General features: G+C 39.9%; 52 protein-coding genes (2 of these 52 running past the window's edge). 25 read left to right on the forward strand and 27 right to left on the reverse strand.

Annotation, left to right across the window (positions count from 1 at the left end; translation table 11 throughout):
- The 4 genes from LEPBI_RS01170 to LEPBI_RS01185 all read right to left on the reverse strand — a co-directional run.
- Positions 1-867 carry the 5' portion of a 4-(cytidine 5'-diphospho)-2-C-methyl-D-erythritol kinase gene (locus LEPBI_RS01170; RefSeq protein WP_012387271.1) on the reverse strand. Its footprint begins 54 nt before the window's first position, so only the first 867 of its 921 coding nucleotides appear in the window; it begins with the start codon at positions 865-867; its stop codon lies beyond the left edge, outside the window.
- Between the two features lies 1 nt (position 868).
- Positions 869-1,822, reverse strand: a complete 954-nt coding sequence (locus LEPBI_RS01175) for a helix-turn-helix transcriptional regulator (RefSeq protein ID WP_012387272.1) — start codon at positions 1,820-1,822, stop codon at positions 869-871.
- Positions 1,822-2,994 (reverse strand): ACP S-malonyltransferase, encoded by a 1,173-nt coding sequence (locus LEPBI_RS01180; RefSeq protein WP_012387273.1) that lies wholly within the window; start codon positions 2,992-2,994, stop codon positions 1,822-1,824. Before LEPBI_RS01180 ends, LEPBI_RS01175 begins: the two co-directional genes overlap by 1 nt.
- A 117-nt stretch (positions 2,995-3,111) precedes the next feature.
- On the reverse strand, positions 3,112-3,411 hold the full coding sequence (locus LEPBI_RS01185) for a hypothetical protein (RefSeq protein ID WP_012387274.1): 300 nt from the start codon (positions 3,409-3,411) through the stop codon (positions 3,112-3,114).
- Positions 3,412-3,434: 23 nt separating this feature from the next.
- On the opposite strand from LEPBI_RS01185, the gene LEPBI_RS01190 reads away from it, so the two are divergent.
- Complete coding sequence (locus LEPBI_RS01190) at positions 3,435-5,027, forward strand: sodium:solute symporter family protein (RefSeq protein ID WP_012387275.1); 1,593 nt, start codon at positions 3,435-3,437, stop codon at positions 5,025-5,027.
- 80 nt (positions 5,028-5,107) lie between these two features.
- Entirely contained in the window at positions 5,108-5,419 is a 312-nt protein-coding gene (locus LEPBI_RS01195; protein ID WP_012476081.1) for a hypothetical protein, read from the forward strand.
- A gap of 3 nt (positions 5,420-5,422) precedes the next feature.
- Here the strand turns inward: LEPBI_RS01195 and LEPBI_RS01200 are convergent, their stop codons facing one another.
- From LEPBI_RS01200 to LEPBI_RS19090, 6 genes are all read right to left on the reverse strand, one after another.
- Positions 5,423-6,190 (reverse strand): M23 family metallopeptidase, encoded by a 768-nt coding sequence (locus LEPBI_RS01200; RefSeq protein WP_012476082.1) that lies wholly within the window; start codon positions 6,188-6,190, stop codon positions 5,423-5,425.
- Positions 6,147-7,565 carry a flavin-containing monooxygenase gene (locus tag LEPBI_RS01205; protein ID WP_012387278.1) on the reverse strand — a complete coding sequence of 473 codons (1,419 nt, stop codon included), beginning with the start codon at positions 7,563-7,565 and terminating at the stop codon, positions 6,147-6,149. Before LEPBI_RS01205 ends, LEPBI_RS01200 begins: the two co-directional genes overlap by 44 nt.
- 261 nt (positions 7,566-7,826) lie before the next feature.
- Positions 7,827-8,654, reverse strand: coding sequence for a metallophosphoesterase (locus LEPBI_RS01210; protein ID WP_041769932.1), 828 nt, complete (start codon positions 8,652-8,654; stop codon positions 7,827-7,829).
- 41 nt (positions 8,655-8,695) lie between these two features.
- Positions 8,696-9,370: a hypothetical protein gene (locus tag LEPBI_RS01215; protein WP_012387280.1), complete on the reverse strand. Its 675-nt coding sequence runs from the start codon at positions 9,368-9,370 to the stop codon at positions 8,696-8,698.
- Positions 9,371-9,403: 33 nt separating this feature from the next.
- A complete protein-coding gene (locus tag LEPBI_RS01220) occupies positions 9,404-9,877 on the reverse strand; it encodes a thioredoxin family protein (RefSeq protein WP_012387281.1) in 474 nt (157 codons plus the stop codon).
- Positions 9,878-9,880: 3 nt separating this feature from the next.
- Positions 9,881-10,030: a hypothetical protein gene (locus tag LEPBI_RS19090; RefSeq protein WP_012387282.1), complete on the reverse strand. Its 150-nt coding sequence runs from the start codon at positions 10,028-10,030 to the stop codon at positions 9,881-9,883.
- 118 nt (positions 10,031-10,148) lie between these two features.
- Here LEPBI_RS19090 and LEPBI_RS01225 point away from each other — a divergent pair, with 118 nt between their 5' ends.
- From LEPBI_RS01225 to LEPBI_RS01250, 6 genes are all read left to right on the forward strand, one after another.
- Positions 10,149-12,839: a valine--tRNA ligase gene (locus tag LEPBI_RS01225; RefSeq protein ID WP_012387283.1), complete on the forward strand. Its 2,691-nt coding sequence runs from the start codon at positions 10,149-10,151 to the stop codon at positions 12,837-12,839.
- Positions 12,823-14,100, forward strand: a complete 1,278-nt coding sequence (gene purD / locus LEPBI_RS01230; protein ID WP_012387284.1) for a phosphoribosylamine--glycine ligase — start codon at positions 12,823-12,825, stop codon at positions 14,098-14,100. The genes LEPBI_RS01225 and purD overlap by 17 nt, the downstream gene beginning before the upstream one ends.
- Entirely contained in the window at positions 14,101-14,940 is an 840-nt protein-coding gene (locus LEPBI_RS01235; RefSeq protein WP_012387285.1) for a hypothetical protein, read from the forward strand.
- 23 nt (positions 14,941-14,963) lie between these two features.
- Positions 14,964-16,091 carry a peptide chain release factor 2 gene (gene prfB, locus LEPBI_RS01240; protein WP_012387286.1) on the forward strand — a complete coding sequence of 376 codons (1,128 nt, stop codon included), beginning with the start codon at positions 14,964-14,966 and terminating at the stop codon, positions 16,089-16,091.
- 4 nt (positions 16,092-16,095) lie between these two features.
- Positions 16,096-17,592, forward strand: coding sequence for a sigma 54-interacting transcriptional regulator (locus LEPBI_RS01245; protein WP_012387287.1), 1,497 nt, complete (start codon positions 16,096-16,098; stop codon positions 17,590-17,592).
- A 62-nt stretch (positions 17,593-17,654) separates the two neighbouring features.
- Positions 17,655-18,701, forward strand: a complete 1,047-nt coding sequence (locus tag LEPBI_RS01250) for an OmpA family protein (protein ID WP_012387288.1) — start codon at positions 17,655-17,657, stop codon at positions 18,699-18,701.
- Here LEPBI_RS01250 and LEPBI_RS01255 read toward each other — a convergent pair.
- From LEPBI_RS01255 to lepB, 3 genes are read right to left on the reverse strand one after another with little or no spacing between them, the layout of a single operon-like run.
- Positions 18,694-20,580, reverse strand: coding sequence for a motility associated factor glycosyltransferase family protein (locus LEPBI_RS01255; protein ID WP_012476083.1), 1,887 nt, complete (start codon positions 20,578-20,580; stop codon positions 18,694-18,696). The two genes, LEPBI_RS01250 and LEPBI_RS01255, sit on opposite strands and share 8 nt — an antisense overlap.
- Positions 20,581-22,392 carry a penicillin-binding protein gene (locus LEPBI_RS01260; RefSeq protein WP_012387290.1) on the reverse strand — a complete coding sequence of 604 codons (1,812 nt, stop codon included), beginning with the start codon at positions 22,390-22,392 and terminating at the stop codon, positions 20,581-20,583.
- A 2-nt stretch (positions 22,393-22,394) separates the two neighbouring features.
- Positions 22,395-22,994 (reverse strand): signal peptidase I, encoded by a 600-nt coding sequence (gene lepB, locus LEPBI_RS01265; RefSeq protein ID WP_012387291.1) that lies wholly within the window; start codon positions 22,992-22,994, stop codon positions 22,395-22,397.
- A 95-nt stretch (positions 22,995-23,089) separates the two neighbouring features.
- On the opposite strand from lepB, the gene thrC reads away from it, so the two are divergent.
- Genes thrC through LEPBI_RS01280 form a run of 3 tightly spaced genes read left to right on the forward strand, consistent with a single transcriptional unit; the run spans position 23,090 to position 26,363 of the window.
- Positions 23,090-24,439 carry a threonine synthase gene (gene thrC, locus LEPBI_RS01270; RefSeq protein WP_012387292.1) on the forward strand — a complete coding sequence of 450 codons (1,350 nt, stop codon included), beginning with the start codon at positions 23,090-23,092 and terminating at the stop codon, positions 24,437-24,439.
- Positions 24,440-24,489: 50 nt separating this feature from the next.
- A complete protein-coding gene (locus tag LEPBI_RS01275) occupies positions 24,490-25,200 on the forward strand; it encodes a hypothetical protein (RefSeq protein WP_012476085.1) in 711 nt (236 codons plus the stop codon).
- Between the two features lie 2 nt (positions 25,201-25,202).
- Complete coding sequence (locus LEPBI_RS01280; protein WP_012387294.1) at positions 25,203-26,363, forward strand: LIC10486 family protein; 1,161 nt, start codon at positions 25,203-25,205, stop codon at positions 26,361-26,363.
- Positions 26,364-26,511: 148 nt separating this feature from the next.
- On the opposite strand, the gene leuS is transcribed toward LEPBI_RS01280, so the two are convergent.
- Positions 26,512-29,115 carry a leucine--tRNA ligase gene (leuS, locus tag LEPBI_RS01285; RefSeq protein WP_012387295.1) on the reverse strand — a complete coding sequence of 868 codons (2,604 nt, stop codon included), beginning with the start codon at positions 29,113-29,115 and terminating at the stop codon, positions 26,512-26,514.
- A 554-nt stretch (positions 29,116-29,669) separates the two neighbouring features.
- Between leuS and LEPBI_RS01300 the strand changes: the two genes are divergently transcribed.
- Positions 29,670-30,467 carry an ABC transporter ATP-binding protein gene (locus LEPBI_RS01300; protein WP_012387298.1) on the forward strand — a complete coding sequence of 266 codons (798 nt, stop codon included), beginning with the start codon at positions 29,670-29,672 and terminating at the stop codon, positions 30,465-30,467.
- Positions 30,464-33,010, forward strand: coding sequence for an ABC transporter permease (locus LEPBI_RS01305; protein WP_012387299.1), 2,547 nt, complete (start codon positions 30,464-30,466; stop codon positions 33,008-33,010). The genes LEPBI_RS01300 and LEPBI_RS01305 overlap by 4 nt, the downstream gene beginning before the upstream one ends.
- A 59-nt stretch (positions 33,011-33,069) precedes the next feature.
- On the opposite strand, the gene fcpA is transcribed toward LEPBI_RS01305, so the two are convergent.
- On the reverse strand, positions 33,070-33,972 hold the full coding sequence (fcpA, locus tag LEPBI_RS01310; protein ID WP_012387300.1) for a flagellar coiling protein FcpA: 903 nt from the start codon (positions 33,970-33,972) through the stop codon (positions 33,070-33,072).
- A 233-nt stretch (positions 33,973-34,205) separates the two neighbouring features.
- On the opposite strand from fcpA, the gene LEPBI_RS01315 reads away from it, so the two are divergent.
- From LEPBI_RS01315 to panB, 3 genes are read left to right on the forward strand one after another with little or no spacing between them, the layout of a single operon-like run.
- Positions 34,206-35,069 (forward strand): ATP-binding protein, encoded by an 864-nt coding sequence (locus LEPBI_RS01315; protein ID WP_012476089.1) that lies wholly within the window; start codon positions 34,206-34,208, stop codon positions 35,067-35,069.
- Between the two features lie 4 nt (positions 35,070-35,073).
- Positions 35,074-35,547 (forward strand): 2-amino-4-hydroxy-6-hydroxymethyldihydropteridine diphosphokinase, encoded by a 474-nt coding sequence (gene folK, locus LEPBI_RS01320; RefSeq protein ID WP_012387302.1) that lies wholly within the window; start codon positions 35,074-35,076, stop codon positions 35,545-35,547.
- Entirely contained in the window at positions 35,522-36,328 is an 807-nt protein-coding gene (gene panB / locus LEPBI_RS01325; protein ID WP_012387303.1) for a 3-methyl-2-oxobutanoate hydroxymethyltransferase, read from the forward strand. The genes folK and panB overlap by 26 nt, the downstream gene beginning before the upstream one ends.
- A 143-nt stretch (positions 36,329-36,471) precedes the next feature.
- Here panB and LEPBI_RS01330 read toward each other — a convergent pair whose 3' ends face one another.
- From LEPBI_RS01330 to LEPBI_RS19095, 4 genes are read right to left on the reverse strand one after another with little or no spacing between them, the layout of a single operon-like run.
- The gene (locus LEPBI_RS01330) at positions 36,472-37,521 is read right to left on the reverse strand and encodes a 3-deoxy-7-phosphoheptulonate synthase (RefSeq protein ID WP_012387304.1); all 1,050 of its coding nucleotides are present in this window, start codon (positions 37,519-37,521) and stop codon (positions 36,472-36,474) included.
- Between the two features lie 2 nt (positions 37,522-37,523).
- Positions 37,524-37,865 (reverse strand): rhodanese-like domain-containing protein, encoded by a 342-nt coding sequence (locus tag LEPBI_RS01335; protein WP_012387305.1) that lies wholly within the window; start codon positions 37,863-37,865, stop codon positions 37,524-37,526.
- A complete protein-coding gene (locus tag LEPBI_RS01340; RefSeq protein ID WP_012387306.1) occupies positions 37,865-39,808 on the reverse strand; it encodes an ABC-F family ATP-binding cassette domain-containing protein in 1,944 nt (647 codons plus the stop codon). Before LEPBI_RS01340 ends, LEPBI_RS01335 begins: the two co-directional genes overlap by 1 nt.
- Before the next feature lie 49 nt (positions 39,809-39,857).
- Positions 39,858-40,019 carry a hypothetical protein gene (locus tag LEPBI_RS19095; protein WP_012387307.1) on the reverse strand — a complete coding sequence of 54 codons (162 nt, stop codon included), beginning with the start codon at positions 40,017-40,019 and terminating at the stop codon, positions 39,858-39,860.
- A 110-nt stretch (positions 40,020-40,129) separates the two neighbouring features.
- On the opposite strand from LEPBI_RS19095, the gene LEPBI_RS01345 reads away from it, so the two are divergent.
- Positions 40,130-40,966, forward strand: a complete 837-nt coding sequence (locus LEPBI_RS01345) for a YhjD/YihY/BrkB family envelope integrity protein (RefSeq protein WP_012387308.1) — start codon at positions 40,130-40,132, stop codon at positions 40,964-40,966.
- Here the strand turns inward: LEPBI_RS01345 and LEPBI_RS01350 are convergent.
- Positions 40,951-41,364, reverse strand: coding sequence for a hypothetical protein (locus tag LEPBI_RS01350; protein ID WP_012387309.1), 414 nt, complete (start codon positions 41,362-41,364; stop codon positions 40,951-40,953). The genes LEPBI_RS01345 and LEPBI_RS01350 overlap by 16 nt on opposite strands.
- A 132-nt stretch (positions 41,365-41,496) precedes the next feature.
- On the opposite strand from LEPBI_RS01350, the gene LEPBI_RS01355 reads away from it, so the two are divergent.
- From LEPBI_RS01355 to LEPBI_RS01370, 4 genes are read left to right on the forward strand one after another with little or no spacing between them, the layout of a single operon-like run.
- Positions 41,497-41,937, forward strand: a complete 441-nt coding sequence (locus tag LEPBI_RS01355) for a hypothetical protein (RefSeq protein ID WP_012387310.1) — start codon at positions 41,497-41,499, stop codon at positions 41,935-41,937.
- Entirely contained in the window at positions 41,918-42,496 is a 579-nt protein-coding gene (locus tag LEPBI_RS01360; protein WP_012476090.1) for an LIC12231 family lipoprotein, read from the forward strand. Before LEPBI_RS01355 ends, LEPBI_RS01360 begins: the two co-directional genes overlap by 20 nt.
- A 5-nt stretch (positions 42,497-42,501) precedes the next feature.
- A complete protein-coding gene (locus LEPBI_RS01365) occupies positions 42,502-43,479 on the forward strand; it encodes a sulfite exporter TauE/SafE family protein (RefSeq protein ID WP_012387312.1) in 978 nt (325 codons plus the stop codon).
- Positions 43,480-43,536: 57 nt separating this feature from the next.
- Positions 43,537-44,343, forward strand: coding sequence for an EAL domain-containing protein (locus LEPBI_RS01370; RefSeq protein WP_012387313.1), 807 nt, complete (start codon positions 43,537-43,539; stop codon positions 44,341-44,343).
- Positions 44,344-44,379: 36 nt separating this feature from the next.
- Here the strand turns inward: LEPBI_RS01370 and LEPBI_RS01375 are convergent, their stop codons facing one another.
- Positions 44,380-45,564, reverse strand: a complete 1,185-nt coding sequence (locus LEPBI_RS01375; RefSeq protein WP_012387314.1) for an Acg family FMN-binding oxidoreductase — start codon at positions 45,562-45,564, stop codon at positions 44,380-44,382.
- A 52-nt stretch (positions 45,565-45,616) separates the two neighbouring features.
- Here LEPBI_RS01375 and LEPBI_RS01380 point away from each other — a divergent pair, with 52 nt between their 5' ends.
- A complete protein-coding gene (locus tag LEPBI_RS01380; RefSeq protein ID WP_012387315.1) occupies positions 45,617-46,291 on the forward strand; it encodes a DsbA family oxidoreductase in 675 nt (224 codons plus the stop codon).
- A gap of 61 nt (positions 46,292-46,352) precedes the next feature.
- Entirely contained in the window at positions 46,353-49,439 is a 3,087-nt protein-coding gene (locus tag LEPBI_RS01385; protein ID WP_012387316.1) for an efflux RND transporter permease subunit, read from the forward strand.
- A gap of 66 nt (positions 49,440-49,505) precedes the next feature.
- On the opposite strand, the gene LEPBI_RS01390 is transcribed toward LEPBI_RS01385, so the two are convergent.
- Positions 49,506-50,642, reverse strand: coding sequence for a DUF2804 domain-containing protein (locus LEPBI_RS01390; RefSeq protein ID WP_226992845.1), 1,137 nt, complete (start codon positions 50,640-50,642; stop codon positions 49,506-49,508).
- A 26-nt stretch (positions 50,643-50,668) separates the two neighbouring features.
- On the opposite strand from LEPBI_RS01390, the gene LEPBI_RS01395 reads away from it, so the two are divergent.
- Both LEPBI_RS01395 and LEPBI_RS01400 read left to right on the forward strand, forming a co-directional pair.
- Positions 50,669-52,417 carry a GMC oxidoreductase gene (locus tag LEPBI_RS01395; RefSeq protein WP_012387318.1) on the forward strand — a complete coding sequence of 583 codons (1,749 nt, stop codon included), beginning with the start codon at positions 50,669-50,671 and terminating at the stop codon, positions 52,415-52,417.
- Positions 52,418-52,422: 5 nt separating this feature from the next.
- Complete coding sequence (locus tag LEPBI_RS01400; protein ID WP_012387319.1) at positions 52,423-53,334, forward strand: ankyrin repeat domain-containing protein; 912 nt, start codon at positions 52,423-52,425, stop codon at positions 53,332-53,334.
- 27 nt (positions 53,335-53,361) lie between these two features.
- Here the strand turns inward: LEPBI_RS01400 and LEPBI_RS01405 are convergent, their stop codons facing one another.
- From LEPBI_RS01405 to yidC, 5 genes are all read right to left on the reverse strand, one after another.
- Complete coding sequence (locus LEPBI_RS01405; RefSeq protein ID WP_012387320.1) at positions 53,362-55,014, reverse strand: hypothetical protein; 1,653 nt, start codon at positions 55,012-55,014, stop codon at positions 53,362-53,364.
- A gap of 75 nt (positions 55,015-55,089) precedes the next feature.
- A complete protein-coding gene (locus LEPBI_RS01410) occupies positions 55,090-55,341 on the reverse strand; it encodes a hypothetical protein (protein ID WP_012387321.1) in 252 nt (83 codons plus the stop codon).
- 81 nt (positions 55,342-55,422) lie between these two features.
- Entirely contained in the window at positions 55,423-56,808 is a 1,386-nt protein-coding gene (gene mnmE / locus LEPBI_RS01415) for a tRNA uridine-5-carboxymethylaminomethyl(34) synthesis GTPase MnmE (RefSeq protein WP_012387322.1), read from the reverse strand.
- Positions 56,801-57,532: an RNA-binding cell elongation regulator Jag/EloR gene (jag, locus tag LEPBI_RS01420; protein ID WP_012387323.1), complete on the reverse strand. Its 732-nt coding sequence runs from the start codon at positions 57,530-57,532 to the stop codon at positions 56,801-56,803. Before jag ends, mnmE begins: the two co-directional genes overlap by 8 nt.
- Positions 57,533-57,560: 28 nt before the next feature.
- Positions 57,561-57,671, reverse strand: the 3' portion of a protein-coding gene (yidC, locus tag LEPBI_RS01425) for a membrane protein insertase YidC (RefSeq protein ID WP_012387324.1). Its footprint extends 1,839 nt past the window's final position; the window shows 111 of its 1,950 coding nt (coding positions 1,840-1,950); its start codon lies off the right edge, out of view — the gene reads right to left on this strand; the stop codon is at positions 57,561-57,563.

Here is a 57,671-nt window from a genome sequence, read left to right on the forward strand (position 1 = left end):
AAGGGCTTCGTTTCGTTTCTCTTCGGTCGGATAAATGCCATAAAGACATGATCCAGAACCAGAAAGAGACGCAAAAATTGCTCCCGACTCAAAGAACCCTAATTTCAATTCCTTTAGTAAGGGTTGGGTCTGGAAAGCGATTTTTTCAAACTCGTTCTCTAGCCTGTTTTGCAGGTAAACCCAATCCCCGACGTGAAGACTTCGAATTAAATCCTCTGTCAGAGATTTCCATACTTCGGAACCATAGGGTTTTTGTAAACTTTTTTGGAGACTTGCGTACATAGAACCGGTAGATAATCCAAAGGGAGGGATGGCCAAAATCCCAAAACCCTTGGCCAAACGGATGGGTTCCATCACTTCCCCAATCCCAGTCACAAAACAGGCACTCGATTGGAGGAAAAAAGGAACATCCGCGCCGATGGATTTGGCAAATTGAATTTGTTCTCCCCGCGAAAGATTCGTATAGGGAAACAGGTGTTGTAATAAAACACCCGCATTGCTACTCCCACCGCCAATTCCCCCTTCGGGAGGCAGGTGTTTTTGTATTTGGACCTTGATTTCCAAAGCTTCTTGGAAGTAGGGTTTCAGTTTATGAAAGGTTTTGGTGAGGATATTTTGGGAAAGGTCCCCACGTTCCGAGACAGCTTCAAAAAGGGAATGGCGATACCCTTGTAAATGGTTTGTGGAGTGGAATACAAATCTGGAAACAATTCCTTTTGGTAAGGACTTGATTTGGATTTCCATGGGATCACCAAAGTCAATGGGAACAAAGACACTTCGGATTTCATGGAGTCCATCTTCCCTTTTATAAGGAATCATCAAACCAATGTTAATCTTTGCATGTGCAATCGTTTGCAAAAGAACCAACTTACGTTTCTATCGACTTGTTTTCTTTAGAAAGGGAAATGGATTGTAAATGCAGTCTGATGGATTCTTTGATTTCATTTGGTTCGGACACAAGAATGGAAGGTCCATATCCAAGTATCGTTTGGATGAGCCAATTTTTATCTCGCAAGGGAGTTTGGAATTCTCGGAAGGTTGTGTTTTGGATTTGTTTTACGTTTCCTGTTTCATTGAGAGGGAGTTTTAAACTCAAATGATACGAAGCAGAGTCTGTGACCCATAAGGTAACATTCGTTTCAGGATCTGAATTTGTTTCAAATTTTTGTTTGAACCCTTGTAAAAACTCAGATGCGGTTTCAGGTAAGTTTGGGTATTCCAAATCAGTGATTGTGATATCCAAAATAAAATCCAATCGAAAGGAACGAAACCCCTCTTTTTTTAAATCATATGCCAAAAGGTAAGAATCATTTTCTTCGAGTAATAACCAAGGAGCAAGTGTTCTTGTTTCTTTTTCTTTTGTGTTCCGTTTCCAATAAACAATTGTTAGTATTTTTTTGGAGTGAATGGCTTCTTGAACCATTTTTTTTGTTTTTTGATGAGGTGACCATTCGCCAGATGGTAAGACAGAATCAATTTTTTTTAAGATGGATTGCCGGATCTCTCCGCCTTGGCCTTTTTCAGAAAGGAGTAACGATCGTAAAGCGGCCCATTCTTTGGGTGATAACGGAAGCGCTGAATCAACTGCAATGGGGAGTCTGATTTTCACCTTGTCCCCATCAAAGTCTAAGTCTACAGCATCGGTCGGAGAATAGGGATACATCTCAATCATATACAACTCTCCCAAATCTTTTTTGAGAGAGGCGATGGATTTGTGCCCGGTCACTCCTTGGATTTCTTCTAATGATAAACCTTCTGGATGAGAAGCCAGAAGGCGGATTAAATTGAGTTTAGAAGCGGCCCGAGCGGTAGAAGGGTTCATTAAACTTCGAGAATCACCTTTAGTTCTTTTGCGTTTGATGCGCATAAAGATTGTTTTTCGATGTTTTTTGCTTTGAGGTGCCCACCAGTCAATCTTTGGCTCACAACACTTGGTCCAAAATCAATGATGGTGTTTATGGCACTGTCGTTGAAAATAGGAGCAATCGCCAAATCCCAGTATAGTGGTTCAATGAGTACCATTTTGAAAAGGATGTCACGAAGGTTTCCATCTTTTTGTAAGTTGTGACCATCAAAGATGCTATACACAGGAACTTTTAGGTCAGCACCAGTGTATGGGAAAGGAACCACAGAGGCATCTTCTGCATTGAACTTATCAAGAGAAGTTTCCATAAATGGGCAGTGGAAAGGAGCCGTTGTTTTTAAATAGACAAACTTAAATTTCTTTTCGTCCATCTCTGCTTTCCATTGTTTACGAAATGCGAGTAGAGAAGATGGTAGAGCTGAAAGGATCATCGAATCAGGAGTGTTGTAAAGAGAGATAAACACTGTGTCTTGGCCTTTCAGTCCAAGGGAATCATTTGTTTGTTTCACTCTGTCTTCGAGTTCGTCTTTTGAATAACCAATGACCGCAACCATTGGTGCTGGGTTTTTGTCCCCATTGGCTTCGTTTTCTTTTACGATTTCTTCCGAAACTTGGAAGTTAGGGTAAACCTTTTGTCCGTTGAACCCAAGATAAAAAACAAATTTTAAAAAGTCAGCGTAAGCCTTTAAGAAATCAGCACCTTCTTTTCCAAGTCCCACGAGGGCAGAAGCAATGACCCCTTGGCTATGACCACTTAACGCACCTGTTGCTTTCATGAGGTCTGCCGTTGGATAACCACGTTTGGAAACCAAAACATAGTTTGCGATTTGGGTCATAAAGATCCCTGGAACGGAGATGGGTGCACGTGCGAGGTAATCTTCGTTTGGTGCCGCATCTGGATTTTCGATCCATGATTTGAAATCGAGTCCTTCGCTAAGAAGGGGATTTTTTCCGTCACGAGCGGCGATTTCACCGAGGGTTTGGAAACTAGTTTCGAAAAATTCTTTTAGTTCAGGTTCTGCATACAATTTTACGAGTTCTTTGAGGTATGGGGAACCCTGTCCTCCGAATTGAAGGAAAAATTTTTGAGAATTTTGGAGGGTACCGGTAAGGAGTTTTGCCGAAGTCATTGGTTCTTCCTGAGAAATGATTTTTCTGTTACCGTACAGAGAGGACTTCTCAGAACAAGGAGAAAATTCCTGGAAGGACTGGCGAAAACTCCCAGGAGATTGATTCGAAACGAAGGTTTATGCGGCTTTACTTTGTTCTAAATTGGATTTGATGCGTTCGTGGTCTTGGGCTAGGAGGACCGTATTTTCAAAATAGGTCGCAAAATCAATTCTCCCAGAAGCAAAATCTTCATGGAGAAGGGCTAAGAGAAGGTAGAACATAGATCCTCCTGGTGGTTCCGAATCTAACAATGTGACATAATTCGAAAAGTCTTTTTCAAAGAAAGTGTTACTCAGTTTGTCGGCGGGTTTGGAATTTTTTTTAGGAAAATATTCCCAAGATCCACCCCTTCGGGATTTCCACTTTACAATCTCCAATTCTCGGTTTCCCTTACAAACCTATGTTTGTTGCTCTAAGCCCTATCGATACCCTCATTGTCTTCGTTTTTGTTGGTTTTATGGTGGTGATTGGGGTGCTTTTGAAAAAATCCATGAACCATTCCACGGATTTTTTACTCGCAGGAAGGAAAATCCCCAGTTGGATCACGGGCATTGCCTTCATTTCGGCCAATATCTCCGCCTTAGAATTGTTAGGGATGAGTGCCAGTGGGGCAGAGTATGGCTTTTTGACGTTTCATTTTTATTACTTAGGTGCGATCCCTGGAATGATTTTTCTTGGGATCTTTATGATGCCGTTTTATTACTCTACAAAGATACGAAGTGTCCCTGAATACCTGAGGTATCGTTTCAATCGAGAGGCGCACTTAGTCAATTCGCTCATCACCTTGTTGTCCCTAGCCCTTGGGTCAGGGATCTACTTGTATTCTTTGTCCTTAGTGTTTGAAACTTTATTTGGTTGGAACCCACACCTTTCCATTCTATTCAGCGCTCTCATTGTTTTGATTTATACTTATTTTGGGGGACTCAGTTCTTCCATTTATACAGAAGTGATGCAGTTTTTTCTGACTGTCATTGGACTTTTCCCATTGGTCATTATCGGTTTAACAAAGTTAGGTGGATGGGATGGTCTGATGCAAAAAATCCCCGAGTCACACAAACATATGTGGGTGGGACTTCCTGGAGGACAAAATGAACTGGGTTGGGATGTCTTAAGTGTCACCGTTGGACTTGGTTTTGTTTTGTCTTTTTCCTATTGGACCTGTGGGTTTGCGGAAGTGCAAAGGGCAATGGCTGCAAAAGATTTTCGTGCGGCACGAAGGACACCTCTTATCGGAGCCATGTTCAAATTATTTTTACCGTTTCTCACAGTGATCCCTGGACTCATCGCACTTGCCGAATATTCCACAGAAATGAATGGAGAGTATAACAAAAGTTTTCTCATCTTACTCAAGAACTTTTATCCATCGGGGATGTTAGGGCTTGGAACGTCGGCACTGCTTGCTGCCTTTATGGCGGGGATGTCAAGTTCTGTCACAGCGATGAATACTATTTTTACTTATGATATTTACCAAACTTATATCAATAAAGATAAAGATGACAAAACCTATTTAAGAATTGGAAAACAAAGTACGATGGTTGCCGTTATATTTGCCATCTTTACCTCTTATATAGCGATGCAATTTGAAAACATCATGAATTACATCCAGTTACTGTTTTCGTTTTTTAATGCCCCACTCATCTCAATTTTTTTACTTGGTATGTTTTGGAAAAAAGCATCCAAATGGAGTGCCTTCTACGGGATGTTAGTGGGGACGGCCAGTGGCCTAATACACTATTTTTTATATGCCAATGGTTATTTGTATTACAAATCAGATATGGTATCCAATTTTTATGGTGCCATTTATTCAGGAGTGTTTTGTTTTTTAGTGATGGTGGTTGTGAGTCTTTGGGAATCAGAAGATCCAAATCGAGACTTACATGGGTTAGTGTATGAAGACAGAGATCGAACCAATGAATTTTGGGACCCTAGGATCCTTGCCTGGGGAGTGATTCTCATTGTCCTTCTTGCAGGGTTTAATATCGTTTTTGCGTAAAGATTTATACAACCGTAACAAAATAGTAATTGAAGGAGAGTATTCTTCTTCCTATGTTTGTTGCAGTATACACAAAGACTATGAAACCAAATCATTATACCGAAATCCCAGCTACCTTTGAAGTTCAGTTAGAACAACTCAAAGATTATGATTCGAAAAAACATATCAGTGCCAGAGGGATCCAATTTTTCCATCCTTATGACATTGAAGTGCCTTCGATATTAAAAATATCTTTAAAAATGATTTCGATGACAGGTTCGATTGACTTTCTTGTGAAAACATTGAAGTCTGAGAAAGTCGACAAAGAAGGATTATACGAAATCCATTGTAATTTTTATGACACAAATGCTGAAAAAGAAGACGAAGTGTTGGAATTTATCAAAAGTTTTTAATCCTTACAAAGTTCCGTTTTTTTCACCGATCCATTGGAAGGTCTCTTCGTTAAAGGACTTTTCTTTCGGACCATACTGCATAAGCCACCGAGTGGGTGGTAAAAATCCATCTGTTGATAGTCCGTATCCTCCGCCTAACGGAGCTCCCACTTTGGATCTGAGTTCAAAATGAAGGTGAGCAGGGTAACTGCCTTCCGCATCCCCAATCGTTCCAATCCATTCTGTTTTTTTCACAAGTTGTCCTGGTTCCACATCAATCGTATGTAGATGGGCATATACCGTTTCTAAATGATAAATATTCCCGTTTGCCAAATTTTGGATATGGACGATGCGGACAACCTTGCCCCAACCACCACCATAATCGGCAATTTCTGAAACCACACCATTTCCAAAAGCATACACAGGGGCAGCAAAATCCGAGTCTCCACCTGTGAGCGCATTCCAATCCTCTCCTAAGTGTTTTCTACCGCCAAACTTTGCATTTTCGGTACCAAATTTTTGAGCTAAGTAATAACCATCCGCATACTTTCCACCCACGGGAAATTCAAAGTCGATGGCATGGAATGTAGGATACCGTTTGAGGATGGGAAAGGGGTCAGTGGTACGCACTTCCCCAGATGCCTCCATCCAACCAAAGAGAGGATTGCCCTGGTAGGAATACCCTCTGGAAACACAACCAGATCCTAATCCTAGGATACTGATTGTGTGAAACAGAAATATGATTGTTTTACTTCGAAACCAATTGTTTTTGTTTGCGGGACGACGGGACATGACTCTTCTCTGAATGGTACATAGCACGCGCTTCGATTGGCAAATGGTTTCCTTCCTGCATTGCCTTTTTTTTGCCTCGTTCCATTTCCCTTTTCATCTCGTACAAAAAACTATCATAGTCCACTTGGATGGTATGCCTTGTGCTACTCACATACCTTTTTTTCATCGCCTTTTCATCTTTTGAAATCGAGGTCTCCATCTCTTCCTTAGAAGGCAGAACATAATTCCCTGTTAAGTATTGTGCGATCCATTTGCCTTGGCATTCCGCAAGAGGCATAATGGCACCTAACGGTTGCATAAGGCCCACGAAAAACAAATTGTTGATTCCTGGTTTCATCATTTTATAATAAAGTGGAATGTAATTGTTAGGTGCAGAAATCAAATCTTCTTCAAAAAATGGAAATTTGATATTATATCCTGTGCAGTAAATGAGAACATCTGCCTCTTCCTCGGTCCCATCAGCAAAGGCAATTTTTTTGCCACGGAGTTCTGTGATGACAGGTTTTGGTTTGATGTCCCCTCGACCAAGTCTCACGAGTAAATCTTGGGAAATGGTGGGGTGAGCAGAACCAAATTTATGATCTGGTTTTGGAAGACCAAAGTCTTCCATTTTTCCCACACCAAATCGGATGAGTAGGTGAGCGAGTGTTTGTTGGATGAAAAAAGGAACCCAATGTGGTGTGTATTCTGTGAGTTTGTCTAATGGTTTTCCAAATAAATAATTCGGAATGACGTAAGCCCCTCTTCTTGCAGATAAAAATACTTTTTTGGCAACACCTGGTCTCGACAGCTCAACCGAGATGTCCATGGCACTGTTTCCCATACCAAGTATCACAACGTTTTTCCCTTCGCAGTTAACTGGTGTTTTTGGGTCAACATAGGAATGAGAGTGGATGGTTTGACCAGAAAATTTTCCAGGGAATGGTGGGTCAGGCCAACGTTCACTCCAATGGTGGCCGTTTGCAACCACGAGCACATCATAGGTTTGTGTGGGTCCTTTTTCGGGTGTGATCCTCCAAAGTCCTTCTTCTGTTCGTTCTGCTTTTTTCACTCCGTTTTTGAATTGGATGTGTTTGCGAAGTCCGAAGTGGTCCACATAGGCTAAAAAGTATTGTTGGATGGGTTCGTGATTGGGGTAGTCAGGGTAATTTGTTGGCATGGGAAAGTCACGGTATTCCATCCGATCCCGATGGGTATTGATGTGTAATGATTTATAAATATTACTGAGACCGTTGTCATTTTTGTATCGCCAGTTGCCACCGACATCACTTCCCTTTTCATAACAATCAAAGGGGATGCCATGTTCCTTTAACGATTTGATGACGGTGATTCCAGATGAACCAGCTCCAACTACACATACTTTGGGAAGTGCCATAATGGGTTTCTCTCTTACTAAAGATTCGATGAACGTTTGGGAAAGAGTTATAGAATAGCGAACATCGTTATCAAGAAGATTTTGGGACTATTTTGAAAAAAAGTATGATATCTAACTTTTTTTGGAATGAGGAAGGTATATTGGTTTGGAAGAAAATGATTTTTATTCGGCAGAGTAAAATTTGGTCGATTGAAACATTTAATCATGTTCCATATATTAGATTAATATATGTTATGTGAGTGATCTAATCAATGGAACGATTCATCTATTCTCTTTGTGTCGTAAAATAAGAATGGGCACTTCGGAAGGACAATTGAATCGGAGCGGAAGGATTGACCATCCAATCCCAGCAGAAATGAAAACCATTTCATTAAAAATGGAATGTTGAATCCCTAAATCATAGTTTTTATTTTGAACAGGAAGGATAGGGGAAAGTTGAAGGAAAGGAATCCTCACTTGTCCGCCATGGGTATGACCAGTGATGAATAGATCAATGGATTCTTTGTGAGACGTATCTGCTGATTCAGGATTGTGCGCAATGGCAATTCGAAAATGTTTTGGATCGGTGTGTTGGAAGATATGATCGATCGGAATGTGGTCTTCCCAAAAATCTCCAAGACCACCTATGATCATTTTCTCTTTGCCACGTTTGATTTCCAAGGTTCGATTGCGTAAGGATTTTTTACTTTCTTCTAATAAACGAAGAGAAAGTGTATGATTTGCCCAGTGGTCATGGTTTCCATTCACGAAAACTTCTGTATCGTTTCCTTTTAGAAGTGGAAGTAATTTCCAAACAGAAATCAACTCTTCGTCAAAATTTCTATTTTTGACATAGTCACCAAGCCCAACGATAAGATCAGGATTTTGTTCATTGGTAGATCCAATGACATTCCGAATCCAAACTTCAGGGTTTAGAAAACCATAATGTAAGTCTGAAACCACGGCGATTTTATAACCATCGAAACTTTTTGGTATTTTTGTGGATTCAATTTCATAGATGGGAAAACGAACGTAATAACGTTCAAAAATGAATGAGTTGAAAAAGAGGATTAGTAGAAAGATGAGTATGAATTTAAATATTCTTTTCAAAGGAATCATTCTTAAATTCAACATCATCTCGTTTGATTACTTTATTTCCCTTCCAAAAACCCTTTCACCTCAGCTTCCGAATTCGATATTTCAATCTTTGTAATCTTTCCTTCTTTTAATTGGATCATTGTCACAGATCCTTTTGTTCTTGGAAATGAGTCTGCCATTTTTTCTTCTCTCACCAAACGAAGAGTATATGGATAAGATTTCATTTTGGGGAGTGCCACAAATTTGGTAATAAGTGAGGGCATTCTGTGAATGTCTGAAATGAGAACGGCTTGTTTGGATTCCAAATACCCTTTCCCTTCCTTTTCTAAAATGGGATGGATGATTTTACTCGCATCCATATCGGAGATGAATAAAACTTTATTAGTAGAGGAGGGGATAGGACTTGGTTCTTCCCATTGATTGGTATATTGGATTTCAGGGAGAGAGTCGCCAACTTTCAGTGTGGGAGTCGTTAGCTCTTCTGCAAATAGAGAGAGAGTGAGGAATGCAAAGGTAGTGAGGAATAGGGATCCGAGTCGTTTTGTATTATTTTTGTCAGGTTGGCAATGGGTGTTCGGTTTCATATTTGATCCTTTTGTAAAAGTTTTTGTTAGGTTGATTTGATGAAAATCTAGATTTTTGTTTTGGAATGATTTCATTGTTTTATTGTGATCGAGTGCTGATCGTATCGATTTGAATGCCTTTGAAGACAATGGATGAACGATCATAAATCTTTCACAGTAAGAACCTGTGTTCCAGGATTACAATTTATATAAATACTCTAACACTTGTTCTTTTGTCATTTGACTCGCGTTTGAAAATTCTCCACCTTTTGTGGAAGTGATGATCTCTCCTTTTGGGGAAAGAACCACCAGAGATGGAATTCCATTTTGGATGGGATTTCCCAACCTTTCATTTAGACCTAAGTTTTTGTCAAAACGACCCACATCTACCTTCATCACAAGAAATTGGGAATCTAAAATGGCTTTGGTTTCAGGATTGGCAAAAATTCCATCTAATGTCCGACAGTCGGGGCACCAATCGGCACCAAAGACCACGATGAGTTTTCTGTTTTGTGAGTTGGCTTCGGTGAGTGCGGTTTCGTATTGTGAAAGTATTATGTCACTTTGTTTGGAGCAGTGAAAGGTGGTGAGTAAGAGAAAACTAAAAAAAAGAAACGAGAAGAAAGTTTGGAATCGGAGTTCCATAAAAAACGCGGAAGAAACCTTCCGCACTGATTACTTTTTTGCGATTTCTTTTAGGATTTCTTGTCTTTTTTTGTCTTTCTCAATATGCGAAAGAGACAACCAATCACGTTTCAATTGTTTCTCGGAAACACCTTTGAAGGTTGCATATTTGCCGAGGATTTTTGCTGTTTTTGCGTTCATGCCGACCAGATTCTGATAGACCAGGTTTCTGTCAATGCGAACCGAAAGCTCTTTGTTTCATCCTTGACCCCTAAACTCTCCAAGAAACATAGTAAAGTCCAAGAAATCGATCGACCCTATGAAATCACATCTACCCGACCGTTATGATCCCGAAACTGTAGAACCAAAGTGGAACCAAATCTGGGACGAAAAAAAAACCTTTGCTCCTGATACTTCACGCAAAGAAACTTTTTCCATCGTCATCCCACCGCCGAATGTCACAGGGAATTTACACATTGGTCATGCGCTCAATCATACCATCCAAGACATCATCATTCGTATCGAACGTAAAAAAGGAAAAAATGTAGTTTGGGTTCCGGGAATGGACCACGCGGGAATTGCCACACAAGTAGTTGTCGAACGTGAGTTGGCAAAAGAAGGAAAGTCCAGAACCGATTTTACTAGGGAAGAATTCATAGAAAAAGTTTGGGAATGGAAAAAACATTCTGGAGGAATGATTTCCAAGCAACAGCGGTTACTCGGTGAATCCGTTGATTGGTCCAAAGAACGATTTACGTTTGATGAAGGTCTTTCCAAAGCAGTCATTAAAGTATTCAGAACTCTTTTTGATGAAGGATTGATTTATCGCGGAGAACGGATCATCAATTGGTGTCCTGTGACCAAAACTGCCATTTCGGATATCGAAGTGGAGTACAAAGAAAAACAAGGCAAACTGTATCATATCAAATATCCTAAGTCTGAGTTCAAATCCAAAGATCCAAAAACCTTGAATCAGGGAGAATACATTGTGGTGGCAACCACACGACCTGAAACGATGTTTGGTGACGTTGCGGTTTGTGCCCATCCAGATGACAAACGTTATACGAACTTAAAAGATAAGTTTGTGTTTTTACCTATTGCAGAGAAAGAAATTCCCGTGCTTTTTGATTCCTTCGTAGACCAAGAGTTTGGATCTGGACTTGTGAAAATCACACCAGCTCACGACCCAAATGACTATGAAGCGGGGCAAAGGCTAAAACTGACTCCTATCAATATCATGAATTTAGATGGGACTCTGAATGAGTTTACAGGCAAATACAATGGGTTGGATCGATTTGAAGCACGCAAACGCGTAGTAGAAGAACTTGAGTCCAAAGGTTATATTGAAAAAATTGAAACTCATGTTCATAGTGTAGGTCACAACCAACGAGGTGGTGCTGTCATTGAACCATTGTTATCGACCCAATGGTTTGTGAAAATTGAATCTCTTGCCAAACCTGCGATCGAAGTGGTCAAATCGGGTAAAGTTCAGTTCCAACCGAAGATGTGGGAAAAAACCTACTTTGAATGGATGGAAAATATCCGTGACTGGTGTATCTCTCGCCAATTGTGGTGGGGGCATCGTATCCCTGCTTATTATGCACCAAACGGTGATATGGTGGTGGCTGAGTCATTAGAAGAGGCAATTTCTTTATTTGAGAAAAAAGGAATTTCAGTCACCAAGGACACCATCAAACAAGACGAAGATGTGCTTGATACTTGGTTTTCATCTGGGCTTTGGCCATTTTCTGTATTTGGTTGGCCGGAAAAAACGGAAGAACTCAAACAATACTACCCAACGTCAGTGTTGGTTACTGGTTTTGATATCATCTTCTTTTGGGTCGCACGTATGATCATGAATGGTCTTAAGTTTATGGGTGATGTTCCGTTCCAAAAGGTTCTCATCCATGGACTTGTTCGTGATAAAGATGGAAAAAAATTCAGTAAGTCACTTGGGAATGTTGTAGATCCTTTGGACATGATGTCCAAATACGGAACGGATTCCTTTCGCTTCTTTTTGGCTGCGGTGTTACCTGAAGGAAAAGATATTCTTTTCGATGAATCTCGGTTAGATGGTTACCGATCCTTTTGTAATAAAATTTGGAATTCCAGCAGGTTCATTTTTATGAATTTACCGGAAGATTTTTCTCCTATAGAACCAAACTTAGATTCATTAGAAGATACTGACCTTTGGATTCTTCATGAATTTGATCAGATGTTAGGTCGGTATGAAAAAGCATATTCTGGTTATCTTTTCTTTGAAATGGCAAATGCGATCTACGATTTTGTTTGGGGTTCCTTTTGTGATTGGTATTTGGAATTAACGAAGGCTCGTGTCTATGGTAACGTCACTCCAGAGTCTGCAGAAAAAGCACGCCAAGTGCTTGTGAGTGTCTTAAAAAAATCATTAGGACTCCTCCATCCATTTATGCCTTTTATCACAGAAGAAATCCATTTCCTTCTCGAATCAAAAGAATTGGCTAAAACGGAATTTCCAAAAGCATATGGTGTTTCAGAAACTTCGCCTGCTGTGGTACGGATGGAACTGGTTCGTGAAATCATCACAAAAATTCGAAATATGCGCGCAGAACTGGGAGTGAAACCTGAAAAAAAATGTAAGGTCATCTTAAAGTGCTCAAATAAAGAATTAAAAGTGATGATGGAAAGGGAAAGTAAATCCATCCTTCAACTTTCCAAAGCGGAGAGTTTGGAATTTTTGGATTCTTATGAATTAAAAAATACAGATTCCGTGGGTGCGTTTTCGATCGGAGAGATCATTTTACCATTAGAAGGGATTTTTGATTTTGAAAAAGAAAAACAAAGATTGGAAAAAGAAAAAAAACAAATCCAGTCCGAAATGGAAAAATTAGAAAACAAAATCAACAATCCATCTTTTTTGGAAAAAGCAAAACCAGATGTTGTGGAAAAAGAAAGAGAAAAATACAATACTTGGAAAGAGAAATTAGAAAGTACAGTTAGGGCGTTGGAAAAAATTGGACAATCAATATAAAGTTTTATTATTAGGAAGTGGTGGCAGGGAACATGCGTTAGCTGATGCTATTTCTAAATCAAATGTTTTAGAATCTTTGAAAGTTTATCCAGGTAACGGGGGATTTTCAGAGGATGTTTTACTCAAAGCGGATGAAATTTCCATCACCGATAAATCTAAGTTCATAGAATATATCAAGTCTTCCCAAACCAATCTTGTTGTTGTGGGACCGGAAGACCCACTTGTGAATGGAATTGCAGATTGGTGTGAAGAGATCGGGGTCCCTTGTTTTGGTCCTTCCGCCTATTGTGCGCAAGTAGAGGGTAGTAAACATTTTGCGAAAGAAATGATGAAACGAGCAAAGGTTCCGACAGCTTCGTTTGCCGTATTTACAGACCACGAATCTGCTTGGAGTTTTGCTCAAAAAGAAATGTTACCACTTGTTGTCAAAGCGGATGGTTTGGCCGCTGGTAAGGGTGTCACTGTTGCTTTTGAAATGAAAGATGTCAAACGCGCGTTAGACGAAATATTTCTCGAATCAAAATTTGGTCAAAGTGGTTATAAGGTTGTTTTGGAGTCTTTTTTGGAAGGGGAAGAATCATCCTTATTTGTGATTACGGATGGCGAAAGGTATATGTGTTTGCCCGCCGCCCAAGACCACAAACGCGCGTATGATGGAGATATCGGTCCAAACACTGGTGGGATGGGAGCCTATGCTCCTGCTCCCATCGTAACTGAAGCCGTTTTAGAAAAAGTGAAATCAAGAATCATTGAGCCGATGTTAGATGATTTTAAAAGATCTGGTCATCCTTACAAAGGACTACTTTACGTTGGTTTAATGATTACAAAAGAAGGCGAACCAAACGTAGTTGAATTTAATTGTCGTTTTGGTGATCCTGAAACCCAGTGCGTATTACGTCTCCTCGATGAAGATATTTTGCCGATTTTTTATGCATCCGCAATAGGGAATTTGCCTGTCAGAAATTTAAAATTAAAACAAGGTTCTTCTGCAGTTGTTGTACTTGCTGCAAAAGGGTATCCAGATTCTCCAGAAAAAGGAATGGTTTTGGAAATCCCACCAAACGAAGGGAATGTGGTGGTCTACCACGCAGGAACCAAAAGGGACAATAGTTCCCTATTGGCAAATGGTGGTCGAATTCTCGGTATCACATCTTTTGGAAAAACGCTTAAGGATGCAATAGATGAATGTTATACTTTTTTAAGTACAATTAAAGCTCCGAGTACATTTTATCGAAAAGATATCGGAAGGAGAGCACTCTAAGTGCCATTCAGTCTCTCAGGAAATTTTAAAACTTGCGAACGTTCTAAACTTCGCAATTTTGAAAAACACCTAGGGATCATTTTATCTGAAAACCAAACCCAACTTCAACAACACTTAATGATCCGAAGGGCACTTCAAAATTTAAGTGGTTCTGTAAGCGTTTTATCGGGCCTTAGCCGACAAGAACTTTTGTCCTTTATCTTCATCTTAACTCAGTTTGGTGACATCATTCGTTCGGAAACACCACCTGAATACTTACTTTTAGAATCCATTCCTTATGTGATTGAATGGTCTAAGGGTCATTATATGATCCCACTTGAAATTTTAGAACACCTTGCACATGAAAGGATTTTTAAAGACCAAGGTTATTTGTTTGCTCTCATCCCTGCATTACCAATCAAAGAGAAAAAATCGTGGATCCGTTGGATTGGCGTGGATTTCGAAAAAGGTGGTGACCGTGATTTAAACTTTGAAATTTATTTCCAGTGCCGTGTATTACAAAAACCTTTTTTAGGTAAGTCACTTGTCCAAGAATCGGAAATTCGATTGGAACAAATTTGGCCACGTGGTAAAAACGAATATATCGATTGGTTTTATAAAGGCCTATCTACTTTTTATTATGCGATGGAAGAAATGAGTCGAAAGGAGAAAGATCCTTTTTTACTTCATGTAATCGAACTCATCAAATCTGGAAAATTCATTCTTAAAAAACTCCCAGATTCTTACGGGAAGGAAACGAGTTATTCACTCGTTGGAACTGTGGAAGGGAATACACCGCAACTACGAGAAACAACATTCCAATGGGAAGTGGAACGTTTGCGTAAGGATTCTTTGTTTTAATATACAATTCGGTTTTACACATTATGGATAGATCATTAAAAGAATTAAAAAAACAAACTACTGAGATGATAGAATCATTTCAAACCTATTGGACCGCACAAAATTTCCAAGAGGATTACGATCGGTTATTGTCACTCATTGAAAAAGCAAACGATCCCAAGTTATGGGATTCACCTGACCAAGCAAAAAACGTTACACAAAAACGTAACGAACTTCAAATGAAATTGGATCCTTGGTTAGGGTTAAAAAAAGAATTATTGGATTTTCCTGACTTGATTGAACTTACATCGGAAGAGATGGGTGAAAGTGGTTTAAAATCTTTAAACGATGATTTTGATCGTATGTTTGAATCATTTGAAAACTTGCAAATGTTAGATGCACTTTCAGGAAAAGATGATGGAAAGGCAGCCTTTATCAACATTCACCCTGGAGCTGGTGGAACTGAGTCACAGGACTGGGCTGATATGTTACTACGAATGTATACTCGGTTCGCGGAACAAAAAGGATATCGTGCTGAACTTGTGGACTACCAACCAGGTGAAACAGCGGGAATCAAAAACGCCACTCTTTATATTCAAGGTGATCATCCCTTTGGGTATTTAAAATGTGAATCAGGAGTCCATCGATTGGTACGAATTTCACCGTTTGATTCCAATAAACGGAGACATACCTCTTTTGCATCCGTGTATGTCACTCCAGAAGTCGATGATGATATCCAAGTCAATATTGAAGAAAAAGACTTACGAGTGGATGTGTATCGATCTTCAGGAGCTGGTGGTCAGCACGTCAACACAACAGACTCTGCCGTTCGAATCACCCACATACCTACAGGGGTAGTTGTTTCCTGTCAGATGGAAAGATCCCAAATCAAAAACCGTGATACAGCTATGAAGATGTTGAAAGCACGGCTTTATGAGATGGAAAAACAAAAAGCCGAAGAGGAAAATGCTAAAAAAGCCGGTGAAAAACGTGATATTGCATGGGGTTCACAAATTCGAAGTTATGTGTTCCATCCTTATAATTTGGTAAAAGACCATCGCACAGATTTTGAAACAGGTAATGTCCACGCAGTGATGGATGGAGACTTGGAAGATTTTATAATCGCTTATTTAAAATACCTGACAAATCAAAAGGCAAACGCTAAAGTATAACCCCATGTCTGTAAAACAGGATATTTCCGGCACTTTAAGGAAAATCCAAAAAGAAATCCAACAACTTCCGAATATTACGGATCGATTGAATTTCATTTTGGATATGACTCTTACCCTTTTTGGTGCTTCAACTGGAAGTATCTCCATCATGGACCAAGAAGAAAAGGTTCTTACCATTGTCGCGGCCAAAGGTATGGACTGGGAGAAAAAAATTGCCGCAAAACTTCCGTTTAATTTAGGTGTTACGGGACGAGCCGCTTCCTCAAGAGAAATCATCTATGTGCCTGATGTTACTTTGGACAAAGACTATGTAAAACTCATTGAAACAGTTCGTTCGGAACTTGCCATTCCACTTCTCACTAGAGATTCGACAGTCGGAGTCCTCAATTTAGAATCTGACAAAGTTAACTTTTTTTCACCCGACATCATCAACCAAGCCACCCTATTTGCTTCACAACTAACGATTGTCATTCTAGAAGAAAGAATCGCAAAAGAAGCATTTGAAAAATCCAAACGAGAAGAAGACCCAGTGGAAGAAGTACTTGGTTATGATCCGAGTATTTTGTTTTTAAAACACCGGATTCGTCAAGTGGGTCCTTCTGATATTTCTGTTATGATTATTGGAGAAGAAGGATCAGGAAAGAAGTTAGTGGCTAAGGCATTACATTTCATTTCGCAAAGAAAAAATGCTCCATTTTCAACCGTAGATTGTTCGGGTCTTAGTTATGAATTATTGGAAGCTGAACTCTTCGGAAGTTTTAGCGGAAAAATATTCAATCCAGGAAAATTAGAACAATCCAATGGTGGCTCCTTATACATTGAATCCATTGGAGATCTTCCTCCCAATTTACAAACAAAACTCTTTCAAATATTACGAGATAAAACCATCCCAAACCCAACTTCCAAAAAAAAAGAAGAAGTGTTGAACATTCGTATTTTTACAGGGAGTAAACGAGATTTATTAGAAGACATCCAAAAAGAAACCTTCTCTATGGATTTGTATTACCGACTAGCAGAAGTTCCACTTCGTGTGCCACCTTTGCGTGAACGAAGAGGAGACATTCCACTCCTTGCCCATCATTATTTATACCAATACAACAAACAATACGGAAGGAACAAATCGTTTTCAACAGATGCACTCAAGGCACTCACAGGGATGCCGTGGAGTGGCAATGTGCGCCAACTGCAAAGTGTCATCCAGTATGCAGTCCTTGTCCCACAAGAAACGGTTCTTGAACCATATTCCTTTCAACAAGATGGAAAACGCGAAGAGGAGTCTCACCAAAAAGTTTCAAGATTCGGTGAAGGCATGGAAGTTCTTGCACCAAGTGAGAATTTGTCTTTGAACTTAGCGATTGAAAGACTTGAGGCAATTTGGATCAAAGAAGCCTTCCAAAGGGCCTCAACACAAGAAGAGGTCGCAAAACTTTTGGGGATCAGCCGTGGTTCCTTGCAATATAAACTCAAAAATAACCAATTTCTGGACGGTTTTAGCACCTAATCACCAGAAAAGAATGGATCGAACGGCCTCTTTGGTCGATACTACTAGAAAGGAGCTTCGAAGTGGCAGAAAGTTATTACCGTACCATTAGTGGTAAACAATATGACAATGAATTGTTAGAAATCGCAGAGAAGGCCACCAAACGTAGCAAAGCTCCTATCGGCAAAAATGTCGCCAAAACATTATTTGATGCCATCAAAGACGGTGGTGACTACACCGATGTAGAAAAACGAACGGTCAAATACATCCGAGATAAATTTCAATTTTCGCCGGAAGCAGACGAATACCTTCGCTCTGAAATTCGAAAATGGGCGGCTAAAATTTCTGTTCCAGCTGCGAAAAAAAAATCACAATCCAAATCATCTACCAAATCAAAATCGTCTCGTACACAAAAAACATCCATCAATGTGGATGAGTCTGAATCTTCTTATATGGAGATTTATGATGCGAGAGAAGAATCAAGTTACGAAGTGGCACCTACTCCGGAATACAACGAACTAGTTGCACTCAATAAATTCCAAATCACTCCAAAACAAAACCAATTGGGGAAATACATTCTCATTGGACTCATCGTTTTATTTTTTCTTGTTCTGATATTTTTTGGAGTTCGAAGTTGTAATCGGAATACACAATCAAATATATCAAATCAAGGTTCAGAATCGAGCCAAGGCCAAGAAACGAATTCTCGCTCTTTGGAAAGAGTCAATTTACAAACAGGAAATGTTTCCAGTCAATTTGATTCACAATCAAAAGCGATTCGTTACATCAATGACTTACAAATCCGATTTATCAAACAAAGTATGGCTACAGAAGATGGAGCGGCAGATAAAATTGCAACACTCGCTGAAGCTCTCAAAACATATCCGAGTATCAAAGTTCGGGTGAAAGGCCATACTTGTTTTATTGGAGAGATGGACGAAAATAAAATTTTGTCAGATGAACGTGCTAAGTTTATTTATGATGAACTGATCAAAAATGGTGTGAACCAAAGTCAACTCGACTACCGTGGGTTTGGTGAAACAGCAGAAATTGATACCAATCAAACTGAATCTGGTCGAATCAAAAACCGCAGAGTTGATTTTACTGTTCTTTCGGTGAACCCTAAATAATCAATTGTAATCGATACAATGATTTTGTGAGCATCCGTTTGGTATTCTGAACGGACTCATACAAACCTTCATACAATAACAAAGATTTTTTTGCCACACCTAACTGCGCATTTTCTTTTTCTTCTAAACTCAAATGGTCATCATAACCTTCGGTAATGGTTAAAATCACTCTTTGGATCCCCAAACTTAAAATTTCATTTAATCCTTTTTTTTGTGATACTTGTTCGTCAATACCATCCATCAGTTTGATATCTTCTGAAAAAGTTTTTGGATTGATTTGGTTTTTTTGGATTTGTTGGTAGATCCTTTGGGAAACAATCAACCCTTGTTTGACAAGGATACCAAAATCTTTTAAGGATGAAATTGTATTTTGTATGTCTTTAGTGAGAAGTATACGATCAAAGAAATTTGGATGTTCAGACAATTTGGATTGGATTAAGGCTTTGACAGAACAAACTAACTCTTTTTCTAACATAGTTTCTTTTGGGTCTAATAAAAATTCCTTTTGAAAATTGGAATGGTCCATACCTTCCAGTTTGGCACCAAACTTAGTTAAGTTGGTCCAAGGGTTTTCCTTGGTATGATCCTCAAACCATTTTTTAAAGATTAACATTTTTTCGTTTGTGATATAAGTTTCGTTCTCAATTCCTAATACTTGTTTTTGTGGTAAGGCAAAAAGTTGTTTGTAATTGTGTTTTTCCCTTCGAAACTTCCTGGATTCCAAATAATTAAGCCTTTCTTCTAGGACGGCTCCTTTCGAATGTGCAAGTCCCTTGGTAAAACTAAGGTCTTGGCCTACCAAATATACTTTATTGGCTCCCATCAATGTTCCAAGACTTGCAGCATTGGTTGAAACAGAGCCACCAAAGGGAACAGAACCGATTTCGTCTGAGGCAGTTTTTTCTAATAATTGAATCAATGGAAAGGGAGAAGAGGTCACAAAACCTTTGTTTGGCCCTTTGTCCAATCGTAAGCTTAAGTAGGTGGAAGTTGGATCAAAAATTAATATCCCATCTCCAGTATAATCTTCTAAGTATTGGCTGTTTAAGGCCTGCGGGTCCACTGAATAAATCAAATCTGGGTCCACACCAAATAAAGTGAGGATGGGAACCGCAGTATCCACTGCCAGTAATAAGAATTGGTCTCGGTAAGAAGTGAGTTCGGGGATGGATTCTGATAAACTGGGTCCCGCGCAGGCAATGACAACCTTGATCCCATTTGCAATTCCAAACAGATCAGAAACAGGACGGAACTTTGAAAGTTCAGGTAAGTTATAACATATATTTTTTGCCCAAATTTTTTCAAACCGAGTGAGGGTGGCTAAGTTCACATCTTTTTTATGAAACATCTGTTCGGCGATGAGTTTGAGTCTTAGATATTCAGTTTCTTTCCATTGCCATGATCCGCGGTGAGGGACGAAACTGATGGGATGAGTTCCTTTTCCTTTCACGGCCTCAGACAATTGGTCTTCTAAATTGTCTCCAGTGATGAGAACTAGTTTTCCACTCAAAAAAAATTCGGAAAAATCAAACTTACGTAAGGCTTCTAAGATCAAAAAAGGGAAGGGTTCCATCCATAGGATCGTGACTTTCTGACGTTCTAATAGATAAGGAATGATGTATCCAATACCTGCACCAAACAATAGATAAATGCGTTCTGTTCCATCATGAGGGAGTTCGGAGACAAATCGAATGGCTTCTTTTTTAGGATCAAATTGACTATGGATCCATACTCCATCAATTTCCAAAGTGTCATCACCTGATTTGGATAAAGCATGTTTGATTTGGAATCCATTTCCATTTGAGGGTTCATTTTGTAAAAATGATGAAAGTTGGGAAGGCAAACTGGCTAAGTTTTGGGAAAGGAAAGTTTCGTTCACTTACGGTTCTAATCCAATTTTAACGTTTGTATCGGGAGAAAGAGGGGCATTGGGTTTCGGCTCTTGTGTTTTCACAAACCCTGAACCTTCTAACGTGTATTTCACTTTTAATTGTTTTAACACTTGTAGGACTTCCGATGCCGTGAGGCCTGTGACATCTGGCATTTGTTTGGGATCTACCTTAAACACTTTGTTTTTTTCATTTTGTAATCGGTAAACCAATGCCTTTTCACTTCGTTCCACAATGGGAATGATACTCTCTACGACCTCACGAAATACTGGAGCCGCAATCCCACCTCCTGTATGAGACTCACCACCTGGTTCATCAAAAACTATGAGACCAACATACTTTGGTTTGTCGGCAGGAAAAAATCCAAGAAAACTAGCAGTAAATAATCCTTCCTGGTATCCTTCGCCCGCTTTTGCTTTTTGTGAGGTTCCCGTTTTTCCTGCGATAAAGTAGTTTTCTAAATATGCCTTTTTCCCAGTTCCTTGGGAAACTGCCTTGCCCATTGCATTTAATGTTTTAGCTGCAGCACCAGGCTTGATTCCGAGTAACTCTGATTTTGTGGAAAATTCATGCACCAATTCCCCATAGGAGTTGGTGATTTGGGAAACCACTGATGGTTCAAATAAAATGCCACCATTGACAACAGCCGCAGCAGCTGTGATGAGTTGGATGGGAGTAACGGAAACTCCTTGGCCAATCGAAAGAAAGTACGGAGTACTTTTGTTCCATTTATTTTGAGGTGCTAAATATCCTTTTGCTTCATGGATGGAAAAATTGGTTCGTTTCCCGAATTTAAAATTTTCCAAATAACGGTAGTAAGTTGCTTCATCGATTTTTTGTGCGGCTTTGATGATTCCGACATTACATGAATATTGGAGAATTTCATCCAAATTCAAATGGCCGTGGTTATCTGTACATCGGATGATGGTTTTTCCAATTTCAATGTAACCTGGACAATGGAACCTTTCTCCAGGTAGAATTTTACCCTCGTTCAAAAGCATAAGAGCGATGAAAATTTTCATTGTGGAACCTGGTTCATAGACATGTCGGATGGACCAGTTTGTATGTGACTCCACAGGAAAGTTTTGGAAATTGTTGGGATCAAAACTAGGAAAGGATGCCATTGCCAGGATTTTTCCTGTTTCTGTATCCATGATCATCCCAATTCCACGTTTGGATGCTGTTTGAATGAATGCTTTTTGTAAGGATTTTTCCAATCGGTATTGTATGATACTATCGATTGTTAGGTGGATATTATTTCCTTTTGTGGACTCTGCATCTGGAGTTGATAATAATTCCAGATTGTACAACATCTCAAGTCCAGATAATGCTTTGTCATCATCATAACCAGTAAATCCAAGTAAACTTGCCGCCAAACTGCCTTGAGGGTAAATTCGTTTGTATTCTTTTTCGACTCTTACACCTGGAAGCGAAAGAGTTTTGATTTTTTCCGCTTTGAATAATTCTATTTCTCTTTTTAATAAAAAATAATTTTGTTTATCTCGAATGGTATCAACAAGTTTGTTTGTGGGAATTCCGAGGACAGGGCCTAACTCTTGTGCGGTGAGCTCTGGGTCGTAAATATTGGAAGGATCAATTCCAACGGTTGCAGATTCTCTTGAGATCGCAAGTTCAATGCCTCTTCGATCATAAATTGTACCTCTTTGGACAAATTTATTGGCTTTTAGATTGATGATGTTTTCATTAAAGTAGGTGAGATACACCACTCGGAAAAACAAAACGGCAAATAAGGATAAGATAAAATAGAAGATGTACTGAAAACGAAGTTTGTATTCTGTCATTGTTAAAAATAAAAGATTACCTTTCCTTTGATTTTTTCCACGGGCACTAGACCAAAGGATCTAGAGTCAGTAGAATACTGACGATTGTCACCAAGCAAGAGAAAATATCCTGGAGGAATCCTCCCTTGTTTGTCCATGGCAAGAAACGGGGAATGATGGCGATTTAAAAATACGGAAGTGGAAGGCTCACTGGTATAAGTGCCTTTTGGTAAATAATTTTCTAATAATTCTTTTGCGTCGATGAGAACTCGACCTGCCTCAATCGAATAAAATTCACCAGGCAAACCTATCACTCGTTTGACGACTAGTTCATCTTCCTGGCTCACAAAAAGCACTAAATCCAATTTATTGATGTTTGGCTCTGTGTATAATAGTTCCGTTCCAAAAAATTTGGCTGAGATGGCAAATCCTGCTTTCCAAACAAAGACCACAGACCCGTGTTCTAAGGTCGGGTACATCGAATTGCCTTGGACGGAATAGATTTGGAATAAAAAGACCCGGACAAAAAGTAAAAAACAGAGAAAGAGGAAGACATAAAGGCTTCTTCTCATGTATCGTTTGATTTTGAACCACCATTGGGGGCCTTTAGTTTCTGTTTCCATATCCATCAAAAAACGATAAAAATCATTCGTGCATTTTTCCCCTTTCCAAAGAATGGAAAAGGAAGTTTCCGTAAATCTGAAGCCTAGAGAAGTCTATGTCACTTACAAAATATCAATTCCGAGCACAGTTTCGCTGTACCAATGACTCTTGTCGCAAAACGTACCCACTCCACCAAGTGATTTATTCCTGTTCCAGTTGTGGAGAACTTCTGAATGTGGAACATGATTTAGACAGCCTCAAAAAAATCCCAGCGGAAGAGTGGAAGTCTACGTTCGACTCTCGTTTTCGTTCGAGCCAATTTCCCAATGCTTCTGGCGTTTGGGGTAAAAAAGAATGGGTGCTTCCCGAAATCCAAGATCAAAACATCATCACATCCGGGGAAGGAACGACACATTTGTATGATGCCTCTCGTTTTGCCAAAGACTTGGGACTGGGGAGCCTCCATATCAAACAGTGCGGAGTTTCCCACACAGGTTCCTTCAAAGATTTAGGCATGACAGTTCTTGTCAGCCAGGTAAACCAAATGATCGCCGACGGTGTTCCGATCAAAGCAGTGGCATGTGCATCCACTGGTGATACCTCAGCTGCTTTAGCTTCTTATGCGGCAAAAGCGGGGATCCCTGCCATCATCTTACTTCCAGCTAACAAAGTTTCAACGGCACAACTCATCCAACCTGTATCCAACGGAGCCATTGTTCTTGCATTAGAAACTGACTTTGATGGTTGTATGGCCGTTGTGAAAGAACTCACACAAGAAAAGTCCCTTTACTTAGCAAATTCAATGAATTCCCTTCGCATTGAAGGGCAAAAATCCATTTCAGTTGAAATTACCCAACAACTTGGTTGGAAGGTTCCCGATTGGGTTGTGATCCCTGGTGGGAATTTAGGGAATGTGTCTGCTCTCGGAATGGGATTTGAAATGATGTATGAGTTAGGACTCATTGGTAAACTCCCAAGGATTTTGTTGGCACAAGCAAAAAATGCAAGTCCTCTCTACGAGTCGTATAAGAAAGGTTTTGCGGAGTTCTCTCCTGTGACGGCTGAAAAAACGTTAGCCTCTGCCATCCAAATTGGAGACCCAGTCTCTGTCAAAAAAGCGATCCGTGTTCTCAAAAAATTCGACGGGATTGTGGAAGTGGCGACAGAAGAAGAGTTAGCCAATGCGGCAGCAAAGGGAGATTTGTACGGACTTTATAATGACCCACACACTGGGGTGGCACTTGCGGCTCTTTTCAAATCCATCCAAAAAGGAACAGTGGGAGCGGGTGAGTCGGTGGTCGTGATTTCGACTGCCAACGGACTCAAATTCACAGAATTCAAACTTGCCTTCCACGAAGGAAAAATTCCTCAAGTGGATGAGGCTCTGAGGAATGTAATTTTGCCTTGTAAGCCGACACTTTCTGGTGTGATGGAAATCCTAGGTAAACATTTGAAGAAAACATAAATCGCTAGACAAATCTCGAAATCACTGGCAAATTTTTTAAGTTTACCAGTATGTCCCACGAGATTTCTCTCAGTCCAGATTTTTGTCATACAGTCGACGAGGCAGTTTTGGCTGGGAAAAAAATTTCGATGATCACCTATGTGATGGGAGACATAGGTGAGGCAAAACTCAAGTACATCTTACTCAAAATACTAAGTTCGGTGGGTCGGGAAGACCTGATGGAGCTCTTTTATACTGCAGCAAAAGAGTTGATTGTCAATTCCACAAAAGCCGCAATCAAACGAATCATCTTTGAAGAACTCAGACTCAATATTCAAAATTTAGAGGATTATGAAGAAGGCATGAAACTCTTCAAATCCAGTTTGAACGAACGCAAGTTTCCCACCTACAAACGAAAAATGCGCGAATCAGGTTTATTCGTAAAAATCACTTGTATTTATCAAAAACATAAAATTGATTTAGAGATCCGAAATAATTTTCCATTATTGCCCATTGAAGCCGAAAGAGTAAAAGAAAAGTTTATTAATGCAAAAAAGTATGATAATCTGTTTGAGTTCTTTATGGAACACGGCGACAGTACAGAAGGTGCGGGGATGGGAATCACTATGGTAGAAATACTATTGTCTCAATCAGGATTTGACCGTCGTTTATTTTCAATATATTCATCAGAAAGGAAAAAGGAAACAGTAGCGCGTGTAGAAGTACCATTGGATGAGATTCCAAAATCAAATGGTATTCCTGAACAACTGTTTGTAGAATGACCATGTCAGAATTAAGCACAAAAGCAGACCAATTAAAAAGACAAGCAGACCTTCTCGGTTTGACAAGAGAAGCCGTATTTACTGATGAACAAGCCAAAGAAGTGTTACAGGGGAAAATCACGGATGGTTACCTTGTCAAAGTAAAAATTGATTTGGACAGTTTGAACGGAATGGTACTCATCTTGGTTTCCTCCATTCGAAAACATATCATGGAACTCTATGCTGTTGTGGGAACATCTCCTACCTTTCGGCGCATCCGCACCTTTGCGGACCATGTGCAAATCTCAACCGACTTGGGTGATATTGGAAAAACGGGCGGGTATGATCCTGCTATTTCTGAAAATATCGGTCGTGCGGTTCACAGAGCCTTCACCAAAGAGAAGTTAGAGGAACTCCTTCCTCTTTGGCAAAAAAAAGATCCTTCCCATATCACTGAAATTTTAGAAAATCCAATCCTTTTGGCAACAAAAGGGAGAAACATCAAACTCCAAGCGGAAGTGGATAAAATTTCCACAGCTAAGTTTCGATATGAAAATCCGATGAAAGGTGTGATTTTACCCATACCAAAACCCGAGGATGAAGCTCCATCTGCACAAGATGCCTCTGTTCCTTCCATATCCACCGAACCGCCGAAAGGTGAAGGTTCTCCTTTAGAACGTCAGATTGCACAGTTTCGTGTTGGTTTTCCAAAGGAACTCAATATGAAAACCGTCATCTCTCCCATCAATGGTGTGGAATTTGACAACCTCATGGAAGGTATGGAAATTTTATTTCGTGTTCCTACAGAAACACCTGAAGGGATGGCCAATGCTCAAATTCTAAATCTCATCGATGAAGAAGGAAAAATCAAAAAGGAACCCGTTGTTGGGAAATTTCTTGGGATTGCGAGTAACAAAACAGAATACCATATCTTTGCCGAAGGACCCAATCAATACTTATTACATTCTATCGAAGAACACCCTGTGAAGGTTGCCATTCCGAAACCTGCCGCGATGGCAGGAGCGGGAAATAAAGTGGGAGCTGGTCCCGCTCAAAAAAAGAAAACAGGTGCAGGTCAACCTCAAGAAACAAAATCTTCAGGTACCAACTTATTTATGTTAATGGGTGCCTTTATCACCATTGTAATCTTTGGTGTGTTGATCTTTGTGATGGTGATTTTGTAAGCGTTTTAAGGATTCGATTTATGTGATGGTGATTAGTTGACCTTCTAAGGATAAAACCTTTTTCAGGCAGGAGATTTTTGGAAAGTAGGTGCTACACAATCACTTTCTTTCCCTTTTAAATTCTATCTAAGAAAACAAAATCTTAACCTTAACCCGCCACAACGATATTGACGAGTTTGCCTTTGACATAAATTTCTTTTTTGATTTCTTTTCCGACCCAGAAAGGTTTTGCCTTTTCTACTTCTTTGGCAAGTGACAAAGCTTCTTTTTCTTCGATCTCTCTCGGTGCTAAAAATTCCCCACGCATCTTGCCATTCACTTGGACAACGATGGTGATATTGGCATCAATTAAATATTTCTCATCCCATTTTGGGTAGGGATGGTAAGCGAGAGAATCTGTGTGTCCTAGTTTTGCCCACAGTTCTTCTGCTAGGTGAGGTGCAAACGGGCTAAGAGCTAAAACAAAGGGTTCCAATACTTGTTTTGGTTTTCTAGGATTACTTGTGAACTCATTGATGAAGATCATCATTTGAGAAACCGCTGTATTGAAAGAGAAACTATCAATATCGTCTTTTACTTTTTTGATTGTCCTATGGAGGGTTTTCTGTTCCGCTTCATTCGGTTCGATGTCTTCCACAAAAAAGGATTCGTTTTCGCCTGAATGAAAGAGTCGCCAAACACGATTTAAAAATCGGAAGACTCCATCGACTCCGTTTTTACTCCAAGGTTTGGACATTTCAAACGGACCCATAAACATTTCAAAGAGACGTAGTGTGTCGGCACCAAATTCAGAAACAACGTCATCTGGATTGACAACATTGCCACGAGACTTGGACATTTTGCCTTTGTCTTCTCCCAGAATGAGGCCCTGGTGGACTAATTTTTTGAATGGTTCTGGAGTGGAGACATGGCCCAAATCAAAAAGGATTTTATGCCAAAATCGAGAGTATAACAGATGTAATACGGCATGTTCTGCTCCACCCACATAAACTTCTACTGGCATCCACATCTTTTCGAGTTCTGGATCAATGAGTTTATCATTGTTTCTTGGATCAATGTAACGAAGGTAATAATAACAAGACCCAGCCCACTGTGGCATGGTATTGGTTTCTCTTTTGCCAATTTCTCCTGTTTCTGGGTCTTTGTAAACTAACCAGTCTTTGGCGAGAGCAAGTGGAGATTCCCCTGTTCCGGATGGTTTGAATTCTTCTAGGTCAGGAAGAACTAATGGCAGTTCAGAATCAGATAAGGCTTTTGGGGATCCATCTTCAAAGTGAACGAGTGGGATGGGTTCTCCCCAATACCTTTGTCTGGCAAATAACCAATCTCTGAGTTTGAATTGGATTTTTTTGCGACCAATCCCTTTTTTTTCTGCCCAAACCACCATGGTTTGGAAGGCGTCTTTGTAAGATTTGCCATCTAACTGTACTTCTGCGGAGGATGAGTTGATACAAACCGAGTCTTTGGAATCAAAGGCTAAATTTGTTTCCATCTTTCCATCAATCACTTGTTTGATGGGGAGATTAAATTTGACTGCAAAATCATAGTCTCTTTGGTCGTGCGCTGGAACCGCCATAATGGCACCCGTTCCATACGAGATTAATACATAATCAGAAATATAAATCGGTACTTTGACAGATGGGTCTGTTGGCAACTGGGCATAAGCTCCAGTAAACACTCCCGTTTTGTCTTTATTCAGTTCAGTTCGTTCCAAATCACTTTTTAAAGAACAATCTTTTTGGTATTGCCCGACCGCTTCTGTTTGTTCAGGCGTGGTGAGTTCTGCGACAAGTGCGTGTTCTGGGGCAAGGACGAGGTAAGTGGCACCAAAAATGGTATCAGGCCGAGTGGTGTAAACGGTGATGTCTTTGTTTAAGGAAGGAACATGGAAACTGAGTTCCAATCCTTCTGATTTCCCAATCCAATTGCGTTGCATCTCCAGAGTGGAGGGAGGCCATTCACAGAGAGAAAGATCATTTAAGAGTCGTTCGGCATAAGCTGTGATGCGCATCATGTACTGGCGCATTGGTTTTCGTTCGACAGAATACCCTTTGGAGGTCCATTCTTCCACTTCTTCGTTGGCAAGAACGGTTCCGAGCGCTTCACACCAATTCACCGGGATATTGGCTTCGTACACCAATCGGAAATGGGACAAAATGTCCTCTTTTTCTTTCCGAGACTTGGACTTCCATTCGGAAGCGGTGAATTGAATTCCTTTCGGTAGTTCAACGCCTTCAAAAAACAAAGATCCTTCTCTTTCCAAGGTTTGGATCAGAGTGGTGATAGGAACTGCCTTGTTTTGTTTTCTGTCAAAGTAGGAATTGTAGATTTGTAAAAAAATCCACTGGGTCCAGCGGTAATAGTCTGGGTGAGTGGTCGAAATTTCCCTTTCCCAATCGTACGAAAGCCCAAGGCTTTTGATTTGGCGACGGAAGGTATCGATGTTGTTTTTCGTGGTGGTACGAGGGTGGATGCCCGTTGTCATGGCATAACGTTCTGCAGGGAGACCAAAGGCGTCCCAACCCATCGGGTGCAAAACCTCGTATCCTTCCATACGTTTGAGTCTTGAGATGATGTCAGTGGCAGTGTATCCTTCTGGGTGGCCTACGTGAAGGCCGGCACCACTTGGGTAAGGAAACATGTCTAAACAATAGTATTTAGGTTTGGATGAGTGTGTGTTTGTGCGAAAGGTCTGGTGGTGGTCCCAGTATTTTTGCCATTTTTGTTCAATATCTTGGAATGGATAATTCATCGACTAACGTAGAGAAAGTGTAGTTAATTCTACTTTCTCACGGAGTCGATGATTTTTACAAGCTTTTTGAAACTCTTGGACAAACAAACTTTGCAAAGATTGTACTGATAAAGGGTAGTGACGGAGCCACATTCCGCACAAGGTTTAACATTGTTGATTTTCACATTCATAAAATCTGCAGTATTTATCTTTGTATTGCATTCGAGCATTCTATATTTACCTGTATGAGTCCGCTTATCGACAGTGCTGTTCATAACTTCCCAAATTCCCTAAAAATCGGGAGAGGGGAAACACTACGATGAAGTTACTTTATATGAAACCCACCCTTTGGGGTCAAAAAAAATTAGGAAGTACACACAAAAAGATAAGGAATTTTTTCTAAGTTTTTTTTTGCAAAGGTGCAATAGAATTGGAACGAAAATGAAAATTGAAAAAAAGATAACTGTAATCAAAAAAATTGAAAAATCGTTGTTAGGTGGCATTTTATTGAATAAATGCCCGATATTAGTCATGCGTTATGTGTTAGATGGTAAAAAGTTTGGGGGAAAAACCTAGTGTTAGAATTTAAAAATGTGTTCAAATCATTTCACAATGAAGAGGAAACGATTGATGTGTTGAAAAACATTTCATTTCGCATGGAAACTGGTGAATTTGTAGCGATTATTGGCCCATCTGGCTCAGGTAAATCCACTTTACTCGGTGTCGCTGCAGGTCTCGACAAACCCGATACAGGCATCATCTCACTTGATGGGATTGATTTGACCAAACAAAATGAATCCAAACTTGCTGATATACGAGCAGATCAAATTGGATTCATCTTTCAAAACTTCCAATTATTACCTGGCCTCAATGCCATCGAGAATGTTGGGATCCCTTTGTACTTAAAGTCATCTCTTTCTGAAAAAGAAATTTTGTCAAAAGCGGAAAAAATTTTGGAATCGGTAGCAATGTCACATCGTGCCACACACTTCCCGAAACAGTTGTCAGGTGGCGAAGAGCAAAGAATTGCCATCGCGAGAAGTTTTGTGAACGATCCTAAAATTATTTTTGCAGATGAACCAACAGCCAACTTGGATTATAAAAATAGCAAAACGATTTTAGATCTACTTTTATACCGAAACAAAAAACAAGGAACCACTCTTGTTGTGGTGACTCACGACCCAGAGGTTGCAAAACTTGCGGATCGTGTTTTGGAAATGAAAGATGGTGAAATCATTTCGGATTCAAAGAATGGTTCCAAACCTCAAAATCGTAAATCTATTCCGAAAGTTAAGGTGTCTCCTCCGATCTCATCTAAATCCTCCACCAAACAAAGAAAAACGACGAAACAGGCAAAGAAGGTGAGTCGATGAAGGCGTCCCTCTTTCGATTTTACTTAAAACGGGAGTTGTTTTCTCGGTTTCGGTATTCTTTACTCATTGTCGTTTCCATCACACTCGGCGTGGGATCTGTGATTGGGATCCATTCCTATAAGGACAATACAGCAAATGCCATTAAAAAAGAGGCAAAATCGATTATGGGAGCGGATTTGGCCTTACAATCCCCCCAAGAAATCACCGATTCTGCGAAGGAATTGATCAAAACTCATCTTCCAGAAGGTGCAAAAACCAGTCGTTCCATCCAATTTTTATCCATGATTTCCAATGATTCGGGTACAGAAAATTCCCTCAGCTTTATCAAAGGGATCGAAACAAGTTACCCATTTTATGGGGAAATGAAAACAGAACCTGAGTCTGCCTACCGTAACTTAAAACCAAATCAAGTTTTACTCGATGCTTCGCTCGTGGAAAATCTAAAGTTAAAAATCGGAGACCGAGTTCGGTTAGGTGATAGTTTGCTTGTGCTCGCAGGAATTGTTATAAAAGAACCTGGTGCGGTAGGTTCTTTTGTAGGTTCGGCTCCTGGCTCCATCATCCTAAAGGATACGGCCATCCAAACAGGACTTGTGCAACGGGGTAGTCGCATTCGTTATACGGTGTATCTAAAATTCCCTGAATCCATAGACAGTATGGAATGGAAGGACAAAGAATTTGCCGCGTTTATCAAAGAAGACTTAACGATTTATCACAACACAGAAGTGAATTCTGGATCCCAACAATTCATCAAAAACACATTTGATTATATGGCTCTCCTTGCCCTCGCTGGGTTTTTTCTCGGAGCCATCTCCGTGTACACAGCAGTTCGCACAAGGTTACTGGAAAAACGAAATGAAATTGCCATCCTTATGTGCCTTGGTGCCAAACCGAATGTCATCCTTTTATTAGTATTTTCGGAAATACTCATCCTTTCCCTTTTGGGAACTACTTTTGGTTTGGGACTCGGGTATTTGATCCAATCTTTATTGCCCGATATCAGTGGATTATTGGCGGTTGGTGCGGGAACTAGTGTTCTTGGGTTATCGGTATCCTCTCTCCTCTGGAGTCTTGTGCTTGGTGTGGTTTTACCACTTCTGATCTCCATACCACTTGTTCTGGAAACAAGGTCTGTCAAACCACTGGCGGCCTTAAAAGAAGTGGAATCACAAACCAGTGGGAATTTATCAACTTCCTATTGGCAATTTGGTTCTTTTGTTTTGATTTACCTTCTTTTTACAAGCCTTGCCATCTTAGAAACAGAAAGTATCTTCAAAGGGATTCTCTTCACACTTGTATTACTTACCTTGCCACTGCTTGTGTACGGATTGTACATTCTCTTTGGATCTTTCCTACAAAAAATTTCAAAACTTGGATGGTTATCCAAAGAATGGAGCCTTGTCACAAAAAAAGTCACACGGAAATCAGGAGCCCTTCGCCTTTCCATCATTGGGCTTGGCTCTGCACTGTTTATCCTCACACTCTCTCTCATTTTACAGGAAAGTTTACTTGAGTTAAGTGGAGCAAGAGAGATCGAACGTAGGCCAAACATGTTCCTACTCGACATTCGTGAGACCCAGAAAAATGGCCTGCTAACAACGATTTCATCCTTTCCTGTGGAAAAACAATTTGTGGCTCCTGTGATTGGAGCACGTTTGTCCAAAGTGAACGGGGAACCCATTAAAAAAGAAGACACGATTCAAAACGCAATGGATCGGAATTGGCGAGCCACTGCAAGAACTCGCGAATACTTTTTATCTTACCGAGACGAGTTGTATGATACAGAAGAGGTGACCAAAGGGAGTTGGTGGAACGAGTCTGGCCGAAATGAAATCTCCGTGGAACGTGATTTTGCGGGTTATTTACAAGCAGGAATCGGGGATGAACTCACTTTCAACGTCCAAGGCAGGGAAGTATCGGGTAAAATCACGAACCTTCGTTCGGTGAACTGGGCCGATATGAAACCAAACTTTGTGGTTTTGTTTTCCCGAGGGATTTTGGAAAAAGCTCCGAGGTTTTATATTGTTTCCCTTCTCATTGATGCAAGCGAGGACAGATACCAATTACAAAAGGTGATCGTGAACCAGTTTCCGAATATCACAGTCATTGACACAGAAAAAACCATCCAAGCCTTTATGGGAATTTTAGAAAAAGTCACCCAGATGATGGCACTGATGACTGCCTTTATCCTTGCCGCATCATTTGTCTTGGTGTTTACCACTCTTTATGCAAGCCAATCCGAACGAAAACGTGAGTTTGCCTTATTGCGTGTGATCGGGGCAAACAGTCGTTTTATGATGAAACATTTTTTAAGGGAGGCATTACTCGTCTCAGTGATTTCGTTTTTCCTTGGACTTGTGTATTCCGTTCTCTCCAACGAAATATTGAACCGGTCAGTTTTGGAACTTCGTAGTGTGTATCCTTATGGACAACTCACACTTGTGTTTTTAGGGATTTGTTTTGTGACGGTGAGTTTGTATGCGGTTGGACTTTTTAGTTTCTTTCGGATGCCAACAAAGACAGTGCTGAAAGAGATTAAATAAAAACAAAAAAGCCCGGGGTTTGAAACCGGGCTTTCTCATTGAAAGAGATGTATTCGGGATTATTGTGCTACCGAAATAACCTCATCTCGGTTGATTACGTTAACAATATGTTTGTATTCAGGAGAATCCTTTCCATATTTCAACTCAGTGGCACGTAATAAGTGAACGTTCTTTTTGTAACGATACTTAAAGAGCATATCATCTGGACCTTTTGTCTTTTTGATCATGTTCTCTTCAAAGCTATAGGCACTTGCAAGATACTTGTGAGCAGGGTATTCTTTCTCGTTATCATCGATTTCGATGTAAAGCTCAAGAATTGGGATGGTTTGAGGAAGATTTTGTAAGTCATACTCAGCCATAATCCAAGAACGATAAACGTCAGAAAGAAGTCTTTTGAACTCAGGTCTTTCTCTTAGGTCAGGGTTTTTGATTTCATCAAGGTGATTGATCGCTTTTGAGAAGTAGTTCAGTGCGTCTTGTTTCGCTTTCATTTTTTCGCGGTAAACAACACGTTCTTCTCTTGCTTTACGATCAACTTTTTGCCAGTACCATTTTTCATCTAAGCGTTTTTTCTCAGCTTCTTCTTTGCGGTACTGCTCTACCCAATCTCTATTTTTCATGATGGTATTCACACCAGATTGGTAGTTTGAAAGAGCCAAACGGAATTGGTTGTTTGCAAAAGTTTTAGAAAGTTGGTGTAACTCTTGGAAAGTTTTGTTATACCCTTTGAAATCAGGGTTCTTCCAGAGAGATTCCTGTTCCATAATTTCTTTCTTTTTTTTCTTCTGGTCTTCGGTGAGTTCCGCATCGTCATTCTCAGGAACGAGTTCGCCTTTGAGAAGTTCGTCGACTTGGTCTTTAGCCGCTTGGCTTTCTTGAGCGTTCGCAGGCTGAGTTTGTGCGAAAAGCACACTGAAGCCGGACACCAGTTGGAGAATAAGGAGATACTTTATAATCTTCATAGTCGTGTGACCCTTTTGTCTCTTTCAATATTTTGAACAAATAGGTTTATCTATTTCTTCAATGAAAGTATCGGAATGGCAAGAGTCAATAATAACGAATTAAAGAGGAAAAAAACCTAAATGTGAACTTTTTCTTCCAAAACAATTGGTTTTAAAGGGACATAAGTCATTTAATCTCTAAAATATCTCATTCCTTGACAGCCTAGTGAACTAAAGAAGATTGCTCATTGGAGATGAATTTATCCGAAATTACTTCGATCCGAGACGGAAATCCGCAGTGTAAAACCTGTGGAGGAGTGGGAATCACGCTCGCTGAACATGTGAGGGGATCTCGTTCTGGGGCTTTAGTCCTGTGCCATTGTATTGGCAGTGACTGTAACACTTGTGAGGCGAAAGGACAAGCTCCTTTTATGACCTTTGACAGAAAATTGGACAAAATGCTCCCTTGTGTCTGTCATAATGCACGGTTTTCCTTACGCAACCTAGAGAATTTAGTCGAAAAAGCAAACATCCCTGCCCGTTACCGTTTCCAATTTTTATCCACAATCGACATTGGGGACACGGCAAATGACCCCGATATGTCCTTTATCATTGCTCATGACTGGGCAAACGAACTGGTCCATAAATTCAAAAATTCTGATTTTACTCCGCAAGGTTTTTACCTTTGGGGAGGGACCGGTTCTGGAAAAACACTGCTTGCTTGTGTCATTTTAAATGAACTCGTCTTTCGATATGGGATCACCTGTAAGTATGCGAAAGTAAACAAAGATTTTTTGTCTGCCATTCGTGATACCTACCAATCCGATAGTGAAACCCATGGCCAAGAACGTTCCATTGAAAAGGAATTTGCAAACGTGGATGTGCTCGTGATTGATGATTTTGGAGTCCAAAAGGAATCGGAATTCAACAATCGTAAGTTATACGACCTCATCGATAGTCGGTATGAACAAGAAAAACTCACCCTTCTCACATCGAATCATTCACTCGTAGAATGGCGTGACCGTGGCCAAGGCCGGATTTATTCCAGGCTTATGGAAATGACAAAAGAAATTGAATTAAAATGTCCTGATTATCGAACGAAGTTTGTGAAGAGGTAAGTGTATGAAATATTCCAATATTGCCTTTTTGTCTTTAGGATCCAACATAGGTGACAGACACCATTTTATGGACCAGGCAATTTGGGAAATATCCACCTTACCTGAATTACAGATTCTGAAACAATCAGAACGGTTGGAAACTGCACCACTCGAAAATACCAACCAACCTTATTTTTTAAATCAAATCCTAAAGGTGATGGTGTCCTCTGCTTTCACACTGCCATGTTTATTAGATTCTTTGCAAGGGATCGAAGACAAATTGGGACGCAAACGTAGGTCTTGGAAAGGACCACGCGAAATTGATATCGATATTCTCACTTACGAAGCCGTGGTGATGAAAACAGATTTTTTACATTTACCCCACCATTCCCTGTATTCCAGACCATTCATTAAGCAGTTGTTAACTGACATGGGTGAGATTGGTGTGTATGCCCTCTATACGGAACTGAACCATGAAAAACATTATTCTACAGTATAAAAAAAAATACGACGCGGGCGAACCCATCTCTGTTGTCACTTGTTATGATTACACGTTTGCGACACTTTTTAATCGCACAGATGTAGATTGCCTTCTTGTGGGAGATTCCCTGGGAATGGTGATCCAAGGAAATCAGTCCACACTCCCCGTGACATTAGATGAGATCATCTACCACACAAAAGCGGTTTGTAAAGGGGCTCCCGACAAAACCATCATTGCGGATTTACCATTTTTATCGTATCAAACCTCCATTGAAGAAGGGATCCGTTCGGCAGGACGTGTCTTAAAAGAAACAAACGCATCTTGTGTGAAACTCGAAGGGGATTCTGAATTCATCATCGAACTCACCAAACGCATGACAGAATCGGGAATCCCTGTCTTTGCCCACTTGGGTCTTACCCCACAATCGGTGCACACACTTGGTGGCCACCGTGTCCAAGGCAAAACCGAAGCGGCTCGAAACAAAATGATCCGTAAGTCGAGAGAACTAGCAGAAGCAGGTGCCTTTGCTTTGTTACTAGAGATGGTGCCTGAATCTTTAGGAAAAGAGATCACAGAATCCATTCGGATTCCTACCATCGGCATTGGTGCAGGTAAGTACACATCAGGCCAAGTCCTTGTGATGCAAGACCTTCTAGGGCTCAATGAAGACTTTCATCCTAAGTTTTTGAAGAAGTTTGGAAATTTAAGTGGAGCCGTGAAAGAGGCAGTGAATGCCTACCACAAAGAAGTCACAAAACGGGAATACCCATCCGAGGCCCATGTGTTCTTAGATACTTGATTTCCTTGGAAATGGAAATGGAAATTAGGAAACGGAAAGACGTTCCATTAGAAAAATCAACTCGTCGTCAGAGTGAAATGAGAGGGTTTTGACACCCTCTTATGGAAGAGATTGGGATCGAACCAATCCTTTGTTAGATTGGTTTATTTTCGTTTGTTTGCGGCTTCTGCTAGTTTTTCAAGCATTGGAACTGTTGTTTCCCAAGACACACAAGCATCGGTGATGGATTGTCCATATGTCAAAGGTTTGGCATCAATGGATTGGTTTCCTTCTTTTAAGTGGCTTTCAATCATCACACCTAAAATGTATTTGCTCCCTTTGGCAAATTGTTCTGCAACGGAATCCACTACACCTGGTTGTTTTCGAAAATCTTTTTGGCTATTACCATGAGAACAATCCACCATCACTTTTGGGGGAAGTCCAGCTTTTTCGATTTGAGATCCCACGTCATTGACAGACGCCTCATCAAAGTTAGGTCCTTTGTTTCCACCACGTAAAATCACATGTGTGTCTTTGTTTCCTGCTGTTCGAAAAATGGCACTACTTCCTTGGTTGGTAACAGAAAGGAAATGGTGGCTGGAACTTGCAGAACGAATGGCATCAACAGCAATTTGTACATTTCCATCCGTTCCATTTTTGAAACCAATGGGTGCGGAAAGCCCAGATGCCAATTCTCTGTGGACTTGGCTTTCTGTTGTCCTTGCTCCAATGGCACCCCATGCCACGAGGTCTGCGATGTATTGCGGAGAGATGACATCTAAAAATTCTGTTCCACATGGGATTCCCATTTTATTTAGGTCGAGTAAAAGTTTCCTTGCGAGTTGTAAACCTTTGTTGATATGAAACGAACCATCTAAATCAGGATCATTGATGAGTCCTTTCCAACCCACAGTGGTCCTAGGTTTTTCAAAATAGACTCGCATCACAATGAGGAGTTCTTTTTGAAATTCTTTGATTTTTGGTTTTAATTTTTCAGCGTATTCCATCACGGCACCAATGTCGTGAACAGAACATGGACCAACGACAACTAACATGCGTTTCTCGTCTTTCCCATGAATGATATCCGATATTTCACTTCTGGTTCTCACCACAACGTCAGAGGCTTCATCAGTGAGGGGAAGCTCTTCCATGATGACAGAAGGAGGGATGAGGCTATGTTGTTCTAATATTCTTAAGTTTGCTGTTGGTTTCATAATTAATACTTCTGCATGTTTGGGTCCACTAAATCGGAATAGGCTAATGTTCCGCCAGCTACGTTTTTGTAAGACTTAAATCCCGCTTGCGCCAAAATCCCACAAGCCATCCCGGAACGACCACCCGATCGGCAATACACCAAAATTTCTTTGTCAATTTGGCTTTTGATTTCATCGATGCGAGCGGCAAGTTCACTCACAGGAATGAGTTTGTCTGTTCCTGGTACGAGTGCAATTTGTTGTTCGTTTGGATTGCGTACATCCAAAACAAAAAAATCATCCTTTCCTTCTGCTCTTGCATCCAGACGTTTTTTTAAACTGACTACATCGATTTCCGGTACCATTATGTAACTCCGCCCATTTCCTCTAGTTCTATTGTCGCTTCTTCCCAACGTTTGGTCAGGATTGAGATTTCTCTTTTAATATCGTTATAAGTGTCCATTTCCAACTGAAAACTTCTGTTTTTAAAGAACTCAGGGTCCTGTAAAAGTTCCTCTTTGTCCTTTTTATTTTTTTCCAGTCTTTCTATTTGGACTTCCAAATCGGAAATTTCTTTTTCTAATTTTTTCCGTTTGTTTTTACTCGCTTGGGGATTGGGCTTTTTTTCTTCCGATTTTGGCTTTTGGGACGTTTGGTCCTTCGCGTTAGTCCCTAATTCATCTTCTTTGTGGAATTTGAGGTAATCATCAAAACTACAATTGAGGTTTTTTAATTCGCCACCAGAGAGTTGGAAGGTGCGGTTACAAAGTCCCTTCATAAAATCGGGGTCGTGGCTGATGATGAGAAGGCTTCCTGGAAAATCGATGAGGGAACGTTTGATCGCTTCGCGGATCACGATGTCGAGGTGGTTTGTTGGTTCGTCGAGGAACAAACAATTGGAAGGGTGGTTGACAAGTAGGGCAAGTCGGAGTCTACTCTGTTCCCCACCTGATAAGTGTTTGACGGATTTAAACACTCCATCGCCAGGAAAGGCAAAATGACCAAGGAGAGTCCTTGCTTTTTCTTCATTCAGTTCTGGGTATTTTTTTAAAACCGTTTCCACAAGATTTAAGGATTCATCCAAATCTTCCCCGTGTGTTTGGGAAAAATAACCAAGTTTGGTTTTTGGCCCATAGTATAATTTTCCAGTATCCAGTTTGTGTTGTTCTAACAAACAACGCATAAGAGTTGATTTTCCAGCCCCATTGGGACCAACGAGTGCCACTTTGTCGCCAGCCGAAATTTCGATCTCTGCATTTTCAAAAATGGATTTTTTTTCACCTGTGTTTCTGTCAGGATAGGAAAAGGATGCGTGTTCTAGTCGAAGGATGATATTACTCGAAGGGACAAATTGGAATTGGTAGTCTGGTTTTTGGTTCCAAAAACTTTCTTCAGGATTGTCAACCCGGTCCCGTTTCTCCAATCGTTTGATGACCGATTGTACTTGTCTTGCTTTGGTTGCTTGGGCACGGAATCGTTCGACCCATTCCATTCTTGATTTTAAATACGATTCTTCTTTTTCAAATTGGACTTTTAGTTTCTCTTGGATTTCATTTTTGGCTTCAAAAAATTCTTCCAAACTTCCTTGGAATTCAAACGTCCCATGGGGATTGATTTCAATGATCGTATCTACAGTTTGGTTTAAAAATTCCGGATCGTGAGTGACAAGGACAAAAGCTTGGTTTTGGGAAACCAAAAAGTCAGCTAACCAAGATTTGGTTTTGTCATCCAAGTGATTGGTTGGTTCATCTAAAAGTAGTAAATTATGCGGATTGAGTAGAGCAATCGCAAGTCCAATGCGGTGGTGGTAACCTGGAGAAAATTCTTTGGTTTTGCGAACGAAATCAGCCGTGGAAAAGCCAAGTCCAGATAGAATTTTTTTGGCCCGAGCCTCTAACCCATGTAAGTCGTGTAAGTGGGCAAATTCTTCCAATTCACTCTGTTCGTGGAGTAATGTCTCAAATGCCGGATCTTCGTGGTCTATGGTTTCAAATTTGGATTCAATTTCTTTTCGTTTGGCATCGTACTCGGCATACAATTTGTTTTCGTCGAGGACGGTTTCGATGACTGACGTATCGGGATTGAATTCAGGGATTTGTTGGAAAAGGGAAAGGATCGTGTGTTTGGAACGAATCACTTCCCCGGATTCAGGTTTGATTTTCCCCGCGGCCATTTGGAAGAGAGTCGTTTTTCCAGAACCATTGGGACCTACAAGCGCCACGCGGCAACCTGGTTTGATGTGCCAGCTGAATCCCTCAAAGAGGACTTTGGGGCCGAAGTGTTGGTGGATTTGGATGAATTGGATCAAGGGCTGTGAAAACCCGCCGTTTCGGCGGGCAAATTAGGAGGGACTAACCTTATTTCTTGGCTAGGAGTTCCGCCTTTCTTTCGCGAAGGTGTTTTACATAAAGGCTAGATTCGCCGTTCATTGTTTCCACAGACTTTTTAATGGCTGAGTCAATTTCCTCTACCGTCATTTTCGCGATTTTTTTGTTCTTCTTTTCTTTTTCTTCTGACATGGAAGTTTTCCCCTTTTAGGTACGTCACTGAGATTCTTCCAGGGTTTCCTCTCGAATGGAGACGGCAAGAAAAATAAGACAAAAATACCGACAAGTGGCAAACTGACCGCATGAAACGGATCCGTCGATTTTTCAGCGAAGTGTATTTGTATGATGTCCATGGCCTGGCCTCTGAACTTTCGTTTACCTTCCTTTTGACCCTTTTCCCTTTACTTGTTGTGTTTGTGACACTCCTTGGGCTTTTGCAAGATCCGAGAACTATCAATTTAATGACGGACCAAATTGGTAAATTTTTACCCGCACCCATTTTCCAACCCATCGACAAAAGTGTAGAAAACCTAACCAAGGTAAAAAGTTATAATGTCATTGCGATTAGCATCGCCATTTCCTTTATTTCGAGCCTTACCATTTTTGGAACCATTTCCAAAGCCCTTCGTTTCATCTCACGTGACGAAACCCAAGTTGGTTTTATTGCTTCGCAGTGGATCAACTTCCGTTTGCTTGTGATCTCTTTGGTTTTACTAGTATTCTATTTTTATCTGACGTATGGAATTGTTTCCATTGAGCGGGTCTTATACCAGTCGTTTCGATTTGCTTTTTTTCGAAACCATCCTTATTTATCTGTATCCCTTATCATTTTGCCGTATAGCATTGGACTCTTTACATTTTATTATGCTTATATTACCAAAGCAAAAACAACTTTGAAAGAAAATTTACCTGGAGCGATTTTTGCATCGTTACTTGTGCTTGGGATGAGTTTTGGATTTCAGTTTTACTTAAAGATGAAAAATGTGGGTGTGAATTATTCTTTAGCGTATGATTTGATTTCCAAAATGGTGGTGCTCATGTTATACACCTATATCAACTCTACATTTTTTATTTGGGGGTTTTTATGGAACCAAGTGCTTGCAGACGATCGCGGTAAAAAATCTCATTCTAAAAAATAATCTGGCTCTAAGAGCCTTGGGCAAAAAGAAATGATGATACCAAAGTAATGTCTAGCCAAAGAGTGGAAGAGCCATTCACCACCTGACGATAAAATGTCGTCGGCATCTAAGTCCGTGTATCCTTTTTTGTGAAACAATTGGTCAAGGCTCCAATTTTCTTCTCCAGGAATCACTTGGACTTTTAGGTGAGCATAAAATTTGTTTTCCTTATGATGATAACGAAAGACTAAAGCTCTACCACCTAACGGATTTCTGATGGTGAAAGTCAGCCAAGTGGGAAACTCATCATCTGATTCAGAACTTAAACTATACAATTCCCAACCAATGTCTTTTGCATTTCCAAAAAATTCCTGGAAACTGGAAGTAAAGGCAGATTGGTATTCAGCGGTAATTCCCATTCTTAATTTGAATTCATTTTACAATCCTGTTTTTTAGGCAAACCCTATCTCTTTTTTTTAAGCAAAGAACTACAAATTCAGGTTTCCTAAACAAACAGAATCCTTATGATGGGAACTCGAGGATCGTAAGTTATGATCGAAACCATCAATATCAATTGGCCAAGTGGTGCCATCGACCCTACCATCCATTGCCCTGCATGTGGTAGTATGGTCTTAAGTCCCTTGGAAGAAGAGGGCCCTGGATGCCATCATGTTCAATTCATCATCGATAGTGAATCGGGAGAATTTAACTATATTACAGATTCATTTGATGAAATCCTAAAAGAGTTTCGGAAACCCGAAGTGGAAGGTTTTGATGAATGGGATGCCACGGAAGGATTTCTTGAGGATGCTGAATCCAATACATTTTATGTGATGAATCTGATTTTACCAAGTAATGTTTCCATCGAAGATGATCCAGTCTGTTTACGAATCGGTTATGAATTATTTTTTACAGAAGACCAGGAAGAATTATATGAAGAATTGGAAAGAAGACACGACGAAGAGGGGTTACATGACCATAGCCAAAACTAAATTGATCCTATCAAATTTATCAGGACTACTTTTGACATTGATTGTTTTTTCAAATTGTCTAATTAGTTACAAAGACTATCCAAAAATTTTACCACTTCCATCGGAAGAAAAAACCTTAGACACTCCATTTGTATATGGATTACCAACTTTCCCACAGTTGAATTTAGGTGGGAGAGAAGCATTGAAGAACTACTTCGATCAAAAAACTAGGTTTAAAAAAACAGTGGAAGGCGTGGATGTACCTAAGGTGGGTTACTTGGTGAATGTAAAAGTAAACTATCGTTCCCCAACTCCTGTTGCCACTGCCTTTTTAGGTGTCTCTACACTCACTGCTACATTTTTACCTGCATGGTCCACACAAGATGGATATGATGTTCAGTACATCTTATACAAAGACGGAAAAAAAGTAGGAACTTATGATTATCATATCTTCCGAAATTATGCACAATGGATTCTGTTCCTTCCGATCTCTTGGTATAATTTTGAAACAGCTACTGAAAAAGAAGTGTTTGAGCGAATGACCTTAAAATTCTTTGAGGATGCAAAAGAACATTTTTAATTCACTTGGAACACTCATTTCAAATCTTCCATGAATTCGTTTGGGGCTTTTGGCCTGGCGTTTTGGTTGTATTTGGATTGGGATTTTTTGTTGGGTATTTAGCCTCCTTTCTCGGACTGGGAGGAGGTTTTATCTACACCCCCTTTTTTCATAGTTTCTTTCATTTAACTGCTGTTCAAGCAGTAGCAGTCTCTCTTGCACAAATGCCAGTCTCCGCACTCTCTGGACTCTATGTGTATTTTAAAAATGATAAAATACGTTGGAGACAAGGGTTTTTGTTACTCATTACATCTATTCCCTCGGCTCAATACACTGCATTTGCCTTTGGAAGGTTTGAGGACACTCCACTCGGCAAACAACTGTATTATGGGATACCGCTTTCTGAATTTGTATATCTCATTGTGTTTACAGTTTTTTTGGGAATACTGGCTATTTATAATTTAATAGCTGCACTTAAAAAACGAAAACGTTATTATGAGGCCTTGTCACTCGTAAGATCTGAGCCAAATGTAAAATCACTAGACTTAGACAATCAAACCAATCCGAAAGGACTTGAGAGCAACGAAAAAAAATCCAAGATCACAAACCATCAAACTCAGTTTCAATTCACAAAGAAATCAATCTTCATTGTACTGCTTGTAGGAATCTTCTTTGGTATGTTCTCTTCTTTATTTGGGATTGGTGGTGGTTTTTTAGCAGTTCCATTATTTGTTTATTATTTTCGCATGAGCCCTGTAGAGGCAGTTGCTACCTCTTTTTTAGGTATTTTTTTAACATCATTTGGAACCACCATCCAATTTCTTTTGTTAGGAAAATTACATTGGGAGCTTGCACTCGTCGGAAGTTTTGGTGGGATCTTTGGCGCAAGGATTGGATCGTTAAAGGCAGTGAATGCAAAACCATATACAATCTTACTTGTTACTTCTTTCTTTCAATTTCTTGTTGTGACCTGGTATTTAGTCGCTAAACTTCCGAAATTTTAATTTCGAAAACAAAGTTGCAAACTTTTACCTATCGTCTAAACTGGGTAACCGAAAAACATGAAACCAAGTTTTCCAGAAGCACAATTAGAAGATACACCCAACGGAAAAGTACCAAAGTTGTATAGTTGTGCGGAATGCCGGAGCGGTGCGGGTTTAGATTTTTCCTTTTCCATGGCCTTCCAACCCATCATCGATTGGAACCAAAAAAAAATCTATTCCCACGAAGCACTAGTTAGAGGAACAAAAGGAGAATCGGCATATTCGATTCTTTCCAAGGTCAATCAAAACAATCGTTACCAATTTGACCAATCTTGTCGGATCAAAGCCATCCAACTGGCAAACCAAATCCAAATCCCTGCCTTACTCAATATCAACTTTTTACCCAATGCGGTTTACCAACCGGAGACCTGTATCCGTACAACTTTGGAAGCCAGTCGTGAGTATCAATTCCCTCTGAATCGATTGGTGTTTGAGCTGACAGAGGGAGAAGAAGTCCAAGACCATAACCACATCATCAATATCTTTAAAACCTATCAAAAGTATGGGTTTTTAACTGCTATCGATGATTTTGGATCAGGGTATTCTGGGCTCAATTTACTCGCAAAGTTCCAACCCGATCTCATCAAACTCGATATGGAACTCATTCGGAATATTCACGCAAATTCAGTGGCTCAAAAACTGACAAAAGCGATTGCAGGTGTTTGTCGGGAAATCGGAATCCAAGTCATTGCGGAAGGTGTGGAAACGGTAGAGGAATTGAAAGTGCTTGTGGATATGGGAATCCATTTGTACCAAGGGTATTTGTTTTCCAAACCTGCCTTTGAATCCGCAGGTGAAGTTCACTTCCCCGAATTGACATCTTGATCCAATTTCCTTTTTTGAATCCAGAGTCTGATTGACTCAAATGAAAAAACTATTTAGATCCCTTCGTAAAGAATCAAATTGATAATCACTTCGTCCTACCCTTGCGATCAATTGGATTTCCTCGTTGGGTTTGAGTTTTAAGATTCCATTCAATTGTTTGGTAAACACTCTGCTTTCTGGATAATCTTCTACCGCTTGGTTCATGGTATGAAAGGCGATGTTTTTGACGGCACAAGAAAGAGTATAACGCATAAAATCACGACCCGTTTGGATCCAAGTGGTTTCGTCATCTTTTCCTTCTGAGATAAAAAATACCAAAGCCTTTGCTGAATTTGCTTGAGATGAAAACATTTCAATCGCAGCTCGTTTAGAATCTTCGGAGTGCCAAACCTCCTTCGTCAGATTGACAAAAAATGTTTTTGCAAACCATAATTTTAAGCCAGACAAACCATTCGCTTCCAAGGTTAAACCATCACGATTTTCATACATTTCTTCCTTTGACAATCGAAACCATTTTCGATTGAGTTCGTTTGATTCATAACGATTTGTCTCCATGGCGAAAGCATCGGTTAATATCGGTAAGATGGACTTAAGGAGGATTGGATCATTTGTCCATCGGATTTGATTTTGAAAGGGTCTTGCGAAGGAATGGATGTCGTTTAGTTCCTCGTTTGTCAAAAGTTCTCCAGAATACACTGACCGATTCATCCTGCGCTCACTGACACCTGAGAATAAAAAATCATGAACACATTTTGTTTTTGGTTGGAGAGAAACTTTTGCAATTGGAAATTTGGAAAATGTTTTCCCTGAAGGTTTTCCTTTCGGGAAAAGTTTGATGGTGGTATCGAACATGAGGGAATCGGCCGTTAGGTGGCATAATTCCAAAAAACATCCTTGAGTATGGTAAAATTGTCGGTTTTTGGGATCAATTTCGGGTAATTGTTTGTCCCCATCTCCAAAGAGATAAAATTCACTCTCTGAGATTTTTTGGAATTTCCAAGGTTGTGAATTGTGGGAATTGGGTGCAAGTAGGGCTGTCAGTAAAATTTGGTCAATAGGTTCTGTATACCCAAGAGATTCTGCATAAGCGATGGGATTTGCCCTGTGTTTTTTGTTCTCTTCACTACCAAAGGCGTAGAGTTCTTTTTGTAACGAAGTGAGCGAAATCAAACTTCCCATTGTTAAACTTTTTTTTAAAAAACTTTCTCTGCTGAGTTTCATCTTTTTCCTGGCTATTAAAGCTTACCTTTATTGAATCGGAGTCTAAATTCAAATGTCAACCAACTCTGAAGTATTTCCAATCGATATCGTTTCCGACGTAGCCTGTCCCTGGTGTTATGTTGGCAAAAAAAAATTAGAAAAAGCCCTTTCCATCGTTGGGAATACCATCAATCCCGAAGTGAGATGGAGACCATTTCAATTATCACCGGAAATTCCTGAGGAAGGGATAGATTATAAGCTACACCTAACGCAAAAATTCGGAAGTTTAGACAGGTTGGATGGTGCTTGGAAACGTTTAAGTGAGATCGGAAAGGATGTCGGAATCAATTTTCAATTCCAAAACATTCCAAAAGCCACAAACACTTTGGCATTACATGCACTTGTAGCGGCTCTTCCAAGTCTTGAAGAACAACAAAAATTAGTAGAAAGATTTTTTGCCGCCAATTTTGAAGAAGCATTGGATCTAACAGACAAAGAAGTTGTTTGGAAGGTGACAGAACCTGTTTACAAGGATCGAAACAAATTTGATGCCATTTATTCGGACTCAAATTTAAAACAAGAAATCCAACAAGAAATCCAATACTACCATCAAAATGGAATTAGTGGGGTACCATATTTCATCATCGGTGGTAAATATGCAGTGAGTGGAGCCCAGGATACCTCAGTCTTTGTGGAAGTCATTGAAACTGTCATAAAAGAACGCGAATCCGAAAATAAGGGTCAATAAATTTCGAATCATCTTGACTCACCAGTCAATATCTTAAACTTTTAGAAATTGTAGTCATATTATGAGAAAAGTTATCCATTTTTTTGTTTATAAACCACTCGTTGCAAACCTATTGTTTGTATTCTTGTTTCTTGCGGGAATCATTTCCGTTCTTTCTATGAAACGAGAAGCATTCCCTAGAGTGAATTTTCGTCAAGTGAGAGTTCTCACTGTGTATCCTGGTGCGAGTCCAGTCGATGTGGAAAAAAAAGTCACCATTCCCATCGAAGAGAAGTTACGCGAAGTAGAAGGACTTGATTCTGTTAGGTCGATTTCCAGAAACTCGGAATCAGATATTAGTATCAAAATTGATTTGGAACACAGTAATCCAGATGGAGTTGTGAATGATATCCGAAGAGCAGTGGACCGTGTCACCAATTTACCAAGTCAGGTAAAAGATCGTCCCATTGTCACAGAACAAAAAAGTTCCAACTTCCCCGTTCTTGAATTTGCGATCCATGGAGCGATGGACGAAATGGAACTCCAAGAGATGGGTCGTTTCATCGAAGACGAAATGCGTAAAGTTTCTGGCGTTTCTCGTGTGGATGCATTTGGGAAACGAAAGGAAGAATGGCGGATCCGTGTGGATCCTGATCTGAAAAAAAAATTCACAATTGGATTTGCTGATATCATCAATGCAATTTCCAAACGAAATATAAGTGTTCCCGCAGGATCGTTTTTAAGACCCATCACACAAGACATCCGTGTGACAGGGGAAATCAGTGAAATCAACGATATAAAAAATATCCCCATTCGTTCGAATGAAACAGGCAATGCCATTTTACTTTCTCAAGTTGCCAATGTAAAAGATACATACGAAAGACCCAGGGTACTTGCGGTTGTGAATGGGGAACCGGCCTATGTTTTACAAATCATCAAAAAGGATAGTGCCGACATCATTCGCACCGTTGAAGCTGTACAAGGTCGCATTGAAGAATTAAAAAAACAAATCCCAGCGAACATTCAATTTACGGAATTGAATAACGAAGGAGCAAGAGCTCTCAAACGACTGGATGTTGTGATCACAAACTCTTTACAGGGTTTGTTTTTAGTGGTCGTTGTACTCATTCTATTTTTTAGTTTTAAAGATTCACTCCTAACTAGTTTATCCTTACCACTCACTTTATTTGCCGCAACCATTGCATTTCCTATCTTTGATGTTTCCTTTAACTTGGTTTCGATGCTTGGAATCATCATCTCACTTGGGATGCTTGTGGACAATAGTATCATCATATCGGAAAATATTTATAAGTATCGATCCAAAAATTACGATTCAAGAGAAGCGGCAGTACTCGGAGCAAGTGAACTCTTTGTTCCTATCATTGGTTCTTATTTAACCACTGTTGCTGCCTTTTTACCAATGGCATTTATGTCTGGGATCATGGGAAAATTCATTTGGCAAATCCCATTTATGGTGATAGTGGCACTTACCTTATCTCTCTTTGAATCCTTTTTGTTATTACCAGTCCGGTATGCTCAATTCACTTCCAATGAAACGAAAAAAAGATCGAAACATAGAGAACGTTTCCGTTCGGTTTTAGAAAATGGTTTTGAATCCTTAAAAGCAAAGTTCACTCGTTTCATCACAAATGTTGTAGGAAGACCGTTCCTTGCTCTCGGTTGTATCCTCATTGTATTTTTGTCTTCTTGTGGATTAGTGGGACTGATGAATTTCAATTTGTTTCCAAAAGAAGGAATTGATTATGTATTAGTCCGAGCAGAATTCCCACCTGATTTTTCTGCACAAGAGACCGCAAAACAACTGCAATACTTCCAACCGATTTTGAATAAAATCAAAAAAGAAGAAGTACAAAGTGTAATTTTAAAAATTGGAATCCAACAAACTGACCCGACAGATCCACTCACAAGGATTGGGGAACAGTTGGGGATGGCCCAAATCATTCTAGTGCCTGAGACAGAAAGGAAACGCACTGCCCAAGAAATTTTTGGCGAACTCGAACCTGATCTAAAAAAATTACCAAATGCGATTTCCGTAATGGTGGATTTGGTTGTGAATGGACCGCCGATTGGTGCTGCGGTGACTGTTGCCATCGAGGGACGCGACTATAAAGTATTAAAGCAGATCTCAAATGAAATGCAGGATTTTTTAAGAAAACAGGATGGTGTCATCAACATCAATGATGATTACAAACCTGGAAGAGAAGAAATCCAAATCCGAGTCAAAGACACGGCATCTGCCATCACTGGCATTGATACGGAAATCACTGCGTATTACGTGAGAACCGCTATGGAAGGTTTGGAAGCATCAAATCTTCGAAAAGGGAAGGATGAGGTGAGAATCATCATCCAAAACGATGATCGGTTTCGGGATGGCATTGAAGATTTAGATTCCATTCGAATTTCTAATAAGTTTGGTCTCCTAACACCGATTACAGCTGTCACGACAAAAACAACCGTTCAGGGGATTGAAGCCTTGTATCATAATGATTATGAAAAGGCAATCACAGTGCTTGCGGATGTGAATGAAGCCATCACGAGTTCTTCCATCGTCAATGGGAAAATCGTCGATGAGTTCGGCAATATTGGTAAAAAATACCCTGGTTACAAAATCAAATTCCGTGGGGAACAAGAAGAAACAGCTAAATCCATGGTATCATTATTAGTTGCAGGGGTACTTGCATTTTTTGGAATTTTTGCCATCCTGGCAATCATATTCAATAGCATCAAAAAACCTGTGTTAATCCTATTATCCATTCCTTTAGGATTTGTGGGCGTTGTGTTTGGATTTTTGATTTCCGGTAAGGCTCTCAGTTTTCTTGCGATGATTGGAATCATTGGTCTTGCTGGGGTCATCGTGAACGCCTCCATTGTGTTAGTTGATACGATTGAGGAATTCCAATCAAGGGGTGAAGGCCTCCTTGAATCACTCATCACTGCTTCTTCCGAAAGATTTCGTCCGATCCTTGTGACAACGATGACAACCATGGCAGGGATGATTCCGACTGCCTATGCGATTGGAGGATCAGATCCTCTCCTCATTCCAATGACACTATCACTTGCTTGGGGACTCGGATTTGGAACCTTTGGTTCCTTAATTTTTATCCCGGCCAGTTTTTCTGCGTATTACAAACTAAAGAAAAGAGCCTAATCCATTTCGTAAGTTTCATTCGTGGAGTCATTGAATCAAATGTTCTTGTTTAATGACTCTTGTCCTTTAGTAATGATTGAGAACGTCCTCGGCAAAACCAAGTACGTTCTCTAATTTGATTTTTTTCCCGTTATCCAATACAACAGTTCCATGAAAGGTTCCAAATACTTGGTGTTGGACAGATTTGATGATGAGAAAATTCATATAAGAGTTACGATCGACAATTGGTTTGAAATCTAAATCCAAACGGTTGTTATTGGAAACAAATTTCCATGGTGCCATATAATCTTTTGTGTTGATCATGAATTTTACTTCATCAAGTTTGTGAATCTTCCCATCATATAAGATTACGTTTTCAGAAGCGGGGGTTCGATCAGAAAATCCATAACCCAAATTGAGACCAAATGGTTTTCCATCAATCCTTGCAGAAACAGAACCCCAATACCAACGATTTTTATATGTCCAAACCCCTCTACCCCAATCCAAAGCACCAAAGTCTGTCTTTGCATCGAATTGATAAGTTGTGTTTCCGATGACAACTTTCCCTTTTGCAGGCATACAGTTGATTTTGGTATTGTAATAGAATGCCTTTCTGTTTTCTTTCCAGGAAGTGGCAATGTTCATGGTATCCATTTTGGGTTCAGAGAGTTCGATGGTGCCTTGGATGCCTTTCGAACCATCAGGAGCTTGGAATTGTTCTGATCCAAATTCGAGCGTACGTTTTCCGTCTCTCACTTCAAATCGTAGATGTAACTTTTTGTCTTGAAACGAAACCACACCGAGATCGTTTGTTCTCGGAAAACCTGTTTTTCCTAAGGGGAATACTGATAGTGTATCAATCTGTTGGAAAGTCGCTTTTTTAAAATCTAAAAAGCAGATTGCGAATAAACCCGCATAACCTAAGTCAGATGCTGTAAGTGTGATACCAAATTCTTTTGTTGGGGAAAGAATCGAATAATAATCCCATTCTTTGATCCGAAGTTTAGAAGCGGCAATATTTTCCCGGTTATAAGTCCAAAGAGGTGAACGTGCCCAACCTTCTTCTGTTATGGTTCCATCTGCATTTAATAAAGGGATTTGTTTTTTGATCTCAGGCATGAACCGATTCAAAACCGATGATTTGATTCGACCAGAAGTTTTTTTCAAATTCAAAAGAGCGAATTGACAGAAAATGAATTCATAGAGAGAATCGGATTCGCTCATTCTCCACAAACAAGGAAAAACGAACCATGAACCAAACCATTCCAAAAGAACAAAAATTTGATTACGACGTGATCATCGTTGGGTCAGGATTTGGTGGTTCTGTTTCTGCGTATCGTCTTTCGCAAAAAGGGTACAAAGTATTAGTCATAGAATCCGGAAAAAGATGGAAGGCAGGTGACTTTCCTAAAACCAATTGGAGTCTACGAAAGTATTTGTGGATGCCCAAATTAGGTTTTTATGGAATCCAACGAATCAATTTACTGAATGATTTTTTACTTGTGAGCGGATCAGGTGTTGGTGGTGGCTCACTCGTATATGCCTGTACTTTATATGTGCCTTCATCCAAAGTTTTAAATTCACCATTGTATTCCAAGATGGGTGGAGAGAAAGCTTTGTTACCTTATTATGTTGTAGCAAAGCATATGTTAGGTGTTACGGAAAATCCACAATTGTGGGAACCAGATCATTTATTACTTGAAACGGCAAAATCATTTGGAAAAGAAGATACATTCCGAAGGACACCAGTTGGAATTTATTTCGGAAACAAAAAAGATCTTAAAGATCCTTTTTTTGAAGGAGATGGCCCTGACCGTGATCCTTGTAATTATTGTGGTGGTTGTATGGTGGGGTGCCGACACAATGCAAAAAATACATTGGATAAAAACTATTTGTACTTAGCAGAAAAGTTAGGTGCTGTCATATTACCTGAAACAAAGGTAACTTCACTCATCCCTCTCAATGAAAAAGGAATCCCAGATCCTGAAGCAAGTGGCGAATTTGGATATGAGCTGGAAACCAAGAGTACAACTGGTTGGTTTGGGTATCCTAAAAGTAAATTTCGTTCGAATCAAGTGGTTCTATCTGCTGGAGTCATGGGAACTGTTGGCTTACTCCTCAAGATGCAACAAGAAAACAAAATGATCCGATTGTCAGAGAAGTTAGGTGATACGGTTCGTACGAATAGTGAGACTGTTTTGCCAGTCACAGTACCAGCAAGTCACAATGCTGACTATTCCAGAGGGATTGCTATCACATCCTCAGTCCATCCTGATGAAAATACTCACATTGAACCTGTACGTTATTCCAAAGGTTCTGATTTTTTTGGAGTCCTTGCCAGTGTGATGACAGACGGTGGTGGAAAGTTTCCAAGGCCATTGAAATTTTTTTGGACCATGGTGCGCCACCCACTTTATTTTTTAAAGGCCCACAATCCGTTTGGTTTTGCAAAAAACTCGATCATCTTACTTGTCATGCAAACGGTAGACAATAGTGTGCGACTGGTTCGAAAGAGGCGCTTCATTTGGCCCTTCCAAAGAACGATCACTTCAGCCCTGTCCACAGGAGAGCCAACACCAACATACATTCCGATCGCCAATGCGTTTACTCGAAAATTAGCAGAAATTGTTGGTGGAATCCCACGTAGTTCTCTTAACGAAACTTTACTATCGGCACCTGTGACAGGTCACATCATGGGTGGTTGTATTGTTGCCGAGTCACCAGAGAAAGGTGTGATTGATTTGGAAAACAAAGTATTTGGATACGAGAATTTACGAGTTTGTGATGCTTCGATGTTAACAGTCAACTTGGGTGTGAATCCAAGTCTTACCATCACTGCTTTATCGGAACGTGCGATGAGCCTTATCCCACCAAAAGAAACAACACAGATTCAATTTTTGAAGTTTGAAGTGAAACGTGGATTTGACAAAACAATTGCCTTCAAACCCACTAAACGTGTTGTTAAAAAATCGACAACGACAAGGAAACAATTATCGTAACAAGAATGAGTTTGATTGAGGTCGCGAAATCGGGGAGTATCGATGAGTGGGATTTGTGTTTAAAAGAAGGAGAAGATCCCAATGGATTGGATACGTATGGAACCAATGCCCTTTCCTGGATGTTAAAAGTAGACAATGTAAATTTGTTCCGACATGCGATCCTAACCGGTGCTGATCCGAATTCCCCATACCGAACTCCTGGCAATGTGATTTTTGATGTGATCAGTCAAAATCGAACTCAGTTTATGGACGCACTAATAACAACAGCGACTCATTGGAAATCTTCACCTAACATTCAAACGCGAGACAAAGACGGAAATACAATTTATCACTTGTCTGTTTTGGAATCTTGCGAACCGCTCTGGGAAGTTCTCCATGAACAGATCACTGATGATATTATTTCCTTAAGAAATGAAAGCGGTCGTTCGCTTTTTTTAGAAGCCATCATTGAAAATCGAATCGAAATTCTATCCTATTTACTCAAAACATTCCCCCAAGTGAAAGACCATTCTGACAGCGAAGGCAAAAATGCCCTTCATTTAGCAGCGGAACGTAATTTAGATGAAGTATGTTCCATACTTCTGGAAGAAGGAACGATCGACCTAGAAACTAGAGATAACTATGGTAATACGGCATTATTTTTATCAGCTTCTTCTGACGGAGTTGAGTCAATGAAGGAACTTCTCTATGCGGGTGCCAATCCATTTGTTTGGGGTGAAAATGATGAATCCATTTCTCGGTTACTGGATAGAGAAAAATTTGGACATTGTCTGAAAACTTGGAAAGACTATGTGATCCAAAAAGCGATCTTAGGAGAAGTGTATTCCTTCAGAAAAGAAATGATCCAATACATCCAACAAGAAAAACCTTTCAAACCAGAAGAGCTCGCCAAAGCAAAGTTAGTAGATTTGATTTAAATCTGAATTAAAGGAATACACAACTCACTATTTTTGAGGAGTTGCATCATTGCCTATAAATTTTGGTCCATAATTTCCCTCTCGGTCGGTATGGTTTCGTTCGAACCGAGGGCGCTCAAATGTAAAATGTTGTTCAATATTGGTTTTGAAGGGAGCATTCTCCGGAGATTCTCCAAATTGTTTGAGCTCCGATGTTTTTAAGACAGTCCTTGGGTGTTTCCCAAGTCTACCTTGGAATTGAAAGAATGAGGCAACTGATTTGTCTACTTTGTGGTGACCATCAGGGTCCATCACTGCCTTTTGGTTCACCCAACCTGGTTCCTCCCAGATCACAATTTTTTCGATCCTTTGTTTGATCATACTGCGTGCGTCTACGATTTGGGTGGGAAAGGGATTTATTTCTACCCCAGTAGCTGGAGTTTCCATTTTTTCCTTTGGAAAGACTGTTTGCGATTGAGACTTTTGGATCGTTGTCCCTGGACCAATCGTAACAGCCGCGAGTTCTTTTTCAGAAAGATCAGAAGGCAAAATTAAGATCGATTCTTTGGGATCAAAGCTTGGAAATACATCCCAAGGGTCAGAAATATAATTAAACAGAAAGTTTCCTGCATTTAATTTTACCGTATAACCACCATATGCTGACGTTGGATTTCCTCCATCCGCACCCATATTCCCTTTGGCCACATAGAGTATGGGATGATTTTTGATAGAATTGAGATTCCGAAAGTCTGTATCTAACAAAATATGGTTGTGACCAGTGAGTAAAATCCGTTTCGGTTTTCCCTCTTTTGAAATGAGAAGTGCATACGATTCTAAGTCACCTTGGTGGATGTTTCCAAATTTGGTAGGGCCTTCATTCCAATCATACCAAATCCAATACGACACCACCATATCACCATTTCCTACTTCATACCAATAATTGGCATCATCGCGAAAACCAGGAAGGGCTTCTTTTTGTGTTCCCGACACTCTTGTTTCTGCATACCGAACGTGAGCATACAAATGAGTAGGGTTTTCTTTGTAAGTTTGTTCTGGAAATTCTACATAATTCCAAGTCGTTTGGCCTTTTGACTTTCTTCTAAGATCTTTTTCTGGCAAAGGATATTCTTTTGAAACAAAATGTTCTGCATATTTTTCAATGTTAGATGGTAAGTGTTTTTTATCTTTGTGAAAAACAAGAATTGGGGCAAACTTTTTGGCGATCTCCTCTTGGATTCGATTGGGAATTCTGTTTTCTTGGCTCACAAATCGAAATTCTTTTGTAATAATTGCACCTAACGTAGAAATGTCGGATGGAGAATACCAAAAAGGATTATGGCCAGGAGAAAACTTGCCATGAACTATATCAATGCCTTGGACTTTGATCGCGAGATGCGTCCAATCCTTAGGGAGAGTTTGATTGATTTTAAGACTTGCCGCATTCGATTTAATTTTTCCTAGATCATAACTGTTTTCTAAAATCGGAATATAACAGTCATTTGCTGTTGGTTTGTCACATTTATAAAATTGAAGTAAAAAGGAAATGGATTCTCCATTTAACTCTTTCGGGATTGCCGATAGTTTGAATTGAAACGTAATGTTTGTAGGCAGATTGACTTGTAAGTTATTTAGGGAAGCTGACTTACAAGTAAGGATGGTGAAGAGTAAAAAGGTAGAAGGGAGAAGGTGTTTGTAATTCATAATTTGTGGAACAAAGAATTTAAAAATAAAAAAACCCCTGGTGTCAGGGGTTTTTCCAATGGAAGATAGAAAGTATTATTCAGCGTCTTTCTTAGCTTTCTTTTCTTTTTTGGCTTTCTTAGCTTTTTTAGCCTTTTTCTCGCCATTTTTGTTATTCTTTTTCTCTTTTTTCTCACCGTCTTTGTTGTTCATTTTGTCTTTTTTAGGTTTAACGGTTTCAGAAGCTTCTTCCGCTTGCATCGTTGGTTCTTCGTCTGCTTCTGTTTGCGCAAACAAACCAAAACTGCTGAAAGAGAAAAGAGTGAGAATCACAAGAAATTTTTTCATTTTTTACCTCGTATCGAATGTGCGACCAATTAGATACTAATTCGGTGATTATACAATCTTAAATTTTTGACTAGAACCGATTTATTTTCCGACACAAAATTTGCTGAAAATTCGACCCAAAATTTCCTCATTTTCCACAACTCCATTCACTTGGCCAATTTCATGCAAAGCGACATTAATTTCCTGGATATAAATTTCTGCGGGAGCGTTGTTTTCCATCAATTGGATGGCTTCCGATAAACAAGATTCAATTTTTTGAATGTGATACCGTTGGCGGTCTTCTAATAAGACCAAGTCTTCCGTATCATCTTTGGATGTTAATTTTGATTTTAACAATTCTAATAATTCGGGTATCCCTTGTTTTGTTTTACAGGAAATTTCTGAAATAGTGAGTTGGAATTCCTCTTGGATATCATGAATAGATTCCGTATGCCAAGAAGGATGTTTTGAATCTATTTTGTTGGCAACAATAAGGGAACCGAATAGGCGATCTTTGTGTTTGAGAAGGAATGATTGTTTTTCAAATGGAAGAGATGTATCGATTAAAAATAATTTAACATTGGCACTATCTGCTTCTCTTTTGCTCCGTTCAATGCCCATCTGTTCGATGTTGTCGGTTGTATCCCGGATTCCTGCTGTGTCAACAAGCCGGATAGGGATTCCATCCAAACTCAATTCTTCGGCAATATAATCCCTAGTTGTTCCAGGAACATCGGAAATAATGGATCGATCCTTTCCGATAAGCAAATTCATAAGACTCGACTTTCCAGTGTTAGGTTCTCCATACAATACTACAGTAGATTGTAATATGTAAGATTCCGCTCTTTCAGAGTCTTTGATGAGCTTAGAACATAAATTTTTTAGAGCCACCATTCTATTTTTTCGTTCTTCTAAACTCTCGAAGGTTAGGTCTTCTGTAGAAAAATCAATTTCGGCTTCACATTCTGCTTTGAGTGAAATTAAATCGCTTCGAATTTTGGAACTTAATTTTGTGATTTCACCAAATACATTTTTTTGGGCGAGTTCCAATTCATATTTGGATCGTGCTTCAATCAATCGACTGATCGCTTCAGCGCCAGATAAATTGATTTTGCCATTCATATAGGCACGTTTCGTAAATTCACCTTTTTGTGCAGGTCGTGCTCCCTTTTCAAATAACACATGAAGGGCTCGTTTTAATAAAAGTGGATTTCCGTGGAGATGAAATTCGGCTAAATCTTCACCTGTGTAAGAGTTAGGCGCTGGAAAGTAAAAGAATACAATTTGGTCTAGAGGTTTTCCATTTTCGACAAAGTCGCAAAAGATGGCAGAACGTTTTTGATTTTGTAGGAAGGTTTCTGTGAGGGGTTTTTGATTTTTTTCTAGAACAGCAAGGGCGATAGGCATCACCAAGGAACCCGAGACCCGAAGGATACCAATCGCTCCGGGGCCTTGGGCAGTGGACAATGCCGCTATGGTATCAATCAAGATCTTCTTGGTCGACTCCATCGGCAAAATCTTCAACAGGTAAACCTTTTTTAGATGGATCTTCCAAATCTTTGTATTTGTGTTTTTCTTTGGCAGAAATCACGCGAACACGTTTGAAAGTTCCGTTTCCTTCTGATCTTGTAAACACTCTTTCATCTTCTTGGATTGCCATGTGGACAATTCTTCTTTCAAAAGGATTCATTGGATCGAGTAGTTTTGACCTTCCCGATTTGATGACAGAGGCAGCAACTGATTTTGCTAATCGAATGAGAGATAACTCGCGTTTGTCGCGATAAGATTCAATGTCTAAAACAATTTTGCGGTTGTGACGAATTTTTGGATCTACCATCAAATTGAGAAGGAATTGGAGTGAATCCAAAGTGCCTCCACGTTTTCCAATGATGAGACCAGATTCTTTACTGGTTAGTTCCACATAAATTTTTCCGTCTACGTCACCCATACCAACAACTTCTGCAGGGATTCCCATTTTTTTCAAAATGGTGATGATCACCCCATGTATGATTTTTTCTGATGGGATATCGGTGTTTGCAACAAACGCGCGTACAACGGCAGGTTTTTTTTGAGTGATCCCTAAAAAGCCGGACTTTCCGGAATCAACTACTTCGAAACGTAAGTCGCCGGATTGGAGTCGAAGGGTTTCGAGAGTATAATCCTCTGCTTCCCCTTTCGTTTTTCCTTCGGCTTCGAAAATGTAATTATTCATCTGTGATCTTCCTTGTTAAACAATGATTTCATTTTTTCTTTTTGTTTTGGTTTCTAAAACCAGGTCTTGCCATTGCTTGTGCGTTATTGGCAGGAGTTGGACCGCTTGGTGTCGGTTTTTTGTCTTCTGATTTAACAAA

This window comes from Leptospira biflexa serovar Patoc strain 'Patoc 1 (Paris)', from assembly GCF_000017685.1.
Lineage (GTDB): Bacteria > Spirochaetota > Leptospiria > Leptospirales > Leptospiraceae > Leptospira_A > Leptospira_A biflexa.

What these genes read in the sequence shown, in the direction of transcription:
- LEPBI_RS01405 (WP_012387320.1), bottom strand. Translation starts at nt 55,014, where the DNA reads ATGAATTACAAACACCTTCTCCCTTCTACCTTTTTACTCTTCACCATC.
- LEPBI_RS01335 (WP_012387305.1), bottom strand. Translation starts at nt 37,865, where the DNA reads ATGGTACCGGAAATCGATGTAGTCAGTTTAAAAAAACGTCTGGATGCA.
- LEPBI_RS01360 (WP_012476090.1), top strand. Translation starts at nt 41,918, where the DNA reads ATGACCATAGCCAAAACTAAATTGATCCTATCAAATTTATCAGGACTA.
- LEPBI_RS01260 (WP_012387290.1), bottom strand. Translation starts at nt 22,392, where the DNA reads ATGACAGAATACAAACTTCGTTTTCAGTACATCTTCTATTTTATCTTA.
- LEPBI_RS01245 (WP_012387287.1), top strand. Translation starts at nt 16,096, where the DNA reads ATGTCTGTAAAACAGGATATTTCCGGCACTTTAAGGAAAATCCAAAAA.
- panB (WP_012387303.1), top strand. Translation starts at nt 35,522, where the DNA reads ATGAAAAACATTATTCTACAGTATAAAAAAAAATACGACGCGGGCGAA.
- LEPBI_RS01395 (WP_012387318.1), top strand. Translation starts at nt 50,669, where the DNA reads ATGAACCAAACCATTCCAAAAGAACAAAAATTTGATTACGACGTGATC.
- fcpA (WP_012387300.1), bottom strand. Translation starts at nt 33,972, where the DNA reads ATGAAGATTATAAAGTATCTCCTTATTCTCCAACTGGTGTCCGGCTTC.
- LEPBI_RS01215 (WP_012387280.1), bottom strand. Translation starts at nt 9,370, where the DNA reads ATGATCGTTCATCCATTGTCTTCAAAGGCATTCAAATCGATACGATCA.
- LEPBI_RS01355 (WP_012387310.1), top strand. Translation starts at nt 41,497, where the DNA reads ATGATCGAAACCATCAATATCAATTGGCCAAGTGGTGCCATCGACCCT.
- LEPBI_RS01390 (WP_226992845.1), bottom strand. Translation starts at nt 50,642, where the DNA reads ATGAGCGAATCCGATTCTCTCTATGAATTCATTTTCTGTCAATTCGCT.
- thrC (WP_012387292.1), top strand. Translation starts at nt 23,090, where the DNA reads ATGTCACTTACAAAATATCAATTCCGAGCACAGTTTCGCTGTACCAAT.
- LEPBI_RS01410 (WP_012387321.1), bottom strand. Translation starts at nt 55,341, where the DNA reads ATGAAAAAATTTCTTGTGATTCTCACTCTTTTCTCTTTCAGCAGTTTT.
- LEPBI_RS01225 (WP_012387283.1), top strand. Translation starts at nt 10,149, where the DNA reads ATGAAATCACATCTACCCGACCGTTATGATCCCGAAACTGTAGAACCA.
- LEPBI_RS19090 (WP_012387282.1), bottom strand. Translation starts at nt 10,030, where the DNA reads ATGAACGCAAAAACAGCAAAAATCCTCGGCAAATATGCAACCTTCAAA.
- lepB (WP_012387291.1), bottom strand. Translation starts at nt 22,994, where the DNA reads ATGGAAACAGAAACTAAAGGCCCCCAATGGTGGTTCAAAATCAAACGA.
- leuS (WP_012387295.1), bottom strand. Translation starts at nt 29,115, where the DNA reads ATGAATTATCCATTCCAAGATATTGAACAAAAATGGCAAAAATACTGG.
- LEPBI_RS01375 (WP_012387314.1), bottom strand. Translation starts at nt 45,564, where the DNA reads ATGAAACTCAGCAGAGAAAGTTTTTTAAAAAAAAGTTTAACAATGGGA.
- prfB (WP_012387286.1), top strand. Translation starts at nt 14,964, where the DNA reads ATGGATAGATCATTAAAAGAATTAAAAAAACAAACTACTGAGATGATA.
- LEPBI_RS01190 (WP_012387275.1), top strand. Translation starts at nt 3,435, where the DNA reads ATGTTTGTTGCTCTAAGCCCTATCGATACCCTCATTGTCTTCGTTTTT.
- LEPBI_RS19095 (WP_012387307.1), bottom strand. Translation starts at nt 40,019, where the DNA reads ATGTCAGAAGAAAAAGAAAAGAAGAACAAAAAAATCGCGAAAATGACG.
- LEPBI_RS01205 (WP_012387278.1), bottom strand. Translation starts at nt 7,565, where the DNA reads ATGGCACTTCCCAAAGTATGTGTAGTTGGAGCTGGTTCATCTGGAATC.
- jag (WP_012387323.1), bottom strand. Translation starts at nt 57,532, where the DNA reads ATGAATAATTACATTTTCGAAGCCGAAGGAAAAACGAAAGGGGAAGCA.
- LEPBI_RS01330 (WP_012387304.1), bottom strand. Translation starts at nt 37,521, where the DNA reads ATGAAACCAACAGCAAACTTAAGAATATTAGAACAACATAGCCTCATC.
- LEPBI_RS01180 (WP_012387273.1), bottom strand. Translation starts at nt 2,994, where the DNA reads ATGACTTCGGCAAAACTCCTTACCGGTACCCTCCAAAATTCTCAAAAA.
- LEPBI_RS01380 (WP_012387315.1), top strand. Translation starts at nt 45,617, where the DNA reads ATGTCAACCAACTCTGAAGTATTTCCAATCGATATCGTTTCCGACGTA.
- LEPBI_RS01385 (WP_012387316.1), top strand. Translation starts at nt 46,353, where the DNA reads ATGAGAAAAGTTATCCATTTTTTTGTTTATAAACCACTCGTTGCAAAC.
- LEPBI_RS01200 (WP_012476082.1), bottom strand. Translation starts at nt 6,190, where the DNA reads ATGTCCCGTCGTCCCGCAAACAAAAACAATTGGTTTCGAAGTAAAACA.
- LEPBI_RS01305 (WP_012387299.1), top strand. Translation starts at nt 30,464, where the DNA reads ATGAAGGCGTCCCTCTTTCGATTTTACTTAAAACGGGAGTTGTTTTCT.
- LEPBI_RS01275 (WP_012476085.1), top strand. Translation starts at nt 24,490, where the DNA reads ATGTCCCACGAGATTTCTCTCAGTCCAGATTTTTGTCATACAGTCGAC.
- LEPBI_RS01345 (WP_012387308.1), top strand. Translation starts at nt 40,130, where the DNA reads ATGAAACGGATCCGTCGATTTTTCAGCGAAGTGTATTTGTATGATGTC.
- LEPBI_RS01280 (WP_012387294.1), top strand. Translation starts at nt 25,203, where the DNA reads ATGTCAGAATTAAGCACAAAAGCAGACCAATTAAAAAGACAAGCAGAC.
- LEPBI_RS01370 (WP_012387313.1), top strand. Translation starts at nt 43,537, where the DNA reads ATGAAACCAAGTTTTCCAGAAGCACAATTAGAAGATACACCCAACGGA.
- LEPBI_RS01315 (WP_012476089.1), top strand. Translation starts at nt 34,206, where the DNA reads ATGAATTTATCCGAAATTACTTCGATCCGAGACGGAAATCCGCAGTGT.
- LEPBI_RS01350 (WP_012387309.1), bottom strand. Translation starts at nt 41,364, where the DNA reads ATGGGAATTACCGCTGAATACCAATCTGCCTTTACTTCCAGTTTCCAG.
- LEPBI_RS01175 (WP_012387272.1), bottom strand. Translation starts at nt 1,822, where the DNA reads ATGAACCCTTCTACCGCTCGGGCCGCTTCTAAACTCAATTTAATCCGC.
- LEPBI_RS01400 (WP_012387319.1), top strand. Translation starts at nt 52,423, where the DNA reads ATGAGTTTGATTGAGGTCGCGAAATCGGGGAGTATCGATGAGTGGGAT.
- folK (WP_012387302.1), top strand. Translation starts at nt 35,074, where the DNA reads ATGAAATATTCCAATATTGCCTTTTTGTCTTTAGGATCCAACATAGGT.
- LEPBI_RS01195 (WP_012476081.1), top strand. Translation starts at nt 5,108, where the DNA reads ATGAAACCAAATCATTATACCGAAATCCCAGCTACCTTTGAAGTTCAG.